The 51,806-nt window shown below is 67.8% G+C and carries 50 protein-coding genes and 15 pseudogenes; 29 read left to right on the top strand and 36 right to left on the bottom strand.

From position 1 onward, the window contains the following. Nucleotides 1-1,668 (top strand): NRAMP family divalent metal transporter (locus tag M878_RS51190; RefSeq protein WP_023544175.1); only part of this gene is annotated, 1,668 nt, incomplete at its 5' end. A gap of 18 nt (nt 1,669-1,686) precedes the next feature. Here M878_RS51190 and M878_RS46525 read toward each other — a convergent pair. The 3 genes and pseudogenes from M878_RS46525 to M878_RS46520 all read right to left on the bottom strand — a co-directional run. Further along, nucleotides 1,687-2,133 (bottom strand): hypothetical protein, encoded by a 447-nt coding sequence (locus M878_RS46525; protein ID WP_063750639.1) that lies wholly within the window; start codon nt 2,131-2,133, stop codon nt 1,687-1,689. Between the two features lie 107 nt (nt 2,134-2,240). Beyond that, complete coding sequence (locus tag M878_RS51185) at nt 2,241-2,972, bottom strand: MgtC/SapB family protein (RefSeq protein WP_023544173.1); 732 nt, start codon at nt 2,970-2,972, stop codon at nt 2,241-2,243. Between the two features lie 104 nt (nt 2,973-3,076). Continuing rightward, a pseudogene (locus M878_RS46520) lies at nt 3,077-3,439 on the bottom strand (VOC family protein); the annotation flags it as partial. 359 nt (nt 3,440-3,798) lie between these two features. On the opposite strand from M878_RS46520, the gene M878_RS97215 reads away from it, so the two are divergent. From M878_RS97215 to M878_RS97210, 3 genes are read left to right on the top strand one after another with little or no spacing between them, the layout of a single operon-like run. Continuing rightward, nucleotides 3,799-4,455, top strand: coding sequence for an MFS transporter (locus M878_RS97215; RefSeq protein ID WP_023544171.1), 657 nt, complete (start codon nt 3,799-3,801; stop codon nt 4,453-4,455). Beyond that, the gene (locus M878_RS91950; RefSeq protein ID WP_023544170.1) at nt 4,449-4,664 is read left to right on the top strand and encodes a hypothetical protein; all 216 of its coding nucleotides are present in this window, start codon (nt 4,449-4,451) and stop codon (nt 4,662-4,664) included. The genes M878_RS97215 and M878_RS91950 overlap by 7 nt, the downstream gene beginning before the upstream one ends. A 31-nt stretch (nt 4,665-4,695) precedes the next feature. Next, a complete protein-coding gene (locus tag M878_RS97210; RefSeq protein WP_023544169.1) occupies nt 4,696-4,860 on the top strand; it encodes a hypothetical protein in 165 nt (54 codons plus the stop codon). A gap of 720 nt (nt 4,861-5,580) precedes the next feature. Here the strand turns inward: M878_RS97210 and M878_RS51170 are convergent. Next, the gene (locus M878_RS51170) at nt 5,581-6,306 is read right to left on the bottom strand and encodes a dienelactone hydrolase family protein (protein WP_031223559.1); all 726 of its coding nucleotides are present in this window, start codon (nt 6,304-6,306) and stop codon (nt 5,581-5,583) included. 172 nt (nt 6,307-6,478) lie between these two features. Here M878_RS51170 and M878_RS51165 point away from each other — a divergent pair, with 172 nt between their 5' ends. Further along, nucleotides 6,479-7,288, top strand: a complete 810-nt coding sequence (locus M878_RS51165; RefSeq protein WP_023544167.1) for a class I SAM-dependent methyltransferase — start codon at nt 6,479-6,481, stop codon at nt 7,286-7,288. 70 nt (nt 7,289-7,358) lie between these two features. On the opposite strand, the pseudogene M878_RS98185 reads toward M878_RS51165, so the two are convergent. Next, nucleotides 7,359-7,535: pseudogene (locus M878_RS98185) on the bottom strand (IS5-like element IS4811 family transposase); the annotation flags it as partial. A gap of 312 nt (nt 7,536-7,847) precedes the next feature. On the opposite strand from M878_RS98185, the pseudogene M878_RS000000101655 reads away from it, so the two are divergent. After that, nucleotides 7,848-8,182 (top strand): annotated as a pseudogene (locus M878_RS000000101655) (SAM-dependent methyltransferase); the annotation flags it as partial. Between the two features lie 86 nt (nt 8,183-8,268). After that, nucleotides 8,269-8,931: a M15 family metallopeptidase gene (locus tag M878_RS51160; RefSeq protein ID WP_023544166.1), complete on the top strand. Its 663-nt coding sequence runs from the start codon at nt 8,269-8,271 to the stop codon at nt 8,929-8,931. Nucleotides 8,932-9,024: 93 nt separating this feature from the next. On the opposite strand, the gene M878_RS51155 is transcribed toward M878_RS51160, so the two are convergent. After that, nucleotides 9,025-9,714, bottom strand: a complete 690-nt coding sequence (locus M878_RS51155) for a class I SAM-dependent methyltransferase (RefSeq protein ID WP_023544165.1) — start codon at nt 9,712-9,714, stop codon at nt 9,025-9,027. Between the two features lie 627 nt (nt 9,715-10,341). On the opposite strand from M878_RS51155, the gene M878_RS98730 reads away from it, so the two are divergent. Continuing rightward, entirely contained in the window at nt 10,342-10,695 is a 354-nt protein-coding gene (locus M878_RS98730) for an orotidine 5'-phosphate decarboxylase / HUMPS family protein (RefSeq protein ID WP_023544164.1), read from the top strand. A 574-nt stretch (nt 10,696-11,269) separates the two neighbouring features. On the opposite strand, the gene M878_RS51145 is transcribed toward M878_RS98730, so the two are convergent. The 3 genes from M878_RS51145 to M878_RS000000100965 form a co-directional block, all read right to left on the bottom strand. After that, entirely contained in the window at nt 11,270-11,983 is a 714-nt protein-coding gene (locus tag M878_RS51145; protein WP_023544163.1) for a DUF998 domain-containing protein, read from the bottom strand. A gap of 1,286 nt (nt 11,984-13,269) precedes the next feature. Further along, nucleotides 13,270-14,607 carry a beta-ketoacyl-[acyl-carrier-protein] synthase family protein gene (locus tag M878_RS51140; RefSeq protein ID WP_425347884.1) on the bottom strand — a complete coding sequence of 446 codons (1,338 nt, stop codon included), beginning with the start codon at nt 14,605-14,607 and terminating at the stop codon, nt 13,270-13,272. 498 nt (nt 14,608-15,105) lie between these two features. Continuing rightward, the gene (locus M878_RS000000100965) at nt 15,106-15,234 is read right to left on the bottom strand and encodes a hypothetical protein (RefSeq protein ID WP_023544161.1); all 129 of its coding nucleotides are present in this window, start codon (nt 15,232-15,234) and stop codon (nt 15,106-15,108) included. Between the two features lie 174 nt (nt 15,235-15,408). Between M878_RS000000100965 and M878_RS51135 the strand changes: the two genes are divergently transcribed. Together M878_RS51135 and M878_RS51130 are read left to right on the top strand one after the other, a co-directional pair. Next, nucleotides 15,409-15,858: an NHL repeat-containing protein gene (locus M878_RS51135; protein ID WP_158692608.1), complete on the top strand. Its 450-nt coding sequence runs from the start codon at nt 15,409-15,411 to the stop codon at nt 15,856-15,858. Nucleotides 15,859-16,293: 435 nt separating this feature from the next. After that, nucleotides 16,294-16,605 carry a hypothetical protein gene (locus M878_RS51130; RefSeq protein ID WP_023544158.1) on the top strand — a complete coding sequence of 104 codons (312 nt, stop codon included), beginning with the start codon at nt 16,294-16,296 and terminating at the stop codon, nt 16,603-16,605. 203 nt (nt 16,606-16,808) lie between these two features. Here the strand turns inward: M878_RS51130 and M878_RS51125 are convergent, their stop codons facing one another. From M878_RS51125 to M878_RS51115, 4 genes and pseudogenes are all read right to left on the bottom strand, one after another. After that, nucleotides 16,809-17,291 (bottom strand): hypothetical protein, encoded by a 483-nt coding sequence (locus tag M878_RS51125; RefSeq protein WP_023544156.1) that lies wholly within the window; start codon nt 17,289-17,291, stop codon nt 16,809-16,811. Nucleotides 17,292-17,366: 75 nt separating this feature from the next. Further along, complete coding sequence (locus tag M878_RS99240) at nt 17,367-17,510, bottom strand: hypothetical protein (protein WP_245237985.1); 144 nt, start codon at nt 17,508-17,510, stop codon at nt 17,367-17,369. A 5-nt stretch (nt 17,511-17,515) separates the two neighbouring features. Beyond that, complete coding sequence (locus M878_RS99235; protein ID WP_245237983.1) at nt 17,516-17,656, bottom strand: hypothetical protein; 141 nt, start codon at nt 17,654-17,656, stop codon at nt 17,516-17,518. A 187-nt stretch (nt 17,657-17,843) separates the two neighbouring features. After that, nucleotides 17,844-18,529: pseudogene (locus M878_RS51115) on the bottom strand (transposase); the annotation flags it as partial. A 49-nt stretch (nt 18,530-18,578) separates the two neighbouring features. Here M878_RS51115 and M878_RS51105 point away from each other — a divergent pair. Continuing rightward, nucleotides 18,579-19,100: a P-loop nucleotide/nucleoside kinase family protein gene (locus M878_RS51105; RefSeq protein WP_031223531.1), complete on the top strand. Its 522-nt coding sequence runs from the start codon at nt 18,579-18,581 to the stop codon at nt 19,098-19,100. Nucleotides 19,101-19,165: 65 nt separating this feature from the next. Here the strand turns inward: M878_RS51105 and M878_RS95890 are convergent. Then, nucleotides 19,166-19,315, bottom strand: a pseudogene (locus M878_RS95890) (transposase); the annotation flags it as partial. Nucleotides 19,316-19,575: 260 nt separating this feature from the next. Between M878_RS95890 and M878_RS98725 the strand changes: the two are divergent. Both M878_RS98725 and M878_RS98720 read left to right on the top strand, forming a co-directional pair. Further along, nucleotides 19,576-20,217 (top strand): IS110 family transposase, encoded by a 642-nt coding sequence (locus M878_RS98725; protein ID WP_023544149.1) that lies wholly within the window; start codon nt 19,576-19,578, stop codon nt 20,215-20,217. Beyond that, the gene (locus M878_RS98720; protein ID WP_023544148.1) at nt 20,217-20,792 is read left to right on the top strand and encodes an IS110 family transposase; all 576 of its coding nucleotides are present in this window, start codon (nt 20,217-20,219) and stop codon (nt 20,790-20,792) included. Before M878_RS98725 ends, M878_RS98720 begins: the two co-directional genes overlap by 1 nt. A 36-nt stretch (nt 20,793-20,828) precedes the next feature. Here M878_RS98720 and M878_RS93260 read toward each other — a convergent pair. From M878_RS93260 to M878_RS97205, 5 genes and pseudogenes are all read right to left on the bottom strand, one after another. Then, nucleotides 20,829-21,150: pseudogene (locus tag M878_RS93260) on the bottom strand (transposase); the annotation flags it as partial. 88 nt (nt 21,151-21,238) lie between these two features. Continuing rightward, complete coding sequence (locus M878_RS46485) at nt 21,239-22,435, bottom strand: alkaline phosphatase family protein (protein WP_023544146.1); 1,197 nt, start codon at nt 22,433-22,435, stop codon at nt 21,239-21,241. Nucleotides 22,436-22,930: 495 nt separating this feature from the next. Further along, a complete protein-coding gene (locus tag M878_RS000000100960) occupies nt 22,931-23,542 on the bottom strand; it encodes an efflux MFS transporter permease (RefSeq protein WP_023544144.1) in 612 nt (203 codons plus the stop codon). A 106-nt stretch (nt 23,543-23,648) separates the two neighbouring features. Further along, a pseudogene (locus M878_RS000000100955) lies at nt 23,649-23,957 on the bottom strand (MFS transporter); the annotation flags it as partial. Nucleotides 23,958-24,345: 388 nt separating this feature from the next. Further along, entirely contained in the window at nt 24,346-25,734 is a 1,389-nt protein-coding gene (locus M878_RS97205) for a protein kinase domain-containing protein (RefSeq protein WP_280923679.1), read from the bottom strand. 631 nt (nt 25,735-26,365) lie between these two features. On the opposite strand from M878_RS97205, the gene M878_RS51080 reads away from it, so the two are divergent. Then, a complete protein-coding gene (locus M878_RS51080) occupies nt 26,366-27,187 on the top strand; it encodes a sulfotransferase domain-containing protein (protein WP_023544141.1) in 822 nt (273 codons plus the stop codon). Nucleotides 27,188-27,369: 182 nt separating this feature from the next. Here the strand turns inward: M878_RS51080 and M878_RS000000101650 are convergent. From M878_RS000000101650 to M878_RS51060, 7 genes and pseudogenes are all read right to left on the bottom strand, one after another. After that, a pseudogene (locus M878_RS000000101650) lies at nt 27,370-27,842 on the bottom strand (transposase). 149 nt (nt 27,843-27,991) lie between these two features. Next, the gene (locus M878_RS51075; protein ID WP_342452702.1) at nt 27,992-28,858 is read right to left on the bottom strand and encodes a transposase family protein; all 867 of its coding nucleotides are present in this window, start codon (nt 28,856-28,858) and stop codon (nt 27,992-27,994) included. A 283-nt stretch (nt 28,859-29,141) separates the two neighbouring features. Then, nucleotides 29,142-29,438, bottom strand: a complete 297-nt coding sequence (locus tag M878_RS000000101645; RefSeq protein ID WP_245237979.1) for a helix-turn-helix domain-containing protein — start codon at nt 29,436-29,438, stop codon at nt 29,142-29,144. Beyond that, nucleotides 29,420-29,938: pseudogene (locus M878_RS46475) on the bottom strand (GNAT family N-acetyltransferase); the annotation flags it as partial. The pseudogene M878_RS46475 and the gene M878_RS000000101645, both read right to left, overlap by 19 nt. A gap of 320 nt (nt 29,939-30,258) precedes the next feature. Next, entirely contained in the window at nt 30,259-30,522 is a 264-nt protein-coding gene (locus M878_RS51070; protein WP_209445479.1) for a hypothetical protein, read from the bottom strand. A gap of 17 nt (nt 30,523-30,539) precedes the next feature. Then, a complete protein-coding gene (locus M878_RS51065; RefSeq protein WP_023544137.1) occupies nt 30,540-30,725 on the bottom strand; it encodes a hypothetical protein in 186 nt (61 codons plus the stop codon). Between the two features lie 1,273 nt (nt 30,726-31,998). Beyond that, nucleotides 31,999-32,241: a DUF3761 domain-containing protein gene (locus M878_RS51060; protein ID WP_023544136.1), complete on the bottom strand. Its 243-nt coding sequence runs from the start codon at nt 32,239-32,241 to the stop codon at nt 31,999-32,001. Between the two features lie 989 nt (nt 32,242-33,230). Between M878_RS51060 and M878_RS98715 the strand changes: the two genes are divergently transcribed. The 6 genes and pseudogenes from M878_RS98715 to M878_RS51045 all read left to right on the top strand — a co-directional run bounded on the left by M878_RS98715 (nt 33,231) and on the right by M878_RS51045 (nt 37,780). After that, the gene (locus tag M878_RS98715) at nt 33,231-33,686 is read left to right on the top strand and encodes a DUF4158 domain-containing protein (RefSeq protein WP_209445478.1); all 456 of its coding nucleotides are present in this window, start codon (nt 33,231-33,233) and stop codon (nt 33,684-33,686) included. Next, nucleotides 33,632-34,429: a hypothetical protein gene (locus M878_RS98710; RefSeq protein ID WP_023544134.1), complete on the top strand. Its 798-nt coding sequence runs from the start codon at nt 33,632-33,634 to the stop codon at nt 34,427-34,429. The genes M878_RS98715 and M878_RS98710 overlap by 55 nt, the downstream gene beginning before the upstream one ends. Then, nucleotides 34,426-34,692 (top strand): hypothetical protein, encoded by a 267-nt coding sequence (locus tag M878_RS98705; RefSeq protein ID WP_209445477.1) that lies wholly within the window; start codon nt 34,426-34,428, stop codon nt 34,690-34,692. Before M878_RS98710 ends, M878_RS98705 begins: the two co-directional genes overlap by 4 nt. Before the next feature lie 51 nt (nt 34,693-34,743). Continuing rightward, nucleotides 34,744-35,886, top strand: a complete 1,143-nt coding sequence (locus M878_RS98700; RefSeq protein ID WP_023544132.1) for a Tn3 family transposase — start codon at nt 34,744-34,746, stop codon at nt 35,884-35,886. After that, nucleotides 35,877-36,197: pseudogene (locus M878_RS51050) on the top strand (transposase); the annotation flags it as partial. The gene M878_RS98700 and the pseudogene M878_RS51050, both read left to right, overlap by 10 nt. Before the next feature lie 143 nt (nt 36,198-36,340). Next, nucleotides 36,341-37,780 carry a hypothetical protein gene (locus M878_RS51045; protein ID WP_158692606.1) on the top strand — a complete coding sequence of 480 codons (1,440 nt, stop codon included), beginning with the start codon at nt 36,341-36,343 and terminating at the stop codon, nt 37,778-37,780. A gap of 253 nt (nt 37,781-38,033) precedes the next feature. Here M878_RS51045 and M878_RS51040 read toward each other — a convergent pair whose 3' ends face one another. Beyond that, a complete protein-coding gene (locus M878_RS51040) occupies nt 38,034-38,588 on the bottom strand; it encodes a nucleotidyltransferase domain-containing protein (RefSeq protein ID WP_245237978.1) in 555 nt (184 codons plus the stop codon). Nucleotides 38,589-39,072: 484 nt separating this feature from the next. Between M878_RS51040 and M878_RS99220 the strand changes: the two genes are divergently transcribed. Further along, nucleotides 39,073-39,225, top strand: a complete 153-nt coding sequence (locus M878_RS99220) for a hypothetical protein (RefSeq protein ID WP_023544128.1) — start codon at nt 39,073-39,075, stop codon at nt 39,223-39,225. Between the two features lie 21 nt (nt 39,226-39,246). Continuing rightward, complete coding sequence (locus M878_RS000000100950) at nt 39,247-39,810, top strand: hypothetical protein (protein WP_023544127.1); 564 nt, start codon at nt 39,247-39,249, stop codon at nt 39,808-39,810. On the opposite strand, the gene M878_RS98175 is transcribed toward M878_RS000000100950, so the two are convergent. The 5 genes and pseudogenes from M878_RS98175 to M878_RS51015 form a co-directional block, all read right to left on the bottom strand. Beyond that, a complete protein-coding gene (locus tag M878_RS98175) occupies nt 39,811-39,999 on the bottom strand; it encodes a hypothetical protein (RefSeq protein WP_023544126.1) in 189 nt (62 codons plus the stop codon). It abuts the gene before it with no gap. 22 nt (nt 40,000-40,021) lie between these two features. After that, nucleotides 40,022-40,583, bottom strand: a pseudogene (locus M878_RS93225) (transposase); the annotation flags it as partial. Between the two features lie 91 nt (nt 40,584-40,674). Then, nucleotides 40,675-41,518, bottom strand: a pseudogene (locus M878_RS51025) (IS5 family transposase). A gap of 167 nt (nt 41,519-41,685) precedes the next feature. Then, nucleotides 41,686-42,101, bottom strand: a pseudogene (locus tag M878_RS98170) (transposase); the annotation flags it as partial. A 276-nt stretch (nt 42,102-42,377) separates the two neighbouring features. Beyond that, complete coding sequence (locus M878_RS51015) at nt 42,378-43,352, bottom strand: ATP-grasp domain-containing protein (protein ID WP_023544122.1); 975 nt, start codon at nt 43,350-43,352, stop codon at nt 42,378-42,380. A gap of 350 nt (nt 43,353-43,702) precedes the next feature. Between M878_RS51015 and M878_RS000000101640 the strand changes: the two are divergent. Further along, nucleotides 43,703-43,906 (top strand): annotated as a pseudogene (locus tag M878_RS000000101640) (ribonuclease domain-containing protein); the annotation flags it as partial. Nucleotides 43,907-44,176: 270 nt separating this feature from the next. Here the strand turns inward: M878_RS000000101640 and M878_RS97200 are convergent. Beyond that, nucleotides 44,177-44,323 carry a hypothetical protein gene (locus M878_RS97200; RefSeq protein ID WP_023544121.1) on the bottom strand — a complete coding sequence of 49 codons (147 nt, stop codon included), beginning with the start codon at nt 44,321-44,323 and terminating at the stop codon, nt 44,177-44,179. Nucleotides 44,324-45,588: 1,265 nt separating this feature from the next. Here M878_RS97200 and M878_RS51010 point away from each other — a divergent pair. Then, nucleotides 45,589-46,057 (top strand): annotated as a pseudogene (locus M878_RS51010) (transposase); the annotation flags it as partial. A 69-nt stretch (nt 46,058-46,126) separates the two neighbouring features. Here the strand turns inward: M878_RS51010 and M878_RS46455 are convergent. The 3 genes from M878_RS46455 to M878_RS51005 form a co-directional block, all read right to left on the bottom strand. Continuing rightward, on the bottom strand, nt 46,127-46,555 hold the full coding sequence (locus M878_RS46455; protein ID WP_031223512.1) for a VOC family protein: 429 nt from the start codon (nt 46,553-46,555) through the stop codon (nt 46,127-46,129). Nucleotides 46,556-46,670: 115 nt separating this feature from the next. After that, nucleotides 46,671-46,748 (bottom strand): hypothetical protein, encoded by a 78-nt coding sequence (locus M878_RS99210; protein WP_245238350.1) that lies wholly within the window; start codon nt 46,746-46,748, stop codon nt 46,671-46,673. 286 nt (nt 46,749-47,034) lie between these two features. Beyond that, complete coding sequence (locus M878_RS51005) at nt 47,035-47,400, bottom strand: LppU/SCO3897 family protein (RefSeq protein WP_023544118.1); 366 nt, start codon at nt 47,398-47,400, stop codon at nt 47,035-47,037. 1,346 nt (nt 47,401-48,746) lie between these two features. On the opposite strand from M878_RS51005, the gene M878_RS97195 reads away from it, so the two are divergent. From M878_RS97195 to M878_RS97190, 5 genes are all read left to right on the top strand, one after another. Continuing rightward, nucleotides 48,747-49,409 (top strand): hypothetical protein, encoded by a 663-nt coding sequence (locus M878_RS97195; protein ID WP_158692605.1) that lies wholly within the window; start codon nt 48,747-48,749, stop codon nt 49,407-49,409. 175 nt (nt 49,410-49,584) lie between these two features. Further along, complete coding sequence (locus M878_RS51000) at nt 49,585-49,866, top strand: hypothetical protein (RefSeq protein WP_209445476.1); 282 nt, start codon at nt 49,585-49,587, stop codon at nt 49,864-49,866. 459 nt (nt 49,867-50,325) lie between these two features. Beyond that, entirely contained in the window at nt 50,326-50,715 is a 390-nt protein-coding gene (locus M878_RS50995; protein ID WP_031223510.1) for a VOC family protein, read from the top strand. A 116-nt stretch (nt 50,716-50,831) separates the two neighbouring features. Then, complete coding sequence (locus M878_RS50990; RefSeq protein ID WP_078630140.1) at nt 50,832-51,452, top strand: acyltransferase domain-containing protein; 621 nt, start codon at nt 50,832-50,834, stop codon at nt 51,450-51,452. Between the two features lie 5 nt (nt 51,453-51,457). Beyond that, nucleotides 51,458-51,634, top strand: a complete 177-nt coding sequence (locus M878_RS97190; RefSeq protein WP_023544113.1) for a hypothetical protein — start codon at nt 51,458-51,460, stop codon at nt 51,632-51,634. Nucleotides 51,635-51,806 lie beyond the last annotated feature (172 nt).

Here is a 51,806-nt window from a genome sequence, read left to right as displayed (position 1 = left end):
CCCGCCCGCGCCCCCGCGCGGAACGCCGCCGTCCGACCCGCCGCTCCACCGTCCCGCCCAGCCAGGCCAAGCGCCGTACTCGGCGAGGCCCATCTGGGCGAGATCCAGGGCGCCTTCGGCCGCGTCCCCCGCGAACGTGCCGAGGAGCGGCCCGGGTTCAAGGCCCGGCTGCTGACCCTGCTGGCCATCATCGGCCCCGGCATCATCGTGATGGTCGGCGACAACGACGCGGGCGGCGTCGCCACCTACGCACAGGCGGGCCAGAACTACGGCCACTCGCTGCTGTGGGTCCTGCTCCTGCTCATCCCGGTCCTGATCGTCAATCAGGAGATGGTGGTACGGCTGGGCGCGGTCACCGGTGTCGGCCACGCGCGCCTGATCACCGAGCGGTTCGGGCGCTTCTGGGGCTGGTTCAGCGTCGGCGACCTCTTCCTGCTGAACTTCCTCACCATCGTGACCGAGTTCATCGGCGTCTCCCTGGCCGCCGGATACCTCGGCGTCTCGCGGTACGTCGTCGTCCCGGCGGCCGCCGTCGTCCTGGTCGCCGTGACCGCGAGCGGCTCCTTCCGCCGCTGGGAACGAGCGATGTTCGCCTTCATCGGCGCCAGCCTGCTGCTGGTTCCGCTGACCCTCATGTCCCGGCCGCGGTGGGGCCACGCGGCGCACAGCTTCGTGGTGCCCGGCATCCAGGGCGGCGCCACCAGCGAGGCGATCCTGCTGATCATTGCCATCGTCGGCACCACGGTCGCCCCCTGGCAGCTGTTCTTCCAGCAGTCGAACGTCATCGACAAGCGCATCTCCCCGCGCTTCATCGGCTACGAGCGTGCCGACACGGTGATCGGCTCCCTGGTGGTCGTCGCGGGCGCCGCCGCGCTGGTCATGACCGCCGACTTCGCGGCCCGCGGCACCGCCGCCCACGGTCACTTCACCGACGCCGCCGGAGTCGCCGACGCCCTCGCCCGGCACGATCCCGCGCTGGGCGTACTGTTCGCCATCGTCCTGCTGGACGCGAGCATCATCGGGGCGGCCGCCGTCACCCTGGCCACCAGCTACGCCTTCGGAGACGTCTTCAACCTGCGTCATTCCCTGCACCGCACCTTCGGCGAGGCCAAGCAGTTCTACGCCTCCTACAGTCTGCTGGTTCTGGTCGCCGCCGCCGTCGTCCTCATTCCCGGTGCGCCGCTCGGCCTGATCACCGAGGCCGTCCAGGCGCTGGCCGGGCTGCTGCTGCCCTCCGCGAGCGTGTTTCTGCTCCTTCTGTGCAACGACACCGAAGTGCTCGGCCCCTGGGCCAACCCGCGCTGGCTGAACATGCTCGCCACCGTCACCATCGCCGTCCTGCTGCTGCTCTCCGGCAGCCTGATGGCCACCACGCTCTTCCCGTCCGTCGACGTCCCCCGGCTCACCATCTGGCTGGCGATCGCGCTGGTCACAGGCCTGAGCAGCGCCGCAGCAGCCCTCCGCGTCACCCGGCGCGGCGCGCCCGTACGGCAGATCCCTGTGATGTCTCAGGCCGAGAAACTCGCCTGGCGCATGCCGCCGCTGGCACTCCTGCGGCCGGTGCGCTGGTCCGCGGGGACTCGCCTGGGCATGATGGCGCTGCGCGGCTATCTGGTCCTCAGCGCCTTGCTCCTGCTCATCAAGGCGATCCGGCTCGGCAGCCCCTGACCCCGGGGGTCCGGTCGGTCAGTGTCGCTGCCTGGCGGCGTCGACCAGGAGACGGGTGATGTCGGCGGGAAGCCCCAGGCGGCGCTCGATCCACGGCGCGTCCTCGCCGTGAGTGGCGAGGATCCAGGCGGTGTACAGGCGGTTGAGGCTGGGCGCGTCCTTGCCGAGCAGGTACGGGCGTACGGCCTCCTTGGGGAAACCGTCCAGCGTGCGGGCCGTGAACCACGAGTCGTCGACCGTCTCGTGCGGGCGCCGCCGGGCCTGGCGGGCGGCGTTGCGGTGGCTGTGCCACACGGCCGCCACCAGCACGAACGCGGCGGGGCAGCGCCGATGAGAGCCTCGCTGACGAGCGGCCGGTCTCGGGGCTGGCGCGGTCGCCAGCGCGGCGATCTCCAGCGCGACCAGCGTGAGCACCCCCAGCATGGCCGCGCCCTCGCCCGTGCGCTGCTGAGACAGGGTCCTCATGCTCTCGAGTCTCCCTCCGGTTCCGTCCGGGCCGGTGACCGGGACGTTGTCCTGGGGTCGCACGGCCCCTTTCCGGAGTGCGTGGCAGGTGGCGCCGCCCTGGTGCATCAGGCCAGCGCACGGGGCCGTTCCCCCTCGGACTCCTCGTCGTCCGTGTGCCAGTGCAGGTCGCTCACGCCCGGTTCCAGGGACAGACGGGAGATGACCTGCTCCAGCGCGGAGGCGACATCGCCGCTGATCGTGGCGGTGGCGCGCAGGCTCGTGGACTCCCCCTCGCGGCGGGCGCGCAACCCGGTGGGAGCGAGACCGGAGGCGGCCAGGGTCTGCAACAGCAGGGCGCGCAGAGGGGTCTCGGCCTTGCGCTCGCACACCAGGTGCACGGTGGCGCGGACGGTGGCGTCGGGGTCGGTGCCGGCGGCCGGAGCCCGGTCCAGCAAACGGCCGGCCGGCCGCAGCACCACGTGCACGGCCAGCACCACGACCGTACCGAGCCCCGCCAGCGCCAGCCGACCGGAGGCGGCCAGCACCCCGACAGCGGCCGAGCACCACAGGGTGGCGGCGGTATTCAGTCCGCGCACCCCGGCCCCGTCGCGCAGGATCACGCCACCGCCCAGGAACCCGATCCCGGACACCACGTAGGACGCGACCCTGGTCGGGCTGCCCGCATCGCCGACGGCCTCGCTGTACAGGACGAACAGGGTGGCGCCGACGGCCACCAGGGCGTTCGTGCGCAGCCCGGCCATCCGGGCGCGCCACTGCCGCTCGACGCCGATCAGCGCCCCACAAGCCACTCCGGTGGCGAGCCGGGTCAGGAAGTCGACAGTGGTCAGGGAGTGCACGAGGCACCTCCTTCGGGACCGGCGCCGCGAGGCGGCGGGGGACAGGTGCGTGACAGTGAGGCCCCAGACGGTGGCCGTCCGGCGTCCGGCACCGGACGGCAAGCAGTCGGTTCGAGGAACTCCAGGCGGTTGCCGACCGGGTCGGTGCTGGAGAAGTGGCGGTGGCCGGGCAGGGTGTCGTCCCAGGTCCCCGGGGCGCCGTGAGCCGCCAGCCGCTCGGCGAAGGAGCTGATGTCCTTCACGCGCAGCCCCGGATGGGCCTTCTTCGCGGGCCGGAAGGGCTCCTCGATGCCCAGGTGGAGCTGGGCGGTGCCGTCGGCTGTCGCGAACCAGGCGCAGCCCCGGGCAGCCGGCACCGGCGGCTTGGGGATTTCGACCAGGCCCAGGGCGTCGACGTAGAGGGCCCTCAGGCGGTCCTCGCTGGCGGGCGGCGCGGCGAGCTGGACGTGATCGAGAGCGCCAAGCATGGCGGACCGGCCTTTCGATATCACGCACACCTTCATCCGACCGGCGTGAACGCGCCCGTGCTAGCGGAGTGTGGGGCGCCATCGTGGGCCTGTCCATGGCAACAGACCATTGGTCGGCGGGCTCCTCACGGACAGCGCAGGCTGACACGCGCTCTTCTGGCTGACCTGCCCATCGGCATGGTCGCTCTCACCCTGACCTGCATGTTCGTGCTGGAGTCCCGCGCTTCCATTGCCCGGTGCCCTGACCCGGTAGGCCAGATCCTGCTGATCGTCCTGCCGGGCATGTTCACCTACACGATCATCCAGCCCCCGCACACGGCTGGCTCTCCGCCACGACTCTTACCATTGCGAGCCGCAGCATGGCCTCGCGCGCCACCTTGGCCACCTACGAGCTGCGCCGGGAAGAGCCGCTGATCGAGCCGCGGCTCCTTCGGTCCGCTCCCTTCACCGGCGCCGCGGACAAGCTGGTGATCGGCTTCTGCATGTTGGGCGGGTTCCTGTTCCTGACCACCCTGTATCTGCAGAACTTTCACCGCCTCAGTGGCGTCATCTTCGCGGGCTTCGACGGACTGACTCACGCGTGGTCCACCATCCTGGGCTGCGCCGTGTTCGGCCTCGGCTTCGGTTTCGTCAACGCCCCCACCACCAACACGGCCGTCTCCAGCCTCCGGGTTTCCGAAACCGGGGTGGCCGCGTCCTTGGCCTCCACCTTCCGGCAAACCGGCACCGCCTTCCGGCAAACCGGCACCGCCCTCGGCGTCGCCCTCATCGGGGCCGTCCGGCGTCCGGCATCGCCCCGGCGCATACGCCGATTCCTTCACCCACGCGCCGCACGCCCCGCCTGGTGGGTCATCGCCATGTACGGCCTGACCGCCTCATCGTCGGCCAACTCGCTCAGCTCACACCCCGCCGCGCCCAGCGCACGGCCCGGCACCACACCGAACCCCCATCCGAGGCGCGCACTTTGGCCGTTGCGCAGCAGTCACGGGCTCTGTGCCGGTAGGAACCGATGTTGAACGCCTCTCAGCCCTCCGTCACCCCGGCCCAACGCCGGGACAAGCGGGACAAGACCGGCGCCGAGCACGCATCAGGCGTGCTGGGCTGGCTGATCGAGCTGCTGTCTGCCGCCTCCGGCCTGACGGTCGTCAACCTGTACTACGCCCAGCCACTGCTTGCCTCCCTACGTGTCATCTCCACCTCGACGGGGCCACCGCAGGCCTGTTGATCACGCTCACCCAGATCGGCTACTGACCGGCATGCTGTTCCTGGTGCCGCTCGGCGACTGGCCGGAGAAGCGCGCCCCGATCACCACTCTGGTTGCCGTCACCACGCTCTGCCTGGTCGCGGCCGGCCTGGCGACCGGGCTCCCCATGTTGCTGGCCGCCTCCTTCATCAGCGGCGCCGCTTCGGTCGTTGCCTAGATCCTGGTGCCGTTCGCCGCCGCCCTCACCCCCGACCATGCCCACGGACGGATAGTGGGCCGTGCTATGAGTGGCCTGCTCACCGGCATCCTGCTGTCCGGACGGCCAGTGGTCTCATCTCCGACACCGTCGGCTGGCGGGTCATCTCCCTCGGCTCCGCCATCCTGATGGCCCTGCTGGTGGTGCCCCTGAGGACAGCCCTGCCCTGGCAGGTGCCCACCACCAACCTGCCCTACACTCACCTGCTGCGTTCCCCCTGGCGCTGGTGCGCTTCCACCCGGCACTGCTGCGCCGCAGCCTGTACCAGACAGCGATGTTCGGCGCCTTCAGCGCCTTTTGGACCGCAATCGCCTCTGTGCCGACAGGCCCGCCGTTCCGCTACTCGCCGATCGGAGTCGGTCTGTTCGCCCTCGTCGGAGCGGCGGGCGCCGCCGCCCCCCGCTCGCCGGGCGCTGGGCCGGTCGCGGACTCACCCGGCTGGCAACAGGCACCGCCTTCGTCGTCGCCGCGCTTGCCAGGGGCAAGGACCACGGCTGGCCCCGCAGCGTGCCGTCACCTCCCCGCTCCCGCACCACCTTCAACAGCCCCGAAAAGTGCGTCACCCGCAGCCCGGTGAACGTCTCCCCCCACACCCGGTCAGCCCTCACGATCTGGCTTCGTTCGTGATCATCAGGACACCCCCTCACGCCCACAGGCGAGTTAAGGCGGATCTCGATCCGTTCAATCCGTAACGGGCAGGCACTCGGCGAGCAGGTCGACGATGTCGAGCCAGGCCCGCTGTGCGTGCCGTGGGTGGTAGCCGACGCCGGGGCGCACGGTGTGGTCAACCGATGGGTGGTGGAAGGCATGCAGGGCTCCTCCGTAGACCACGAGGCGCCAGTCGACGCCCGCGGCCTGCATCTCCGCGGTGAACGCGTCCCGTTGCGCACGCGGCATGATCGGGTCTTCCGACCCGACCCCGGCCCACACCGGGCAGCGAATGCGCGCCGCCTCGCCCGGTCGGCCCGTGGTCAGCCCGTTGACTGTCCCGATCGCGCGCAGGTCGACGCCGTGCCGCCCGAGTTCCAGCGCGATTGCGCCCCCGGTGCCGTAGCCGACAGCGGCGATCCGGTCGGGGTCGGCCCGCGGTTCGGCATGCAACACGTCGAGCGCCGCGTGGCCGATGCCCCGCATCCGGTCGGGATCGGCCAGCAGCGGCATGCAACGGGCCAGCATCTCCTCGGGGTCGCCCAAATAGCGCCCGCCGTGGAGGTCGAAGGCCAGCGCCACGTATCCCAGCTCAGCCAGGGCATCGGCTCGGCGGCGCTCGACGTCGCTTAGACCCATCCCCTCGGGCCCGATCAGGACTGCGGGCCGGCGGTCGACACCGGCGGGGAGCGCGAGGTGTCCGATCATCGTGAGGCCGTCGGCCGGGTATTCGACCGTACGCGTTGTGACCATCGTCATGAGGCTGGACTGTAGTAGCCGTCGAGCCTGGCCGGGCTGGTGTTCTGCCGCCGGCAGATCGTGGTCTGTCCCGGGCTGAGTGCGTGCCGGTCGCTGTTCATCAGCTATGGGTTAGCGTCAGGTCCGCTGGATTGTTGTCGCGGCGGTGGTTGTTCCGGGGAGGGGACCAGTAGTGCAGACGGCATTTGACGAGGCCGAGCGGCAGGCGTGGGCGGGGCAAGCCGACGCCTATGCTGCCAGTTTTGCCAAGCTTTGCGCGTACCCGGTTCCTGGGCTCCTCGACGCTGCCGGGGTCAGGGAGGGTGTACGAGTCCTCGATGTGGGGACGGGCACAGGCACCGCCGCCGCAGTCGCATGTGAGCGGGGAGCGAAGGTGACGGCGGTGGATGCCGAACCCGGCATGGTCGCCCGGGCCGCGCTGGCGGCTCCGGAAGCTGACGTGCGGCTTGCTGCTCTGCCCTGTTTGCCGTTCGCCGACGACGAGTTCGATGCCGTGGTCGGCAGCTTCGTCCTCAATCATGTCGGACGGCCTCGGGAAGCCCTGGGGGAGTTGCGACGGGTGACGCGTCCTGGCGGGCGGATAGCCGCCACCATTTGGGCGGTTCCCCCGGCCTCCGGGCAGGCCCTGCTGGGTAGGGCTGTCCAGGCGGCAGGTGTCACGCGTCCAGCTCACCTGCCGGCTCTTGCTCCTGAAGACGACTTCCTCCGTACTGAACAGGGCTTCGCCGCGTTGCTTGGTGAGGCGGGTCTGACAGACGTCGTCTGCGACACCTTGACCTGGGCCCACCAGACGACGGTTGAGGAGTGGTGGAGCGGACCGGCCGCCGGAGTGGCGACGATCGGCCAGGTTGTGACGAGTCAGGCCCCGGGGGTCATTGCCGAGATCAAAAACCACTTCGAGTCGTTGTGCGCGGAGTTTGCCGGTCCGGGCGGTGTACTGGTGTTGCCTCACGCAGCCCTGATGGCGCATGGCCAGGCTTGACGTTTCCCTGCCCGAGCGGATGGGCTGAGGCCTCTTTCGCCCAGCGCTCCGTCGCCGGTCAGCCGTCGGCAGCGGTCGGTTTCCGCGGCCAGCTGGGAGTCGCGCCTTTCCGGGCGAGGCGCCTGGTCATGAGGGTGATGGCCGTCTAGGTGATCAAGGTCTCGGAGTGTTGGACGAGCCGTTCGTAGTCCCTCGCGTGGCGGCGGGCGTGCATCATCCAGGCGGTTGGGTGGGCCGCGCGGCGAGGTTCTCGTCGAGGCGAGTCCTTTTCCGCGGCCCACCCAACCGCGTGGCCGCTTCACACGCGCCGGAACGCGCGGGACTACGAGACGCTGCCGCAGCATTCCGACGCGATGCTCACCCTCGCGGCCATCACCCTGATGTCCCGCCGGCTCACCCGGCAACCCATCCACCCCAATGCCGCGGCGCCGCGTTCAGTGACCGCACTTCGACCCGCTTGACCCCCGGCTGGCTCGCCCTGATGACAGGCGTTTTCCTGGTTGTGGTGACTACTCATCTGCGGGCGGGTGACGTTCCCGAGGCCCGCCGGGGCCAGGGCCGGTCCGGCGGCCGGCTGATCGAGTCGGTGGACCACCCTTTCGTGGCCTACACCAACCAGGATCCTCGGCCCGACTACTTCGCGGCCACCAGCTACACCGAGGAATGGACGTTCAGCGGGCAGTCCGTCCCTATGACTCTTTGGCGCAGGCCGCTGCACACGATGACCGATGCTTTCACCGCCGCCGGCTCGCCTTGCTGTCGTCAACGAGCCGCAGCCGGACCCGGCCTGCCCGTGAACTGTTCCCCGACGGCTTCCAAGACCTTTCGACCAGACCCAACTTCCTGTTCTTCGTCGTCGAGGTACCGCCGTCGGCTACCGGCTCGGACGACTAGTGGAGAGACCAGGACCGTCCACCAGGTGACTGGTCATCGTTGTGCCGCCTTGATGAGCCCGGAAGCGCTCGCGAGATCATCACAAGATGAGTGGGATCATCTTGATGTCGGATCCACGGGTCTCGGCCGTCCCTGTGCGCGAGTGCGGTGAGCCCCTGATCGATGTCCGAAGGGGGAGTCCGCTCCTTGTGGATGCGCGGAAGCAGTCCGACTCGGACGCCTTCTTCTACCTGCGCGAAGGACTGCTGGAGCGTCTGCTCCAGGCGCAGGCTCACCTGCCAGATGGCCTGAGGTTCCTGGTCGTCGAGGGCTACCGTCCTCCTGGGCTGCAACGCCGCTATTTCGAGAAGTACGTGGGAAGACTGCGAGCTGAGCAGCCGGGATGGTCCGGCGAGCAGATCCGGTCGGCTGCGAGCCGCTTCGTATCCCCACCGGAGATCGCTCCGCATAGCGCGGGAGCCGCGGTGGACCTGACACTCGCGGACGCGGACGGCTGTGAGCTGGATCTGGGCACGCCTATGAACGCAACTCCGGAGGAGAGCGCCGGCGCCTGCTACACCGACGCCGCTGGGATCAGCGAGCGGGCGCGCACACGCCGGGGGATTTTGGGGAGCGCGCTGACGGCCGCAGGCTTGGTGAACTACCCGACGGAGTGGTGGCACTGGTCGTTCGGCGACCGCTACTGGGCGCTGGTCACCGGAGCGGAAAGCGCCTGTTACGGGCCGAGCCGGCACGACGCAGGCGACTGAGTTCCGGCTGAGGGGGGTAGCGCGTCGGCTCGGCCACCACACCTCCAGCGTCGTCAGCGTCCTCCGACGCTGACGACAGGTCTTGCGGGAAGTTCAAAGACGGTTTCTGAGGAAGGTTTGCCAGGGCGCTCCCTGCTCGGCCGCCGCAGCTGAGACCAACTCCGCATACGACTGACCTGCCTCGTCGCGGAGTCCGGCCGGGAGGAGATGTTCCACGACAAGCTCGGTGCCGGGTGTGAAGCCGCTGATGACCGCCAAGGTCTGCCTGATCGCTTCCAAGGCGAGGTACATCGTGACCCCGAGCCAGCTGACCAGCGCGGGTCGGCCAGGGGCAAAGCCGGCCCGGACGAGGTGATCTGGAAGTGACCCGGCGGACTCCTTCTCGAAATCGACCGGGACGGAGAAGGCGGACGGTGGCACCCTCGTTCCCGTCTCAGCCAGCACAGCCTGCTTCCAGCGCTGGGTCACTGGCTTGTCCACCTCGAACACCCTTACACGGTCGGCCAGTTCCGACCGGTAAGCGAAGGAATCCAGCTCCGCGCCGAGGATCACGTACTGATCGACGCCCCGGTCAGCCAGCTCAGACAGCGGGTCCTCGGTGTAGCGGTTGCGGGTGACGGCCATCGTCCGCGCGTCGGACAGGACCGGGTAGCCGCCATAGGACCTGCGATAGCCGAGGAGTTCTTCGGCACGCTTCCCCAGGAAGGCCTGTGCCAGGGTGTCGGCGCAGATCGAGGGGGTGTCGTCGACGAGGAGATGTGCCGCGGACGCCGCGGCCGACATGAGAGCTGTCTGACTGGGGTGTCCATAACGGCGGAAGGGCCGACGTCGTTCTCATCGGACGTGCGGACTGGGAGAACTCGGGGCCCCAGACATCGGTCCGCACGTGGACCGCTCGCACCGATACTCCGGCACCCATCCCGGCAGCGTCGTGTCACCCGATAGGGGTGCCTTCCCATCTCGCGGGCCATGCGCTCTGCCCAGCGCGGCACAGACCGCTCGGTCCCCTCGACCGCCGTCGTGGGACTCGTCTCGCTGATTGCCATGGGATCACTGTTCTGGATCCGCCGCGCGCAGGGATCGGGCTGGCGCATGATCCGCTTCCCTCATGCGGCGGAGGCGCCGCCATGGAGATCCACTGCATGGCGGAGTGCCGTGGGAGCAGGCCGGCTCGTGCGTTCGAACTGTCAGCTACTGCTGCGACCGGAAACGATCACGTCCATGGACGCGCTGCCGACGTACACGGCTGTCTGGTGGAGGTCGCTGAGGGATGGGCGGTCGCTGTGGTGGACAATGACGCCCTGGAGCCGACGAGCCAGATCATCGTCGCCCTGGGATTGCGACAACCGGCCGACCGCTGACGAGTCTGTCGAGCGGCTGGGTGACGAGTGACGTTTCTACAAGATCGGGTTGGAGCTCCTCACAGCGGCTGGCCCCGACTTCGTCAAGCACCTTGTGGCGAAGGGCAAGAAGGTCTTCCTGGACTTCAAGCTCTTCGAGATCCCGAATTCGGTCGCTGGTGCGGTCCGTGCCGCAGGTGCCCTGGGCGTCTCCATGGTGACCGTGCGCAGTATGGGTGGGGCGGGCATCCTGACTGCCGCTGTGGATGTCGCCGGCGACTTCCCCGAACTGCGCATCCTCGCCTTGACGGTGGTCACCGGCATGACCGACGCGTATCTTGCCGACACCGGCGTGTGCGTTTCGACGGAGCAGCATGTGCTCCGGTTGGCCCGCCTGGCGGGAAAGCCGGTTGCCATGGCGTGATCGCCTCGCCAGGACGTCGCGGTGCGAGCGAACGAGGCCAGCCTGGGCACGGTCGCCAGGAGACGGGCCAGGTCGTCCGCGCCCTCTGCAGGGACCCGCGTGGTGTCGGTCATGCGTGCGTTCTCGTGGTCATCGCTGAACATCGGCGCGAGGGGTTCCCGAGAGTCGCCGGGTGACGTAGCCAGGCTGTCTGGCTTCTTGGCGTGCACCTGTCGTCATCCGAGCCGTGCGCGGTAGCCCTGCTCCAGGCACTCAGCCAGTATCCGCAGCAGTATGGCGACAGACGACACCTTGATCCGCTCGGAACACCTGAGAGCAGAGCAGCATCACCCTCTCGCGCCACATCTGGCGCCCATTGACAGGCCGACTTGCGGCTCACCCGCAGCTGCGGCGAGGCCCCCGGTAGCTGGACCTCCTGCGCGAACAGCTCCGCTGCCTGCATCCGCACGGTCTCCCGACGCCACGCGCTGCGGGCGTCAGCCCGCCGCGATCTGCCTGCCCCACTCACCACGGCCTACCGCCACCACCCGCCAGCATCGGCAGGTTCCGCGAACGTCACCCTGACGAGCCGAATTCAGTAAAGGCGGGTGCCTCGCTGCTCCCGCCATGCTTCGGCCGCCAGCAACCAGAACCACAAGCCCACCGTGAGCAGGTGAACCCGCTGGGCGATCCCGTGTCCGCCCGGACGGCCGATATAGGGGCCGGTGGAGGAGATCGCAGCGGCCATGGATACCGGCAGCAGCCAGCGGGCCCAGCGTCCCGCGCGGCAGCCGCCGCCAGGGCTCGAGCGGGCGGAGATGGCGAAGGCGGCCATCGAGGCGAACAGGGCGAAGTGCACAAGGCCGCTGGTCATCGTGTGCGCGATACTGTCCGCGGGACACCCCGCCTCCCGGGAGGGCGCACACCGCATCGGCAGCGCGACGTCCGCCACAGAGCAGGTCGCGAACGCCGCCAGCGCCCCCCACCCGGCAGTGGACCAACCCCACGGCACCGCCGTTACGACGAGGCTCGCCGCGGCCATCACGAGAGCCGCCGTGGCCAGTTCCACCACGCTGAACAGCTCACGGTGGGGCTGGTCGGCGGCGAAGGCCTCGCTGATGTAGGAGTTGCGCTGGTCCAGTCCCGTCCGCACCCAGAACTGCAGAAGCCAGTCGTTGTAGGCCACGGCTGCCACCAGCAGTATCCCCGCGGCCACCCTCCACCGGACACCTGGTACGTCACGGCACCGTACGCCGGATGCGCCCGCACCCGCCACGCCCTGCGCCTCCGAGGCGCCGTCCTTGCTCATATGTCGGCTCCCGTGCTGAGACAACACCGGTGATCGCGACATATACCGGCGGTCGGCCGTGAATACACCCGAATCGGCTGAGAGTCATCCGCGCAGAGATCGCAATCGCCGCCGCGTTGCCGGAACTGCGACCTGCGCCCTTCCGCGTCGTTCCCCTGCACCACTTGTCGGGACGCCATCGACACGACAGAACCCGCCCCCTCTCGCCTCGGGCGGGGGCGGGCTTCGACTTTCTCCGTTCGCACAATGTAGCGCGTGGGCCGCCGTCCGGCCCGTATTGCGGTGGCATATTCCGGTCGGGTCCCTTGGCACGCCATTCGCCATCGAGGACGACAGGGGCGAAAGCCTGGGCGGGGAGGATGCGGTCTACGGTGAAGGTGCGGGCGACGATGGCGTCGGCGACGCGGCTTTCCAGAATCTGCGAAGCGATGGTCACGCAGTTGTCAGGGCACTGGTAGTGGTCACCGTTGGCGGTGAGGTCGAGGTTGCAGGCACGGCACCGGGCGATGCCGGCCAGGAGTGCTCCCTCACATGTGGTCGCCGGTTGCTGTACTTGGGCAGTCGGCACTGGGGCAAGGTGTGGGGGGAGCAAGTCCACGGTGAGCAGGTCCGGGCGGTCGGCGGGGACCATGACGCTGCAGTCCCAGATGACGTAGGGCCCTGTGCTGTGCGCCTGATGAGGCCCTGTCCGTCTGGTTGGCCGGCATCGGGGCAGGCCGTCTCCCGCAGCCCCGAGGGGAGGGCCGCGCGCAGGGATTGCAGGTCTGGGTCCTCGGGATCGGCCGGTCATTGCGTCTCGCAAGGCAGCGGTGTGGGCGGCTGCGCCGTCCTCCCAGTTCGCCACGCGGTGCCGGGCCGCCTCCTGGTGCAAGATCCATCGCAGGAGGCTTGCCCCGGGAGCAGCGCATTCCGGCATCTGGTCGGCGAAGAACCGGTTGCAGTCCACCACGCGCACAGGTGTGGTCCACCACGAGCGCGGGATAAGGCTTCCCCGTGCAGGAGGGCACGCTCAATTGCGGGATGGCGGGGTTCTGGGGACAGCGCAACGAAGGCGCTGGTCCTTCGGGCCATTCACTGCGTCGAGAACGGCCGAGAGTGCGCGACTTCCTGGCCAACCACGGCCCGATTCCAGCATCTTTTAGTCCGCGCGGCGGACAGTTCCTCTTTCATGCAGTGAGAGAGGAGCACTTCACTAATGCTGGTGGAGACGTCTTTTCCTTCAGAGAGCGGCGGAGAGGCAGCCCGGCGGCCAGGCCGCGGGGCTCTTCGTGTGAAGGAGGCGAAGCTCAGCCGGCCTGGCTGTGCGCGTCGGTGTAGCGGCGGAAGACGAGGACGGCGTTGTGGCCGCCGAATCCGTAGGAGTTGCTGAGCACCAGATCCCCCTTCTCCGGCAGGGGGCGCGGCGCGCCGGAGACGATGTCGAGGTCAATGCCCTCGTCCGGGTTGTCGCAGCCGATCGTCGGCGGGATCAGCCGGTGGTGCAGAGTCAGGACCGTGGCGACCGCCTCCACTGCGCCGGCGGCGCCTTGGAGGTGTCCCAAGGCGCCCTTGGGCGCCGTGACCGGTATGTTCGCGTCGGCTCCGAACACCTCCCGCAGGGCGAGGGCCTCGGCGGCGTCACCGGCTGGGGTTGCGGTGGCATGCGCGTTGACGTGTGCTACGTCATGCGGGCGCGCCATGGCATCAGCCAGGGCCTTGTGCAGGGCATCGACGATGCCCGCTCCGTCGGGCCGTGGGGCGACCATGTGATGGGCGTCGGCTGACAGGCCCCAGCCGGCGGCCTCGCCATAGATCCGGGCACCGCGGGCGCGGGCGTGTTCCTCCGCCTCGAGTACCACAACTCCCGCGCCTTCGCCGAGGACGAATCCGTCGCGCGCCTTGTCGAAGGGCCTCGATGCCGCCTCAGGCCCCTCAGCGCCGGGGGACAGGGCCCGCATGGCGGTGAAGGACGCCATCACCGACGGCGTGATGACCGCTTCCGCGCCGCCCGCGAGGACGATGTCCACGTGGCCGTCCCTGATCCGGTCGATGGCCTGCCCGATCGCCTCCGTCCCCGAGGCGCAGGCGGACACCACGGTCCGCGCCTCCCCGCGTGCACCGAGGTCGACGGCTACCTGAGCGGCTGCGCTGTTCGGCACCACCATCGGGGCCGTGTGCGGGGAGACGAACCGCGCGCCGCGTGCCGAGAGGGTGTGGTCTGCCGCGACGAGCACCGGGGCACCACCGATGATCGTGCCCATGGACACCCCGACCCTCCCGGCCGCAAGCGCCTCGCTCCGGATGTCCTCTGCAGCGAATCCGGCATCGGCCCATGCCTCGCGGGCCGCGAGCACCGCGAACTGCGCGCAGCGGCTCATGGTCCGCATCTCACGGCGCGACAGCAGGTCCGCCGGCTCGACGGCAACGGGAGCGGCGATTTGCACAGGAAGCCCGGCGAACTCCTCGTCGTGAAGCTGCCGGACTCCGCACCGGCCTTCCAGCAGCCCCTGCCACGTGCCGGCCACATCACCGCCCAGCGGAGTGATGGCCCCGACACCGGTGACGACGACACGACGCCGGCTTCCCGAGGGAGGCTCTGCACTGGCAGGCGAAGGGGGGATTACGAGGTTTGTGATGTCCGCCACTGCGTCTCTCTCGGGTTCTGCATCAGATCGACTGCGACCATAGGCGAACAAGTACCTTGATCGTAAATTTGCCCGTATTTACGGAGAGAGCACCGAGCCCGGCGGTATCGAGCCGGCGGCGGACCGGAGCCGGCTCTCTCCCCCGATCCGCGTGATGCGCTGACCGCCCGGCCCGACTCCCTGTCCCTGGCCGTCCTGCGCGACTGACAGAGTGCCTGGGAAACCGCCTCACACCCGGCTCGCGAGACATACACCCGCGCGCTCGTACGCGGAAACGACTGGGAAAACACCGGGTGGAACCTCCGTCTGACTCGCTGAGGTTCACAGCGTCTGGCCCGGGCCGCTGCTCTTCCCCCCGGTGCGGCAGCAGCAGAGGCCGCCCCGAACGCTCCGGGCGGGGAGTGTGACGGCCCCTGCCTGGCGCCCGGATCAGTCCTCTGCTCCGTCATCGTCGAGGTCGACCGCGTCGGGGTCGCGCAGGGGCCGCCGCCGTTTCGCTCAGCGGTGCCAGGGGTCGTCAGGCGCGTCCTCTGGGTCGGCGTCGTCGACAGGAGCGTCGGGGTCGCCGACCTCGTTGGGGCCCGCGTCGTCGTCCGGATCCAGGTCCTCGGGGTGCCTGTCGCTCATGGTGCGTCCTCTCGTGATGGGGCGCTCGATGCGCCCGTCGACCCATCAACGAGCCGTGTGATCAGTCAGACACGCTCCGCGAAGGTGCACCCTGTCCATACGTCCGGGACTTGCCCAACACCCGCATCGCCGAGGTTGGCCAACTACAGGCGCTGCGGGTCGGCCGGGCCCGTCTTGGACCAGGCGGGGAACCTCTTCACCTCCGAGGACGAAGGTCACAGGGTCGGCAAGGTCGCGCACGGCGTCGCCGCCACCGTGGCGGGCACCGGAAAGACCTGGTTCGCAGCCGATGGCGGCAAGGCCGTCGAAGCGGAACTGAACGCACTGGGCAAGCTGGCCGGTGACGGCGCCGGAAAACTCTACATCGCCGACACCGCGAACCGACCTGTGCGCATGGTCACCCCAGACGGGACAATCAGCACGGTGGCGGGCAACGGCACCCCGGGCAGTGCGGGAGACGGCGGGCTCGCCACGTTTGCCCAGCTCCACCTCATCACCGGACTGTCCAGCGACCACGCCGGCAATCTACTCATCGCCGACCTGCAGGAACATCGCGTACTCCTGGTGGTCCGGGCCGCTGTGCCCCCGTCAAAGTCTCGTCCCGTCAAGACTCTCTCCGGCTAACGGCCATCTCAACAACGGACACGCCCGGCCGGGCCGGCCCTTCGGCCAGCGACTCCAGGTGGAGGCCCGTGACACCAATGGCAAGCTTGTCCCCGATGCCCGTATCCGGTTCGAGGGCGACGCCGGAACCGGGCCGATGTACACGGTGAACCCGAAGCCCGGCCGTGCCGCCGAGGCCCGCACGGACGACAAGGGGCCTCGCCACAGCCTCTGAACTCGTTGCGAGCCTCACCCGGGCAAAGCCACCGCCAGGGTCACAGCTCCTGACAGCAAGGGTCACGCGCCAGCGCACTACACCTCCCACGTCGACCCGGCGACCTGACGGATGCCACCTGGGATGGTCGACACGCCACGTATGGGCGCGCATGTGCCGAGTGGGGCGGCTGCCGGGATTTGGGTATCGGCAAGACACCGACCTCGAACCGAGGAGATCAAATGCCCCGTAAGGTTGTCCGCGTCCTGCCGACCAACGGTCGGAAAGGCCTCCCGGCGGACGTCGAGATCTCTCCTGACTTCCCGGTCAAGGAAGTCTGGTTCGGCGAGGTTGCCAGCAGGATCACCGACGCGAAAAGGTCACATTCAAGTACAGATGACTTCCTCGAGACCGTCGCCGAGCCGGTGCTTATCGCGATGTCAGGCGTCAACCCCTACATCGATACAAGGAAGGCGAGCACCGACAGTTGCATCTCACTCCCCATACCGACCGCCATCTCCCTGCCGACGACAGCCGGCACGTCAAACGGATAACATAGATCAAAGGCCACAACCCGCAGGGCTCGCGCCCGTTGACGGATGAGCGGCGCCAGTGCGAGTACGTCCCACATCGGGTTGGCCACCGTACTACCGGCGTTGGGCGGTGCGGGGCTGCCGCAGCCACAGCAGCCAACCGGCCAGGTGAGCGTCCGCGCCGAACAGCAGGATGTTGGCAGGGGAGCCGGGAACGGGCCGGGTCATTTTCCCGATGAACACTGCGAGGATGATGACCGCGATGGCGCGGGCCCAGCGCGTCTGTTCGGGGAGGAACGCCCAGGCCCCAAGGTACGGTTTCCAGAAGCGGGGGGGGGACTGGCGGCCGCCACAGCACCCCCGACCGCCGCGCTGATCAAGACCCTGGTGAGGCTGTTGCTGCCGAGTGTGTAGCCGGTCGCGACCGACGCGGCCAGCAGTGCGGCCGCGGTCCCCTCGATGGAGGCGATGGAGCGAACCGCGCACTTCGGGTTGAACGCCCACAGCACGGTGCGGGCCGTCAGGACCGGTTCGGAGCGGTAACTTGGCCGGCCGCGGTGGCTCACGGTGACGGTTTCGAGCGCGAAGAGGATCCGCTGCCGATGGGCGGCGTCGTCGCGCACGATGCGCACCAAGGCGCCCACCGCCTCGGCCTTTGTGAGCTCGGCGCTGCTGGACAGGGGGTTGACGGCGTGGTCCAGGGCCATTTGCACAGTGAAGCAGGTGGCACAGACAGTCCGCCGCCGTCTGCTGCGCTCGGAGGGGATGAGCGGGAGGCTGAGTCAGGAGACGGCCTCGAGCACTTGCCGGCGGAGAGCCTTCTCCTCGGCCTTGCGCTTCTCAGCGAGCTGGTCCTGGTACGCCAGGGCAGCCTGCCGGTGCCGCTCCACGAACCCGTCGGAGTTCAGCCGCTGTTCAGCAGGCATGGCCTTCACCGCGGCGATCGCGTCCTCGGGCGAGGCGCGTACGGCGCAAGCATCGGGTTGATCTGGTAGACACCGGCCCGCTGCTTCTTCACCAACTGCGCCAGGTCCAGGTGCCGTAGCGCCGTGTTCACCACGGCCCGGCTCATGCCAGACGCGTTGTGCCCCCTCTGGAGGGACACAACTTGGAGGGACACAACTTCCGCCTACCCGCCGCGTGTCCAGGACCGTCGCCCAGGCGCGGTCTGGGGCAGCCAGGTGTCGGTATCGCGCCGGGTGAGATGCCGACGCGGCCCGGCCCCGGGCCTGTACTGAGGTTTTCGGTTTGGGGTGACGTCATGGCGGCTTCGTGATCAGTTTTGTCTCGGCGATGAACCCGTCGAGCAGGTCGGGCCGGTACTGCATCCGTTTCAGGCGAGTGCGGACCAGGTCGGCCAGGTCATCGATGCTGCATGGGGCGAGGTTGCCCAGGCTCTTCTTCAGATGGGCCCACACGCCCTAGGCCTGGTTGAGATCGGGGCTGTAGGTGGGGAAGCGGAAGACCGTCAGCCATGGCCGTTTCCCGATCAGCTCGCGCATGGCCGCATCGACGTGGTGGCTGTAGTTGTCCCACACCAACACGATGTTGCCGCCGAGCTGCTGGTGCGCGGCATCCAGTAACGCGGCGAAGTCCCGCTCCCTGAAACCCTTCTTCTCACCTTTGCGACCGTGGTGGACCAGCATCCGAAAGACCAGCCGGGTGCGCTGATCGGCCTTGCGGCAGACCAGGCCTGCCAGAGAGATGCGGCCCGAGCCGGACGCCCGGACCCGGACCAGCGGCGGACGGCCACGGCGGGACCAGGTGCATGCCTTCGGCGGGCGCAGCAGCTGCCCTGCCTCGTCCGCGAAACACAGCCAGGCGTCCTGGTCCCTCACCGTCTTTCCACCCGTGGCCACGTCTCCTTGGTCCACGTGGCCACGGCCTCCTCGTCGCGTTCGGCAGCCCGCCGCACCGGCACCTGGACCGAAAAGCCCATCTGCCGCTCTGCTGTGCCCGTTCCTGCGGCCCGTATGGCGCTAGCATCGGGGCCCGTGATCGTATGGATCAATGGCACCCACGGCGCAGGCAAGACAACGACCAGTGCACTCGTGCAGCAACTGATCCCGGATTCACGGGTGTTCGACGCCGAGAAGGTCGGCGAGACGCTCATGGACATCACGCCGGGGCTGCCCGAGACGGACAACTTCCAGCACTGGCCGCCGTGGCGGCCGCTCGTCGTCGAGACCGCCCGCCGCGTACTCGACTACACCGGCGGTGCTCTGGTGATGCCCATGACTGTCCTGGTTGAGCAGTACTGGCGCGAGATCAGCATGGGTCTCGCCCAACATGGCATCGCGGTGAGGCACTTCGTCCTCCATGCTGACGAGGCCACTCTCCGCGGGCGCATCGAGGGGGACACTGTTCTTGGCCCCTCCCCATTCCGTCTCAAATACCTTGAGCCCTACGCCGAGGCGGCTCGCACGTGGCTGCACGACGAGGCCGAGGTCGTCGACACCACACACCTCACGCCCGCCCAGGCCGCCCTGCGGATCGCGGAGGCCGTCAAGAGTTGAGGTTCGCCCGCCACGTGAAAACAGCCGCGGGTGGCAACGGGGAACGGCTTTCCGCTAAGTGGGTCTGTCCAGCCAGCGGTGTAACTCTGGCCCGTGGGGTCCAGGCTCATGATGGCCATGTAGACGCATTTCAGGGCTGCGGCCTCGTTCGGGAAATGCGCACGGGTTCGGGCGGCTTTTCGTATGCGAGCGTTGACCGACTCGATCGCGTTGGTACCCGGTATGAACATCGGTGGAGGCCCGTTCTGGTACTGGTGTGACGGGAAGCTTTCGTCGCCGTACGGTGCGACCGTCCGGGCCAGGGGCACCCGGGGATTCAGCATGGGCAGGCCGGTGTTGAACGATGGGCTGTGCGCCCGAGTTAGTAGTTGGCCGCCCCTGCGACCTGCCAGGATGCGCTGCGAGCGCGGATCCGTAGGTGTCGTTTCGCCCAGCTGGTCGCCAGCCGTGTGAGAGGGAGCAGAGGGAGGCGGCCATGGGCCGCAAGATCGGAATGGATATTCATCGCGACTTCGCCCAGATAGCGATGGTCGAGGACAGCCTCCTCCGGGATGCCGGGCAGATCGGCTGCCGCCCGGAGGAACTGCGGGCCTGGGCCGCGACGCTGCGCGAGGACGACGAGGTGGCCCTGGAAGCCACCGGCAACTCAGAGGCGATTGCGCTGCTGCTGCGTCCCAAGGTGGCGAGGGTCGTGGTGTCGAACCCGCACAAGACCAGGGCGATCGCGGAAGCCAAGGTCAAGACCGACAAGGTCGATGCACGCATCCTCGCCCAGCTCCTGGCGGCGGACTTCCTGCCCCCGGTGTGGCTGCCCGACGAGCGCACGAGCCGCCGGCGACGGCTGATTGCGCGACGCTTGCACGTGGTCCGGCAGCGCACCCGGATCAAGAACCAGGTCCAGTCGATCCTGCACCGCAATCTGATGCCCCGGCCCCGGTCGGCGACGCCTTCGGCACTCGTGGCCGTGCCTGGCTGCAGCGCCTCGCGCTGCCGGACGACGAGCGCGAGGCGGTCGACGCGCTGCTGCGACAGCTGGACTTCCACGGGACAGAACTGGCCGAGCTGGACCGACGAGTCGCCGTCGAGGCCCTGGATGGTCCGGACATCCGTCGGCTGATGACGATCCCCGGTGTCGACGTCAACGTCGCTCAGTCGGTCACCGCGGCGGTCGGCGACTTCGCGCGCTTCCGCTCCGCCGACAAGCTGGTCGCCTACTTCGGACTCAATCCACGCGTGCGCCAGTCCGGCGGGCTGCCGGCCGCCACCGGCCGGATCACCAAGACCGGCCGGTCCCAAGTCAGGGGCATGCTGGTCGAGGCGGCGTGGGTGGCACCTCGCTCCCCGGGCCCTTTGCGCGCGTTCTACCAGCGCGTCAAGGCCCGGCGTGGGATCCAGGTCGCGATCGTCGCCACCGGCCACAAAATGACCACCCTATGCTGGCACTTGGTCACCAAGGGCCAGGACTATGCCTTCGCCCGGCCCAGGTTGGTGGCCTTCAAACGGCCCAAGCTTCAGCTGCAGGCCGGCGCCGAGCGTCGCGTCGCCCGCCGCGGTCTGGGTTACGAGTACAACGACAAGACCCTGCGCCGCCATGAGCGGGAGATCGCCGAGCAACAGGAGCGCGCCTACGCGGTGATGACGGCCCACCGGCAGCCATGCGGCCCCGCCACAGCTCAGAAGAACACCACGTAAACCTGCCGCGGCTTGCCGATTTCATCCGTGGCAGCCCGCGTAACGGAACGACGCTCGGATCAGGTGACGACACAAGTCTGGGTGAGCGTCCGGGGCCAGACTGCCGATATGGGATCGGGCAGGCCATTAAGCCCGTCGCAGACGAATATACACACGCCCTCGACACTCCGATTCTTGATCTCGGTCAGAACCTGGAGACCGGGTCCAGTGGCCGGTTCAGCCACTCGGCCATCCCGTCAATGACCTTGTCGGTGATGGTCGAGATGGTCTGCTTGGACACGCTCGCGCCGTAGACCTCGGCCAGGTGGGCGGAGATGTCACCGTGTGTCAGACCACGCGCGGACAGCGACAGGACCATGCTCAAGTGGAAGGTACCCGCGTTGTTGCCCGTGTCCCCAAGTCCGGGCGCCCCTGAGCGAGTTCGCGCTCGGAGGCGCCCGGCCGAGTCAGTGCTTGGTCGGGACGACCGGGTTGGACGGGGATGAGGCGGGGCCGGTGCCTACGCAGTTGGTGGCCGATACGGTGAAGGTGTAACTGGTTCCGGGAGTGAGGCCGGTGACGGTGGCACTGGTCTGGGTGCCGCTGACCGTCGCGCTACCTCCGGGGGAACCGGCGACCTGGTACTGCGTGATCGAGCAGCCTCCGTTGTCGGCCGGCGCTGTCCAGGTGACGGTCGCCTTCCGCGCACCGGCGGTGGCGGTCACGTTGGTCGGGGCACCGGGCAGGGTCTGGCCGACCTGCGGCGCGAAGAAGTCCGACATCGTGGTAGCGCCACCGTCGTTGCTGGTCAGCGGAGCGAGACCCCATGCAGACTCGATCGTGGCCAGCCAGGAGAAGTGGTTGTACGGGTTGGTCGAGTGGTAGCCGGCCGTGGTCGACTTGCTGATGACGATCGACGCCACCTGATTGTTCTGGGTGCCGTCGTCCTCGTCCCACACGATGTTGAGCACCGAGTTCTGGCTGGTGAAGGCGGGGGAGTTGAGGATGGTCGGCACGTTCTGCGACAGCCAGGTGTCGCCTTGGGTAATCGTGCCGTCGTGCATGTCGTCGATCAGGTTCGGAGTGATGAACGCGTAGTTCGGTGTGGTGGCCGTCGAGCCGAGGTCGGTGGCGAGCTGGGTGTACGGCACGTCGTTGTTGCACTGCGACGTGGTCTGAATGTCGGTGTAGTAGACGAATGGGTTGTGCCGTACCGCATACTCGCCCGAGTCGGACAGCGTGCAGGGTGCCGGCATCGATTCCTCGTATGCTTTCCAGGTCTTGCCGGCCGGGGTGATCCTGTCCGCCGCGATGTTCGGCTGGTTCACCGTGCACTGCGAGGGATTGCAGTCGGTGGTGATGCCGAAGTTCGAACCACCAGTCAGTTCCAGGTAGTTCGGAAGACTCGGATGGCCGACCGCGAAGTAGTTCGACGCGATGCCGTACTTGCTGACCAGCGAGTTGATGTACGGCGCCTGGCTGTTGCCGACGATCTCGTTGTACGAATGGTTCTCCATCAGGATGGTGAAGACGTGGTCGAACGCCGGAACGGCCCCAGCCGCCTGCGCGGACGCAGCGCCATCGGATATTGCCGGCGCCAGGGTGAGGAGCAGCGTGGCCACCAAGGTCAGCAGCCTTCTGGCCAGTCGTCGGTGCAGATGCATGTGCAACCTCCTCCAGTTCGGTGGGGGGCACCCAGCACGGTGATGGAACTGGCGGTTCGGTGCCTCCGCACGCACTCGACCGTTGGCTGAATTTCTCCCTGCGATCCGTCAACAACCCTTCAGTCACTACTGACTTGCTTGTTTACAAGGCGCAGGATCGCCCTGCTCACCGTCTGGCGGGCGGCTCGACCGCGGCGGCGCCGCGGACTTACTGATCGTTTCAGAATGCAGCGTCGGGCCAGACCGTTGTGCGCTGCGCAGGTGCGATCTCGACTGGGCGGGAAAGGACGGGGCGCCTGACGATTCAGTGGCGGCTCATGCGGCTCGCCTAGGCCGGCAATCTCATCCCACGCACCGCGACGAGGATCAGCCTATGCGCAGCAGCACCAGGATCCGCTTGATCAAGCCCGCCGACGCGGCCCCGATCGCCGCGCACCGGGTGCGGGACGTCGAGGCTTACCGGCCGTGGGAACCGGGTCCAGCCAGCCGACTTCTTCACGCCTGAGGGCCAAGCGGAGCGGATCGATAGCCTGCTGATGTGAGTGCTGAGGCGTTGCTTGCCCCGTCGGCCAGCAGGGTGTCCGTGTGCGAGGTGGCGAGGGTGCTGAAGAACGCGAGGCCGAAGCCGAAGCCGAGCGGCAGCAGCGCGGGCAGGACGTCCACGGCACAGCTGCCGCCCGCCGGTACGCGGCCGAGCGCCGCGAGACCTGCCGCGATCAGCGAGAGGACTGGAAGGAGTACGGCACGGGGACCGAAGCGCGCGATCAGCTCGGGCGAGAGGCCGAGGGACAGGGCGCCGATCGCGACCGAGACCGGGAAGATGCCGAGGCCGGTGTGTATCTCGTCGAGACCGAGCGCCTTCTGCAGGTAGACGACGCACAGGAACTGGAAGCCGAAGATCCCGGTCACGATGAGGGCCTGGATACCCATCGCCCCCGAGACGTTGCGTGAGCGGAACACACGGAGCGGCAGGAGTGGGTGGGTCGCCTTCGTCTGGCGGGCGACGAATGCCAGGATCAGGACGAGTGCCACGGCGCCGAAGCTCCGCGTGTGTGCCGAAGCCCAGCGATGGTCGGTGGTCTCGACGATCGTGTAGACGCCGAGCATCAGTGTGGAGGTGACCAGGCGTGCCCACGGCGTCGGTCCCCTCGCCGAGGCCGACACCCTGCTCGGGTGTGAGTACGCGCCAGGCCGACAGCATGGCCATGATGCCGATCGGGACGTTGACGAAAGAGATCCAGTGCCAGCTGATGGGCCGCGTCAGGGCGCCGCCGGCGAGAAGGCCGAGCGAGCCGTCGGCGGACTGGACGAAGCTGTAGACGCCGATGGCTTTGGCCCGCTCCTTCGGCTGCGGGAACAGGGTCACGACCGTGCCGAGAGTGACGGCGGAGGTCACCGCACCGCCGATGCCCCGGACGAACCGGGAGGCGAGCAGCATCGCCGGGTTCTGGGACACGCCGCACAGCAGGGAGGCGGCCGAGAAGAGGCCCAGGCAGGCGGTGAAGACGCGCTTGCGCCCGATGAGGTCGCCGAACCGTCCGGCAAGCAGCAGGCCGCCGGAACCAGGTTCCTCGTCTCCAGCCCGTCCCAGCCTGACGAGTCGGGTGCCTCAACAGCGCCGTGCCTTCCCGCAACTGTCGTACGCAACAAGGCGGCATCTTCTCGGCGTGGCAAACGCCTTTTCCAGATGCAGTTCACGTTCGCCGCACTATGAGCCTCTACCTAACATGGAATCCTCAGTGGTGGCCCTGCTTACGGGCCTTGCCGCTGCCCTCTTGGACTCCACGAAACTGGTGTCGGCTCTGTCGGCCGGTGTTTTGAGCGGGCAGGTGCGTGCGGCCCGAAGTGGTGTGCAGCGTTCGGGGTGGCCGCCAGGCACGCCGGCCGCTTGCCGTTGAGGGATTGGGGTACTACCGAGGGGCGCCGGGAGACAAGGTGACCCGAATGATGGTGTGCCGTGGTACCTGGCGCCCGGGTGCGGGTTCCTGATTGCACACTCGGCCTGCGGGTGTGCCGGGCTGAGGGCACGCCCGCTGCCGCACGCGCTGTATGCGAAACCCCGCAGCCTGGGCGTTCGACCGGGCTTCAGCCATCGTCTTGCCGATCAGTGAGGGCATCGCGGCTGGAGTCCGGGAAGCGGCATGCCATCCGGTGATCATGTAGGTGGCAAGTCCGGTCACCAGCAGTGCCGTGGTCGCTTGAAGGAGCAAGCGGATGCGCCGCCGGCGCATGGAGCGCGGCTTGCGTGAAGCTCCTCGAAGGGAAGCTCCTCGAAGCGGCAGCAGCCGAGCATGCTGGAGCGCCGGCGGTGGAGCCAGTGGCGAGGTGACTGCTGTGACAGGGCCTGTGAGTGTCTCCCTGATGGCGTCGTGCATCTCTTCGGCGGTCTGGTACCGGTCCGCGGGATCCTTGGACAGGGCACGCAGCACCAGGGTGTCGTAGACGGCGGGGAGCCCTGGAGCGTGGGTGGAGGGGGGCACCGGAGGATCCGAGAGGTGCTTCATGACCACGGCCAGCGGTGTGTCGCCGGTGAATGGAGGGCGGCCGGTGAGCAGCTCGTACAGCAGACAGCCGGCCGAGTACAGGTCCGTGCGGTGGTCCACCTGCTCGCCCCGGGCCTGTTCCGGCGAAAGGTACTCGGCTGTGCCCATAACCGCCGAGGTACGGGTCAGGGTCGTACCGGTCAGATTCACCGACCGGGCGATGCCGAAGTCCATCACCTTCACCGTGCCCTCGTGGGAGAGCATGGTGTTCGCCGGCTTGATGTCCCGGTGGACAATACCGTGGTCGTGGGCGTGCTCAAGCGCCTCCAGCACGCCGGCCGTCAGTTCCAGGGCGTGCTCGGACCCGGTGATCCGATCGTCGCGCACGAGTTGCAGCAACGTGGTGCCCGTGACGTACTCCATCACGAGATACGGCACCGATCCGTCGTCCCCCATGTCCTCGCCGGCGTCGTAGACGGCAACTATGGATGGGTGTCCCAGCAGGGCGGCCGAGACAGCCTCACGACGGAAGCGTGCCCAGTGCTCGGCACTGGCCGCCAGCTCGGGCCTTAGCGTCTTCACGGCGACCGGGCGGAACAGCAGCAGATCATGCGCCAGCCACACCTCGCCCATCCCCCCTTGACCCAGGACCCGTTCCAGGCGATAGCGCCCACCCAAACAACGCGCGTGATCCACTACGCTCCCCCCTTGCTGCCGGTTCCCACCGGGACGGTAGGGGCGGACTTTGTGAGATCTCTGTGATCTCACGCGGGTGGCCGCATACGGTTCCCGACTGTGCTCCCGGTGCACCTGCATCGCAGCCGTGAGAGCCCATCCGTTGGGAAACGGGGACTGGCCGCAGATGGCCCCCTGCATCTGCTGCCACCCAACTGATCGCACCAGCCAGTCAGCTGAGGGAATGCGTTGACGGCAGGTTCGTCCCCCAGGTCGCCGATGAGTAACTCGAGCCGTGAACAAGCGCGCCTCAAACACACACACACACACCACATTCGGGGCGCACAGTTTCAGGCACGGCGCGCTGGTGGCTATGCGGCATGCTCTTCAGCAGTTGGTCGTGCCAGGCATGTACTCGATGCCGCGGTCCGGGAGAGGCCCGGCCCGCTACACACGCCACCGAGCCGCGCGCTGCGACCCCAGCCTCTCAATGAAGTTGAGGTCCCCCCTCCTGACCGCGGTCCGGCAGTCAAGATGGCCCTGACGTTGCTCAATGGCTCCGGCATTGGCTTTCAGCGGCCCCAGTCGGCGAAGAGCCTGTGTCGTCTGGACGCCTTGAAAGGGCCCCGGGGATCGGCCTGCTCCGGGACCGGTTGAACCACACCACCACACCGGAGTGTGGAAGTCGGCGCCCACCTGACGGGACAGCCGGGCTGGCATCGACTGTCCAGAAGGTGGGTTTCGCGCACTCGTCCGGGCGGAAGGATTCCGTATGTCCACTACCAAATCGCCAACGGGTGACGACGCCGAAGGTGACGTGTATGTCATCTCCTTCCCCAAGTGCGGCCGGACGTGGTTGCGGGTCATGATGGCCAAGGCCATCTCGGTCGCCCACGGAATCCCCATGGGCGTCTGCCAGGACCTTAACTTGTCCGATTTCAGCAACATCACCCCGTCTATTCCTCGTATCGTCTTCCGTCACGACGACCGCGTCGAATGGCGCAAGCCGTCTGAACTGTCCCGAGACAAGAGCTACTACCGCAACCGCAAGGTGGTCTTCCTGCTTCGTGATATCCGGGACGTTGCAGTCTCTCACTACTTCCAGCGGACCCTGAGGGACGGAAATCCCTTCACCGGCGGGCTCGACGAATATCTGACAGAGGAAGAGGGCAGCGTCAAGACCTGCTTGGCCTTCTGGAACATTTGGCATGCCCACCAGGACGTACCCGGCTCATTCCTCCTCACGTCCTACGAACAGTTGACCGCCGACACTCATGGTGAACTGGGACGAGTGCTGAGCTTCTGCGGACTACCGACCGTTGACGAAGTGCTAGGCCAGGCTGTGGAGTTCGCCAGCTTCACCTCGATGCACTCCATGGAGGAATCCGACGCACTGGGCACCTGGCGGCTGAGGCCCTCGACGCCCGGTGATCCGGAGTCCTACAAGACCCGGCGCGGCGTCGTCGGCGGGTTTCGCGACTACCTCACCAGCGAACAGACCAGATACGTGCATAGCCTCGTGTGCCAGTACCTCGCACCGCAGTGGCGATCGGCAGCTCTCGCTGCCGATGGCCCGGTCTGCCCTCCGTCGTAATCCGGAGCAAAGGCCCACCCGGAATGCGTAGGTCAACGCGGCTCTCACGCAGATGAACCCACGGCGGCATCGCCGCCATGCGGTTTTCAAGACCCTGGTCTTAGCCTCGCGCTTTCACGGAGCTGACATTCCGGCAGGTAATCAGTGAAGCTAAAAGTGTGTCTGACCAGCGGGAAAAAGGATCATCGAGGTCCTTGTTCCCGTGCCTGTCGGAGGCACTTCCCAGGTGAGTCAGCGAACGAGTACGGCCAGCCCGGGATGATCTGCGCGGCAGCTTTGGAACGGCCGTGGACGTGGCCGAACAGCCGCTCCGGCGAGCAGGCCGCGTCCGAACGCAGCCACGGGGAGACGTCCACGGTGAGCACGATCGCCCGCCGAACCGTGGCAACGACAGCGATATCAGCAGGTCACGCAAGGCATCGGCGTGAAGACGACCGTGGTTCAAAGCCCCGTACAGACAACCGTAGCCGCGCTGGTGCTCGACGAGCAGCGACAACTCCACCGGCGTCCGGGTCGGCCCGTCCGCGCACAGCAGCGCGTCGGAAAGGTCGAAGAACGCATCCGCTCGCGGGGTCAGACACCGGTAGAAAGCCGTCCGAAAGCATGACAGTTCCGCGAACGCATCCCGTTCGCTGGCACGCACCAGCGCACTCATCCCACGGCCTTCCTTGTGAACTCCTCGATCTCATCGCAAAGTTCAGGATCACGAGGAAGGCCGCCTCCCGACGATAAGGAACACGCTTTAAAGGGTGTTGTACGAGGTTGCACTCGGGCAGGTCTGAGGCCGTGAGCGGGGTTGCCTGATCATGGAGGGAGGGCGAGGTTGTGCGTGTGGGCAAGGGCCTGGACCGTGTGATGGAGACCGTCGCCGAGCTGGCGGCAGTCCCGGAGGATCTTGTAGTTCTTCATCCGGGCGATGACGTGTTCCACGTGGGCGTGGACCTTGCGGTGCTCGGCGTTGTCCTCTTCCTCGCCCTTCGGCAGGGGCTGCCCAGGCCGTTTGTGGTGTGGCACCGGTGTTCCGTAGTTGAGGTAGGCACCGTCCGCGGGCACCGTCACTCCTTGGCGGTGCTCGCTGAGTCCAGAGGCATGCCAGGCGTGTGCGTCCGTCGTGGTGCCCGGTACCGGTCGGGTCGCGGCGATCACCAGTCGTGTCTCTGCGTCCATGATGGCCTGTACATGTGCCGAGAACCGGTAGTTGCGGGAGGAGGCGCCCATACCGCGGTCGTGGACCGGGATGAGTGTGCCGTCCACGGTCCACACCCGTTCCGGGGTATCAGCCGGGCGGGAGACCGGTTCCCGTGCCGGCAGCTGTCCCAGCCGCTGGATCACCCGGCACACCGTGGAGGAGGAGAAGCTGAACAGCGGGCCCGGTTGCCGCATGGTCAGGTTCGTGCGGTAGTACAGGGCGACCATCAGGACCCGCTTGGCCAGGGGCAAGGACCACGGCTGGCCCCGCAGCGTGCCGTCACCTGTCGGTGCGCCGAGCTGCTGGTGTGCGGCATCCAGCAGGCGGGCGTAGTCGGTCTCGGTGAAGCCCTTGCGCCGGCCTTTGGCGGGGTCCCGGTCGAGGTGGACGCGGTAGATCAGCTGTGGGCGGTGGCCAGCTTTGGTGCAGATCAGCGCCGCCGTCGAGACACGTTTGGCGCCTGCGGCGGTGACCCGCACCACCGGGGTATGGCCCAGGCGGCCCCAGGTGCGGCCCCAGGTGCGGCCCTTGGGCGGCCTCAGGCCCTGGCTGTGCTTCGCCCTCGAAGCACAGCCAGGCGCCCAAGTCCGCCGCCCTCTTTTTATGACGGGCCACTGCGCGCCCTTCCGAGCGGCGATCTTCGCCTCGTCCCGCTGAGTGGCCTGGCGGGAGGGCACCCGCACGCTCCAGCGATGCGGTGCAGCAGCAGCCCGGCCAGGGTGTACTCGGCACCGAACCGGCGGCGCGTGATCTCGGCGATCCGGGTCAGCGTCCAGCACTGGTCATTTCATCCGGAGGCGCCCGCCGCCAGCGGTTCGCCGACATCCGGGTCACCCTGAACCGTCGGGCCACCTCCCGGTCATTGGCCCCGGCTTCGATCAGGTCAGCGGCTGCGAGCCGGACTTGCGCACGCCGAGCCCGTCCCTCGGCCGTGATTCCACCGCCATCGGGATACCTCGCTCTCCCGGCACAGCGCGGCCCACGACAGGCATCACGGGTCGCGCCCCAGCCGCGTGGTGCAGGCCGTGAGCATCTCTGCCGGGGATCCGGTACAGCACACACTGGCGAAGCGGGCCCTCGGGCACGCTCGGATCCTCGAAGTCGTCGGCCGGATCCCGGGTCATGCCGATCCGGAGCATCACTGCCTGGGAACGAAGGTTGTGGACGGTCGTCGAGGCCACCACTTCCGGCAGCCCGAGGGCCTCGAAGCCGAAACCCAGGCAGGCCAGGGCGGCCTCGGTGGCGTAACCGTGCCCCCACGCCGAACGCATCAACCGCCAGCCGATATCCACCCCCGCGAACGGCATGTCCTCGCCCACCTCGTCCAAGCCGGCCCGGCCGATGAACTCACCAGTCTCCCGCGCTTCGAGCGCCCACCACCCAAAACCTCGCTCGTCAAACTCGGCCTGCATGAGTGCCACCGCGGCATCGCTTTGCTCCCGCGTCAGCAGTTCCCCCAGGTGTTCTCGGACTTCAGGATCGGCGTTCATAGCCGCCCACGGTTCGAGGTCGGACTCCCGCCACCGGCGGAGCAGAAGACGATCGGTACGCAGCTCTGGCATGCAACCCAGCCAACCCGATCAAGATCAGGGTGTCGATCGGTTATGCCGAACCCTACGGTGCTCGTCCATGCCAACCCGCTGTGCAGATCATCACGGCCTACATGACCCGGCTGGGACAGCATCCCGTCACGACCCGACGTAACCCGCATTCGTTAAAGATCTCTAGCGGCCGCCCTGCCATACTCAGGGCAAGGCGAAGCAGGAGGTGGGCGGTGCCAGTCGCTGGAAACAACTGACACCGCCCACCTGTATAAGGGAGGAGGAGAGTGGCACATGGAGACTTAGGCTAAGAGCCGGAAACGGCCTCGTCTCTTGCTTGCTCAAACCGCAAAGGGGTCGCCCATCACACCACACAGCCGCACTAGCCCCGGCTGCCCCTCGTCGCTGACTTTCACATAGATGGTGTAGGACCATCCGTGCGCATCCGCTTCACGTCGCGCCCAGACCAGCACTTCGTCAATGTCGGCTTCTGACACCTGGTATTCGTGCGAGTGGTTACTGGTTGTGTCCCAGAAGTACACGCGATACACGGCACGGTCCTGCTCCCAAGTGATATCCCTGGGGTCTACCGGACAAATATGCATGGATTTATTATAGAGATCTACTTCACGTAGATCGTCTGGCTGAGGCCGGTGTCGATGTTGCCAGGCTTCGGAGCTGTGATCTGGCCATTGATGACGCCAGTGTAGGTGCCCGCCTTGCGCACCTGCTTTCCACCTTCGAGCGGCGTGTAAAACGTCGCGGTCTTCCCGCTCTTGATCACCTGAGTCTGGCTGGAGGTCGTCATGACCTGCCTCGGCCCCACGCGGGGCCCCAATTCCAGCCTGCCATTGATGTGTACGGTAACCGACGGGTAGGTACTCTGACAGGTAACGCGGGTCTTGAAAAGAATGCGCCCATCGGGCTGCCCCGAGGACCGGTGAGGGTTCTGCGGCGTTGCGATACAGCTCGCGCCACCAGTAGCGGCAAGCTTGAAACTCCCCGGCTGAGGTGATTCCTCGGCCACTGCAGGGGTCGACATCAGAACGGTCGCAGTCAATCCAACCGATCCCAGAGCGGTTATCGTTCGGCGCTTCATGAGCACAGGTCTTTCTGATGGGGGGGGTTAGTTAGAGCCAGGAGCTTCGGAGTTGAGAAATCGACTAGCCCTGCCCCTGGGTGACCCGACGTTACAGCCTCCCATCATCTGACTGTTAATCAGTTCTTACCATCGGACCGGTCGCGTTAAGGAGTGCGGCTGGGGAGCACTTGGTTCGCGGGATGGATGAACTGGCCACTTCCTACTGGCGCGTTGGGCGATCTGCCCTCGGGGATCTGGGAGTGTCTCCCGCTGGCGGGTAACCGACAGGTGAAGCGTCCCCGTGATCTTTGACACGCTTCCTGTCACGGGGCGAGGGACCCAGCAAGTCTGGTGCCTTGACAGGGGGAGACGCCTTTCCAAGCCAGGGAGACCAGCTCCGACGGATCCGAAGCAGGCAGGTGGAATCGATGCCCTCGACACTGCGGGACATCGTTCAAGGGCTCGAGGCGGGGAGCACGTCGAGCCGAGCTGCCGCTACCGCGCGCACGCCCAACTCGCCGAACTCGTCGTCGCCGTCAGCCTCGAAGCCATCCACGGCACTACGCCGAGAACGACCGGAACTATGGGGCGCACCTCCACGCCGGCGTGGCCTGGTCAGGCGACGCGCCTTCTCATGGAACACATCGTTGGCGCACGTACACCTTCCGCCACGTGTGGCTGGAGAGCCGTGCCACGGTTCAGGTCCGTACTGGGATGGGCCGGGACAACCGCACCGACCTGTACCAGGATCGGCGGCGCAAGGTGTGGGAGAACGACGGCGTCACCGCGACTCCGCGCAACGGCTGTGGCCGTTTCGTCGACGCCGTCTCCTGGGGTCGTGACCACGACCGCCACGGCGATCACCGTGGCGGCGACCGTGACCATCGTGGCGGACACCGTCACCGACTTGACGACTTGTGGCGCCGGCTCATAGCCGGGTCGACAGCGCGCAGGTCGCCTTCTCAGGGTGCGGAGGAGGCGACCTGCGGTGTGTGGCGGGCTACTTGAACCAGTAGCGGACGCCGTGGTGGTGGGAGCAGGTGCCCTGCGAGTGCCGCGAGTAGGACAGCGAGGCATCCATACACTTCGCGGTCTCGTACTTGTCCTTGGGCTTTTGATGGTGTGTCCAGCCGCACACGCCGGTGGTGTGCTGGATGCAGCGGTGAGCGGTGTTGGTCGACGGCAGCGTCGCCGCGGACGCGGCCGGTGCGCTGAAGTAGACGCCGGCCAGGGCGACAGCCACGGCTGAGACGGTAAGTCGAGCGCGCAAAGGACCCCCCTTTGAGTTTGAGCAAATGCAAGGGGACTCTATACGGGCTTCAACCGCTTACGTGACGTTTTGCTTTTCTGGACGCGGCGGCGGGCCGCGGAAGCCGTGCGGAACGGCCGGAGCTGTCGTGACTCGTCTCCTCGGAGAGCAGGGCCGCCCGATAGCCAGGCGTCGCGTGAGGGGACATGGGCTGCGAGTTCGGCGGCGAAGTGGCGGGCCTGGGCACCCCAGTCGTAGTCCACCGTGCCGAAGTGCCATAGGGCGTCCGTCAGCTGATGTGCCTTCGGTAAGAGTGAACAGCGGCAGACGCGAATCGCGCAACTCCGGCACAGCGAATCCGGGATCGAGAAGTTCGTCCATGCAGGCCAACGGGCACCGGCCGCGCCGGTTGCGCTCACAGGCCAGCCCCTGAACAGGGATTTACCCCTTTGGCCGTAGCGGACTGGACGTCACACGTAGCCGGCAGGGACGTCGACCTCCGGGCTGGCTCGGTGCCGTCGGGTTGCCCTGGCACAACTGCGGTGTGTGTCTGTCGTCGAGCTCAGCGGGGCGTGTCGGCCGTGCCTTGACGGAGCCGCCGTGTGCGCGGCCCTCTGTCGCGCGTGGCAGGGGTCAGGGCCTGGTCATCGTGCGGTTGTGTGGTGCCGCTGGCCCACAGGGCGCCGCCCTTGCCGGGCCGCCGGTGGGTTTATAGACGACGAGGTTTCCGTCCGTCTGCATCTCGGCGTAGGCGCCCGGGTCGCCGTATGTACGGCTCGACCAGATGGCGGCGCGGTCCCGCCGACGGTACATCACAGGGTTGCCGTCGGTCTGCATGACCAGGCCCCGGACTCCCAGCTCTGTCCCCAGGGGCAAAGTAACCGGCGGGTAGCTTTCGGATAGTCAGATGGCCCGTTTCCTCGCTCTCGGGCGTCTCGTTGGGCCGTCCGAGTGAAGCCCGGGGCAGGCGAGGGAAGGGGCGGGTGTGCGGCAAGAGTAGTCGCCGGAAGAGCTGTCGGCGAGCTGGACGCTGGTGGACGGCGACTGGGAGCTGGTGGCGAACAAGAGCGGGGCGACGCGGCTTCAGTCTGCTGCTGAAGTTCTTCGAGCTGGAGGGCCGGTTCCCGGGCCTTCTGGAGGAGGTTCCGCAGCCCGCGGGGAAGTACGTCGCCGGGCTGGTAGAGGTGCCGGTGGCGGCCGACGGCAACGAGAACGGCGCCGCGCTGCTGGCGCTGTTCAAGAGCGACCCGGGCGCGGTCGGCCTGGACTCCCTGCTGACGGAGATCACCAAGGTGAACGATGTGCGCAGACTCGGGCTGCCCGAGGGACTGTTCACGGACTGCTCGGAGAAGCTCTGGCCGCATGGCGGGCGCGGGCGATCAAGATGTACCCCGCGGACTTCCGCGACACCGCCGAGGACGTGTGGATCACTCTGCTAGCGGCTCTGTGCTCATCCCGGCAGGCGGAGATCACCGATGCCCTGGGGGACCTGCTGATCGCCTTGGTGCAGAAGATCAACGCTCGCGCCGAGCGGCGGGTGGAGAGGCAGCTCACGGCGGAGTTGAAGAAGGTCCGCGGCAAGGAGGGCATCCTCTTCAGGCTGGCGGACGCGGCGATCCGCAAGCCGGACGAGATCGTGCGCACGGCTCTGTATCCGGTCGTCGGGGAGAAGACGCTGCGCGATCTGGTCGCCGAGGCGAAGGCGAACCAGAAGGTCTTCAAGGCCAAGGTCCGCACCACGCTGCGCTCGTCGTACAGCAACTACTTCCGACAGATGCTGCCGCCGCTGCGGACGTTGGGCTTCAGGTGCAACAACACCGCCTACCGGCCGGTGATGGACGCGCTCGCGCTGCTGGAGAAGTACGCCGACGTCGACGGCAAGATGCGCTTCTACGACGCTGGCGACGTGGTGCCGATGGACGGCGTCGTACGCAAAGACTGGCGCGAGGCCGTCGTCGACGACAAGGGCAAGGTCAAGCAGATCCCGTACGAGTGTGCGTCCTGGTCGCACTGCGGGACGCGATCCGCCGCCGCGAGATCTACATCGAGGGCAGCCTGCGCTGGCGCAACCCGGAGGACGACCTGCCCGGCAACTTCGAGGCCACCCGCACCGTGCACTACGCGGCGATCCGCCAGCCCACGGACCCCGAGGCGTTCATCACCGACCTCAAGCGGCGGATGACCGATGCCCTCGACCGGCTGTCCGGGGCGCTCACGGACGGCTCGGCGGGCGGGGTGAAGGTCACCACGCGGCACGGAGAACCGTGGATCAAGGTTCCGAGGCTGGAGAAGCTGGACGAGCCCACCGTCCTCCAGGCGCTCAAGGACGAGGTCGTACGTCGCTGGGGCGTGCTCGATCTGCTGGACGTGCTGAAGAACGCCGACTTCCTCACCGGCTTCACCGACGAGTTCGCCTCGGTCGCCGCCTACGAGCGCATCGACTGAGCCGTCCTCCAGCGCCGCCTGCTGCTCGCTCTGTTCGCGCTGGGCACGAACATGGGGATCAGCGCGATCGTGGCGACCGGCGAGCACGGCGAGAGCGAGGCGGCGCTGCGGCACCTGCGCCGGCACTTCATCACCGTCGACAACCTGCGGGCCGCCGTGCGCAAGCTGGTCAACTCCACCTTCGCCGCCCGGGATACCGCCTGGTGGGGGCAGGGCACCGCCTGCGCCTCTGACTCGAAGAAGTTCGGGTCCTGGTCGTCGAACTTCATGACCGAGTACCACGCCCGCTACGGCGGCAACGGCGTGATGGTGTACTGGCACATCGAGAAGAAGAACGTCTGCATCTACTCCCAGCTCAAGAACTGTTCGTCGTCCGAGGTCGCGGCGATGATCGAGGGCCTGCTGCGGCGCTGCACGGACGCCGAGATCGAGTCCAACTACGTCGACACGCACGGCGCCTCCGTGGTCGGGTTCGCCTTCACCGAGCTGCTGAACTTCCGTCTGCTGCCCCGGCTGAAGAACATCGGCAGCATCCGCCTGTACCGGCCCGACGACTCCCCGCCCGGCTGGCCGGCGCTCGGCGGCTCGCTGACGACCCGGGCCATCAAGTGGGACCTGATCGCCCAGCAGTACGACCAGATGGTCAAGTACGCCACCGCGCCGCGGCTGGGGACAGCGGAGGCCGAGCAGGTGCTGCGGCGCTTCACCCGCGGCGGACCGAAGCACCCCACCTACGCCGCGCTCGAAGAACTCGGCCGTGCGGTCCGTACGATCTTCGCCTGCGACTATCTGGCCAGCCCCGACCTGCGCCGGGAGATCCACGGCGGGCTCCAGGTCGTGGAGAACTGGAACTCGGCGAACACCGTGCTCCACTACGGCAAGGACGGCGCCCTGACCGGGCCGGACAAGGAGCACGCCGAGACGTCGATGCTCGCGCTGCACCTGCTCCAGTCCGCGCTCGTGCACGTCAACACCTTGCTGCTTCAGCAGGTCCTCGCCGAACCGGCCTGGGCGAAGAAGCTCATTGACGAGGACCGGCGCGGGCTGACCGCCTTGTTCTGGTCGAACATCAACCCGTACGGCACCTTCCGCCTCGACATGGACTCCCGGCTCGAACTCCCGCTGTTCGCCACCCTGCCCCGCCCGCGCCGCGCGGCCGACGACGTTGGGCAGCCCATGACGGCAAAGCGGTAGCGGGGCAGTTGCTGTTCCGTCTGGCCCTGCTGCACCCGGAGATCGCCATCGTCTGGGCCGACACCGCCTACGCCAAGAACGGTCTGGTGCCCTGGGCGAAGAAGTACCTCGACATCACCACCAAGACGGTGCGGCGCCCGCCGGAGGCCAAGGGCTTCGTCGTGCTCCCGCGCAGGTGGGTGGTGGAACGGTCCTGGTCGTGGATCATGAGAGCCCGCCGCCACTGCCGCGACTACGAACGCCTGCCCGAGATGAGCGAGTCGCTGATCACCTGGGCGGCGATCACGTTGATGACACGACGGCTCAGCCGCCGCAAGAACCGTCCCGCCGAACGCCGCGACGTCCCCCACGGCTACGTGATGCCAGAAGCTGCCTGAAGTCGACCCAGCGGGCTCGACGGTGCCTCGTGTCGGCGTGCTTGCCGTCGTGCGGTGGGGCAGGCCAGCATGCTCGGGTGGCAGTCGATTGGTTGGAGCAGAGCCTGCTCGACGCGGTCCGCGACGGCGAGATGCTGGACCTTGCCGGTGACGGGCCGGTCGACGAGGCCGCGATGCGGTCCTGGGACGGCGCCCACACCGTCTCGGCGGCGTTGATCCGTGACTTGGTCCGCGGCCGTCGGGACATCGAGGCGGACCCGCACGGGCTGCGGCTGCGCGGGGCGCGCATCACCGGCCGCGTCGACCTGGCGAACATCACCAGCGATCTGCGGGTTGAGCTGGTCGACTGCTTCGTCCCCGACGGTCTGAACCTGTGTGACAGCCAGCTGCCCGGCCTCGTGCTGGACGGTTCCTGTTTCGGGCACCCCGCGGGTTCGCACGACCCACCGGTTGACGCCGCACGCTTCACCGCGCCGGTGATGACGATGCGCGGAGCGGTTGCCAACGCCGACACACCTTCCGGCGCGGTCCGGTTCCTCGGCGCCCACCTCGGTCTGCTGGATTGCGACGGTGCGCGGCTGTCGAACACGTCCGGTCCCGCCCTGCACGCCGAGTTTCTGCGGGTCGATCACAGCGTGTTCCTCCGCGACGGGTTCCGGGCCACCGGCGTCGGCGAACAGGGCACGGTCCGGTTCGCCTACGCCCATCTGGGTCGGCTGGCATGCGACGGTGCGCGGCTGTCGAACACGTCCGGGCCCGCCCTGCATGCCGATGGTCTGCGGGTCGACCGAGCCGTGTTCCTCCGGGCCGGGTTTCGGGCAACCGGCGCCGGACACTCCGTGCTCGCCTTGAACGGCGTGTCGGTCGGTTCGCTGTGGTTGGACACCAGCGGGGTGACCCGGTCGGGTCAGGCCACGGGGGCCCTGGTCGGCATCGACGGGCTGACCTACGGGGACCTGCCGGCGCCGGTCGGGTTGTCCCGGTGGCTGGAGCTGTTGCGTGACCACACGCCCGGCTACTCCGCTCAGCCGTACCAGCAGTTGGCCGCCGTCCACCGGGCGGCCGGTCACGACAGCGAGGTGCGGGACATTCTCATGGCGCAGCGGCGGGACCAGATCGACCGCGGCGGGCTTCGGCGGCGTGACCGGGCCTGGGCCCGATTCACCGGGCTGGCCCTCGGCTTCGGTTATCAACCCTGGCGAGCGCTGCTGCTGTTGTTCGCCGTCCTCGCCAGCTCGGTCGCGCTGGCGGTCGTCCTCGGCGGGCCGGGCGGCGGCCTGGAGCACACCGCCCGCGCGAGCAAGCCCACGACGCCCTGCAGCATCGTGGAGCGGGTCGGCGTGGGTATGGATCTGGGTCTGCCGGCGGTCAAGACGGGGGCGCAGGACCTGTGCGCCCCCACCGGCACCCATGCAGGGCAGACCCTCACCGTCGCGGGCTGGGTGCTGCAGCTGGCCGCGTGGGCGTTGGCCACCCTGTTCATCGCCGGCTTCACCGGCGCCGTGCGCAAGACCTGACGATTCGCCGAGATGAAGATATGCCCGAAATCAAGATCGGTCCGGCGATCGTGAGACGGGGTTCGAACCCGCGACCTCCGCCACGCAGGTAGCGCCGCTCTACCCGCTGAGCTACTCGGCCCGGGGCGGCGTTCCGGGAGGGCAGCCGGAATACGCTGGAAACGTGCCGTAGGCTGGCGGAGCCCCCAGATTGAGACTGAGCCTCCCCGCGTCGGGCACGAGCAGACCCCGATCGAGAAGGAGCCCCTTGCGTCTACGCCGGGCCGCTTGGGGAGTGCTCCTCAAGCGGCCCGAAGCCCTCAGGCACGGTGATCCCGAACCGCTGGCACAGCAAGGGCACGTCGTGGCGATCGACATCGCGAGCCGGATAGCCGGTATGCCAGCGCACCGCCCACTCGGCCGACTCGCACCGAACCGCAGTCCCGGCAATCGAACCACGTCCGGCGAGTGCTTCAGCCGGAAAAGGACCGCCCTCCACCACGGATCCGTAGTGCAGCGATCCGTCCGCGAGCGGCTCGTAGAGGTGCAAGTCGACCCGCAACCGAACGCCGTCGTGCAAGACGAAGTTCCACGGCCTGTCACCAGGCCAGGGGAAGATCCGGTCGACACCAGCCTCAGCAAACGCGACGAACAACTGCTCAAGATGTGCGGCCGGCGCCCATACGTCAAGGTCGGAATGTTCTCGCGTCTGCTCCCCGAGCAGCGCATCCACGCCCCACCCGCCACCAATACACGCATCTGCGCCGTGGGCGTCGAGCCGCTCCACAAGCGCGACTACATCCTTGGCTGACATCGAATAGTCGCTCACCGCATCAGGGTAGAGGCCAGCCCGATCCCACATCTGGCGATTACTACGGCCTTCACTGGACCCGGGATAACCGGTCCCCCTTGCCCAGGTCCAGACCACCCACGGCCTGGACATCGGCACCCCTGTCTGCCAAGCCTGTCTTCATTCGTTTGACGACAGGTAGCGGGCGCGTCCAATGAACCCGTGCAATCCGGGGGTCCGCGGCAGCCCGAATCCAATCAGATCCGATGGCAATTGCTGACAGGGTTTGATGACAGGTAGGGTCCGAGCCTCCGTCTGGAAGGGGCCCTTCGGTGGCGAACCTGGTCTACAGGCGGGTCTCGACCGACCAGCAGTCGACCGCCCGGCAGAATCTCGTCCTGGCGGAGGCTGAGATCGAGGACCCGGTCGTCTTCGAGGAGGACGGCGGTCCCTCCAGCCGCCTCCACCCCTTCAGCGCCCGAAGTTCCGCGCGCTCCTCGACTACGCGCGGCCGGGCGACACCGTGCACATCTCCGAGATGTTCCGCCTCGTACGCGGCACCGGAAACATCCTTGACGTGCTCGACGTCCTCCACCGCGACCAGGCGGCACTGCGCATCCACGACGGCGCGTTCTCCGCGATGGACCTCACCGCCCGCCACCCGCGCACCGGCTAACTGCTGTCCACCGTGAAGTTCATGGTGCAGACTCTCGCCGCCGCCGGCGAACTCCAGCGCGACCTCCAACGAGAGCTGACCTACGACGGACTGCGCGCCGCCGAGGCCAAAGGCAGCAAGGGCGGCCGCCGCTCTGCCGTCCCGCCCGACAAGACCGACACCGTCCGCACCGCCTACCTTCAGGGCCGCTCGATCGCCGCCCTCGCCCGCGACCACGGCGTCAGCCGCACCGCCGTCGCTGACCTCATGCCCGACCACACCACCGCCGGCCGCGAAGACGCCCCGGCCCCGGAACTGCCAGTCACCCTCGACATGCCCGGCAAGGTCGCCGACTTCCTCCGCACCACCGAACTGGAGCCCACCGAGCGCGCCGCGCTCGACCACGGGGTGACCGTGCGGCGCGGCCAGGGCTACACCCTCCGCGTCACCGCCGCCCCCGCCGTGCACCGCCAGTTCCTCGCCCGCTGCCAACCGCTCGACGGCGCCCAGGGCGTCCCGGCGGTCCCAGCCCAGCGCAAAGCCCGCCGCGAGTACGAGAACCGGGTCGGCACCCTCGTCGATCCACGGCCTGAGCATCACTCGTAGCTACTTTGCCCCTGGGGACAGAGCTGGGAGTCCGGGGCCGACCAGGCGGGTGTAGGTGCCCTGCGTCCACCAGCCGGGCTTGAGGGTGTTGCCGGAGTGGGTGGTCTGCGGGCGGGCGTTGGTGCCGCTCGCCCACAGCGGTGTGGTGCTCGCCTGCTCGTAGACGACGATGTTGCCGTCGTCCTGCACCGTTGCGTACGCGCCCGGCGCGGCCGTCCGTTGGGCCGGACCACCATTTCTGCAGGTCCGGGCGGTCGTATGCCTTATCCGCGTGGAGGCGCTGGGGCTTGAAGTGCCGGCCGTGGTGAGGGTCGTGTCTCGTTTGGTGACCCTCGACCATGGGCAGTCCGTTCGCGTCCGACAGTACGTGCATCTTGGAACCCGGCTTACCCCGGTCCACGGAGCTCGGACCTGTGTGTTCGCCTTCCTTTTCGCCCTGACGTGGGCGGTGTCGAGGACGACGCGGGTGACGTCGATGAGGCCGGCGTCGTCGAGCCGGTGCAGACCGCCTCGTGCAGACGGCCCCAAACGCCGGCTCTGGACCAGATCAGGAACCGGCGGTGGGCTGTGGACTTCGACATGCCGAAGCAGGGAGGCGGTGCCCGCCAGGCACAGCCGCTGACCAGCACGCAGATGATCGCCGCGAACAGAGTCTCATCAGGCGTGTCCTGCGTCCCGCCGTCCTGCGGCCGAACCCTCGCCGGAGGGATCAACGGCTTCGCGATCTCCCACAACCCGTCCGGAACAATCCAACTCCACGTACCCCGCCCCATGCACAGCCCAACGACCGCCTCACCACGTAGGACGCGGTCTTAGAGGTCGTTTTCTCCCGTTGTTTCATCCCGGAATGCGGATTTGATTGGGTTATTTCGGGTCGTGCCAGGATATGGTGGTCTCGCCGGTGAGGGGGCGAGCCATGAGGTCGGTCATGGCCAGGTGGATCACGGCTTGGGAGCGGTGCGGGTGGGTTTCGTAGTCGCGGACCAGGCGGCGGTGGAGCATGAGCCAGCCGTAGGTCCGCCCCACGGCCCAGCGTTTCGGGATCGGGGTGAATCCCCTGGTCCCGGGGGCGCGCTGGACGATTTCCAGGTCGATGCCGAGGGCGGCGGCGTGCTCGACGAAGTGCTTGCGGTAGCCGCCGTCGACCCAGACCTTGCGCAGGGTGGGGTGGTCGGTGGCGGCCTGCTCGAGCAGGGCGCGACCAGCGGTGGAGTCCTGGACGCCGGCGGCAGTGACCAGCACCGCGAGCAGCAGGCCGAGGGTGTCGGTGATGATGCTGCGCTTGCGGCCTACGATCTTCTTGCCCGCGTCGATGCCTTGCGACTTGGCGGGGACAGGGGTGGAGGTCTTGACGCTCTGGGCGTCGATCACGCAGGCCGAAGGGTGGCGGTGCTTGTCCTCCTGCTGGCGCACCAACTCCCGTAATAGGCCGTTGAGCTGGGCGAAGATGCCGTCGGTCTGCCATTTGGCGAAGTAGCCGTAGACCGTCTGGTGGGGCGGGAAGTCGTGCGGGAGGTAGGCCCACTGGCAGCCGGTGCGGTCCACGTACAGGATCGGGTTCATGATCTCGCGCAGGTCGTGCCGAGGCGGCCGGCCGAAGTCCAGGGTCCCGGCCCCGGCGTTCGAAGCGCCGAGCGGACAGCACCGGCTCGATCAACTCCCAACGGGCATCGGACAGATCACTCGGATACGCGCGACGTGCCGTCATGACCTGGACGTACTGCCGGTTGGGGGCGTGCGCTCAGGCGTGCATCTTGCCCCGCGGAAGCACGGCACAGACAGGGGCGTCCAGGGATGAGACAGGCGCAAGCCACTACCAACCCCACCCGTCACACCATCTGCGCCGACAAACGCGACCGGTTCAGTACCCTCACAGGGCCTGCGCCGTCTGCGTCCGCGGCGGGAGCGGATCGGTGGTATGCCCTTCACCAGGGGGATCAGGGCCTGGCTGTCGTGCAGGTTCGCCCCAGCGATACTGATGGACAGGGGTAGACCGGTCCGCTCGGTGATTAAGTGCATCTTCGATGCCGTACTCGCCCCGGTCTACAGGATTCGGGCCCGTCAGGTCCCCCTTTTTTCAAGGCCCGCATGTTCACCGAGTCGACCGCGCATCGGGACCAGTCCAACTCTCCGCGAGAACCGAGCTTGTCAAGGACCAGGCGGTGGGGTTTGACGCACACCCTGGCCTTCGTCCACTCGGAGAAACACCGGTGGGCCGTCGCCGCCGACGGCCCAAACGACGCTGACGGCAACTGCTGCCACGTGCAGCCTGACGTGGCCACGAACATCCAGTGGGCGTTCATCACCCTCATGTCCCGCCGCCCACCTCATAACGCCGTGACCTGCAGAAAGGAGATGTGACACAACTTTTCAGAACCTTGTGACGGTCGGAGCCTGCCGGAATCCGGCGGCGATCTCATGGTGGCGTGCGAGCAGCGTGTTCGGGCCGACGCGGACGCAGAACTCCGCGCGCTGTCCGTCGCGGTAGGCATACATCTGGCCCCGCCGGAGACTTCGACAGCGAGGACCTTCCTGCCGTCGTGGTCGATCACACGCAGCTGCCGCGCTCAGGGTCCGTCGGCCCCGGGCAAGGAGCTGTGAGCGGACCATGTCCGCAGGGCGCGGTCGACGGTCCTGAGGACGGCAGGCACGACCTCCGTCATCCCCGGGCGCCAGCCGGGCACGGAGTTGACCTCGCAGACGACGAAGGCGTCCTCGTCGTCCGAGTCCTCGGAGTCGAAGAGGAGGTCCACGCCCGCGATGACGAGCCCGGCCGTACGGGCCGCGGCAACGGCCAGGGCCTCCGCCCGCGGATGGCGGCCCAGGCACAGGGTGGGACGGCCGCCCCGGGCGAGGTTCGAGACGAGCGTACCGCTGGGGGAGGTACGCACCTCGGCTCCCACGGGCTTCCCGTCCACCACGACCACCCTCAGGTCACGGCCGTGCGAAGCGGTCACGTACTCCTGGAGGAGGAGCGGTGCCTTCTGGTCCAGTGAGCCCGCCAGGTCGCGCAGCAGGGGCATGTCGGAGGCGAGGAACACCCGCTTCCCCTGGTAGCCGTTGACGGCCTTGACCACGTACGGAGCATCCAGACCCCGGATGCGCAGCACGCCGTCCAGGGGCGCGGTGGCGTACGAGAGGGTGTCGGGCACGGGCAGCCCAGCCAGGGCCAGTTCCTGGAGCTGCCACACCTTGTTCCGTGAGGCGATGTGCCCTTCCAGTGGGTTGAGGAGCACGGCTTCCATGCGCTCCAAATGCCGCAGCAGCGTCACCTCACGGTCGTGGCGCATGGAGCCGGGCACCTGCCGCACGCACACCACCTTCGGCGCGGGCACGTCCAGACCGCCGAGGGTGCGCAGGAACAGCTTCCCGCCCTGGACGCCGAAGACCAGCTCGTCGGTGCGCCAGGAGACGAAGCGGTCGCCGTACGCCACGCCGAGAGCGTCAACCAGCTCCTGGGTCGAGCGCAATAAAGGGAACGGGTTCTCCCGGGCCAGCAGCCAGACGTCGGCAGCCGTCGGCGCCGTCGTCGTATCCACCATGCGTCTCTTCTCCCTTCTCCCCCTCGGCACAGGACCGGCGCCAAGCGGGTCAGTCGACCAGTCTTGCGTATGCGGCGGCGTCGAGCAGACCATCGCCGAGTAGCCGGAGGGGGATTTCACCCTTCGGCCCTCACGGGAGCCTCTCCAGCTACGCAGCTCCACGAAAACACCAGTGCAGAGACGCACCGCACCACAGTCACAAATCCTGAAACGATCACTTGCTCCCCAGGTCAACGCTTCACCCATCCAGTGATCGTTCGCGGATTTGTCAGTGACCGCCGGCAGCAGCCTGGCTCTGGCCGAACAGGCCGACGTCGCCACCAGCATCGTCATCAACTCCGCCTGCCTCCGCCCTTGCTGGGGCTACGTGGGACGATCGCGAAGGAACGTCCCCCAGAACCGATGGCAATGGCAACCCGATTCACTATCAGGCGTGGGACGTCAACCGGAAGAATCCAGGCCAGCGCCGGGATGCGGAGCGGATTGTCACGGGCAGTGATGGTGCGGCCCGGTACAGCAGTGACAGGTACCAAACATTCACCCGAATGTGCTGAGCCCCACCACCAGCGGACGGCCGCTGAGGTTTGCAGAGCTGGTCAGCCGGGTGGCTATCGCAACGGCAGCTGTCCCCGCTGTACCCATCGCCCACACGCCTCGCGCTCGCCGAGCGGAAGTGACGGAATCCTGGAGCCATGCCACGGGGCATGGGAAGAGTGCAACGGGCGGTACTCGCCCACCTGCGCAGTGAACCCGCCGGGCGCAGCGCCGTCGACGGCGCCCCGCTGCTGACCTCGATTACTCAACTCGTCCGCGTGGTCTATGAGTTAGCCGAGCCGAGCGACGCCCAGCGCGCTGCCGTACGGTGGGCCGTGCGTCGCCTCCAGGAGCAGGAGCAGGAGCTGATCGAGGTCCGCAGCCTTGGGCGCGAAGTAGCGCGCCTGCTGCCGGTAGTTGCCGCCGCGTGAGTCCATGACGTTGCTCCCCGCTTCCCGTCCGTCCGGCGTGCGACCGCGTGGCCGGATCTCCCGGGAAACTGCCCGAAGTAGGTGGACAAAAGGCGGCGCTGACGTCGAGAAGTGCCTTTCGCCGCAGGCAGATTTGGTCAACGTGGTCGTATGCGCCTACTCCGCTCCGTACAGATGAGCGAGCCGAGCCTGCTGTGCCCTGTGACGGGTGCGTGCCCCGTGTGGGGAGGCGGCAGGCCGGGCAGGGGGGTCGGGCGCGGGTGGTGCCACTCTGCGGGCGTGAATGACTAACTTGCAGACAAGTCCTTCCCGTGTGACGCCCGGGTCAGCGGCCCGGACGATCCGGAGCGGTGTGCCGAGGCGGCGGTCTTCGAGATCGACCGGCTGTGTGACACGTCCCTTGCGTGGTGTCCTGCGCACCTGGATCCGCTGCTCATGGGTGCACGCAACGTGGTGTGGCCGTCGCGGGTGCAGCTCCTGGAGCCTGTTGAGCACCCGGTGATTAGTCGCTATCCGCTCAGCTCGAGCGGCTCGTGTTGTCGGCGGCGTATGAACCAGGGTTCGGCCGCCGAGATGTCAACGAGACGGGCAGGCCGTGAGCCGGACGAAGTCGAGATCACTCTTTCGACTGGAGCGGGTGCGGTGGCGACGGATGGCGTCGTGCGGGACTGGCATCGGCTGGTGCTGCAGCTTGTCTCACGCTGCATCTGTCTCATTCGGTCTGGGGAGGACTCTTCATGCGTTTGCGCGTTGTGCGGACTTGCGTGGGTGTGGGTTTGACCACGGCCGCTGTCGTAGGCGTTCGGCGGTTGCGACGGCTGCCGCGCCCGGAACGGCGGGTCCTGGTACCCGTGCGGCGGCCTCACAGGTGGTCAAGAAGACGTTCACTGTTCGAAACCAGGCCGATAATGGAGGTTGGGGCAGCGTGGTGTACGGCGGTGGCACAGTCCGGTGTCGGGCGGGAACCGTCCTCCCGGGAGGTGGAGCCAAGATCGAAAACCCCCGCGTGCCCCTGGACGCCAGTGCTCCGACGGGTGACGGCCGCGGCTGGAGTGCCCACTATGACAGTGGCCATGAAGCCTGGCCCGATAACACGATCCTCACCGCGACGGTGTATGCCGTGTGCCAGTCCTCGTACCGGCGGAGCCGGGCCGCGGCGGCAGATGGCGGGCGCCCGGCCCGGCCGAAGCTCGGCCGGTTCAGCCCAGGGGGACGACGCCTTTGCCAGCGGTGGCCCATTGGAGGCGCAGGCTGGTGCCTTCGGTGACCACGATTTGCACCTGATTGTCGACGGCACCCCTGGTCCCCACGCGGGATCATACGGTTGCCGAGCAGCCGAAGAACTACCGGTACTCGACCAACCACCAGGTTGTCATCGACGCCGACACTCGACTCGCCGCCGCCGTCGGCAGGCCGGTCACGGGCAACCGCAACGATTGCAAGGCGTGGGAACTTTCCGGTGCGAAGGTCGCCGTCGGCCGGGTCACGGTCATCGCGGACGGCGGCTATCGGGGCACCGGCCTGCTCATCCCGCACCGCCGTGAACGCGGCCGGACCGAACTGCCAGCTTGGAAGGACGAGGACAACACCTCCCACCGCAAGGTCTGGGCCCGCGTCGAGCACGTCTTCGCGCGGATGAAGGCCTGGAAGATCCTTCGCGACTGCCGTCTGAAGGGCGACGGCGTTCACACCGCCATGCTCGGCATCGCCCGGCTGCACAACCCCGCCCTCACGGCATAACTCCTGCCCCATACGGGACCAGAGAGGTCCGAAGGAGGCGGCTCCCCGCCTCTTCGGCTCGGAGAATGCTCAGTCGATACAGAACTCGTTGCCCTCGATGTCCAGCATCGGGATGCACGAATCATTGCCGTCATACAGCGTTCGCACGTGTACCGCGCCGAGCGGGACCAACCGTGCGCATTCGGCCTCAAGTGCGGCGAGGCGCTCTTTGCCCACGAGCCCGGTGCCGACCCGCACATCAAGATGCAGCCGGTTCTTGGCGGCCTTCCCTTCGGGGACGCGCTGGAAGTACAGTCGCGGGCCCACACCTGAGGGATCACTGCAGGCGAACCATGAATCCCGCTGCTCAGGTGGCTGCGAGCGCTTGAAATCCTCCCAAGTGGCAAACCCCTCCGGTGGCGGCGGCACGACGTACCCCAACACCTCGCACCAGAAACGAGCGAGGCGCTCAGGTTCTGCGCAGTCAAAGGTGACTTGGAACTTCTTGATCTCTGACACCGGCGCACCATAGCAGTGGGAGTCTGCCGCACCTGGCGGCGGAGCCCACCGGTGGTCCCCAGGATCCAGTCCTGACCAACCACCCTCATGCCAAAGATCAGTTACGGGACAGCCCTCAGCCGGGGAGGCCCAGCTCGGTGTCCGGGCGGCAGCAGTGCGTACACCCTGGCACCTGCTGCCGGAGCGTCTTCACCGCCTGCTCGCGGGTCACCGGCCGGCATCTGACCGCTCTTTGCCGCCGCCCAGCAGTCACCGATGTGCACAGCGTCCGTGTTGGCCAGGTTGAGGTCGTACTGGATCGGCCATTGCGCCGCCGTGGCCTGGCGAGCCTCAGCGGCTTGTCGCCCCGCGTCCCGTTGTTCCTCGTCTGCGATCCGCCGGGCGATCAGGGCCAGTTGTGTTATGGCCTGCTGCGCCATGACACGGCGGGCGAAACGCAGTATGTCGAGACGGGACAGCGGATGTCGTTCGTTCACATGTCAGTGGGTGTTCTCCTTGAAGCATACGACGTAACTCGTCGAGCCGACCTGTGTGAGGGAGCCCGTCGCTCCCTTCACATCCCAGCAGGAGATGTCGGTGACGGCGTTCTTGAACCGCTTCAGCACTTTGTAGGCGGCGTGGGCGTCACCACAGTCGTGCTTCTTGATGTGGGGATCCTTCTCGGTGCCGGTGTTCTCGAAGCAGTCGCCCGCCTGCACGCTGTCGGCGTCACCTGGGCCTCTGCTGAAACCGTTGACCGCGATGGAGGCGCCGATGGACACGACGAAGAGTCCAAGGATGATCCTATTTCGGATGACTTTGCGGCGGTCCGGCTGGGACACGTCGAGCGGCGGCAGGGTGGCCAAGGAATTCCCCCGAAATCATGGAAATGATCTGTGCTGAGCGCCGAAGACTAACCGAAGTCGAGCGGCGGCACCCAACTCGCCTGCCGAACCAGGGCATTCCCGGCGGCCCGTAGGTGAACGTGCTGACGGCCCCGCTCAGGCTCTGGGCACGCCGGACGATTTCCGCTCATCAAGAGCCTGCGTGCGACGGTCGAAGCCCCTCCAGACGATGTGCCCCTGCGTGAGTCACCCATCGTTGTCCATGCCCGTGCTCAGCCGTTGCTCGAGGTCGCTGACCCAATCCTGAGCCCACTGCCGAAGTTTCTGAGATCTGGTCCGCAGTGGGCATCGCGCAGTTTCAGTGGCCGCGGCTTCGGACTGATCGATCCCGGTCACCTTGCCCGCGAGCGAGACCCGTCCGTTCTGTTTGCCGTGGCCGCCGTTGAGAAGTGGCTGCCGGGGGAGCACGGCGCCGCCCTTACCGGCCTGACCTCGCTCGACACAGCCTCAGGAAGGCCCCTGGGTGTGTCTCCCTGTGGCCCACTGCCGGCTTTCTGGACATTGATGAGGAGTACCGCGCGATGGTTGTGTACGCGAGCCCCGTACTCGGCGTTGGCCTGGGCCGCTATGCCCGACCGATCAGGTGGCGTTCTTGGACCTGGCCAACGCCGACCGGCTGTCCGGCCAGCGCGCCACCACGCCCCCCGCCATGCCCGCCGATGCCCTGGAAGGCCGCTCGGGGGTGGATGCCGGATGGTGGGCCGAACTCGGCCGCCCTCCACGTCCGTGGCCACGACGCCGCCGGAGCCGTTCCCGGTGTCATCTCTCCTACGCGCTGAGCCCCCGGGGGCGCCCTCGGTGTGATCCTGCGTCTGCGCTGCCGGGAGGACGAGATCGTGGCCCGTGCCCTGCTCGGCCACGCCGACACGGAGATGGCCCCCGGCCCCTGGACGCCTTCCAGTTCGCCACAGTTCTCACCCTCGGTCTGGAAGCTCTCCTCGTACGCCACCGCCCCGCCACCCACGCCGCTCTCAGGGCTGTCGGGTGCGCCGGAACCGACCTGTGGCGCTACATGCACCGCCGCACTCTCCCTGCCCCTGAGCTGCCCCACCTCGACCGCTGCGACACCGGGCCCGCCACCCCCGGCGCTCGCCGCCTCCTCATCACCGAACACACAGGGAGACCCTCGCCGACGCCACCATTGGAACCCCCGTACAGGGCACCGGAGTTCTGTGGTGGATCGGTCTCAAGCCCGCCGCACGAGGACGATGGACTCGGCCGCGCCCTCCTCGGTGCCGCACTGGACGCTCTCCATCGCACGGGCGCCATCGACCTGATCCTGTTCGTGGACGATGACGCACCGCCCGGTGACGACCGAGACACCGAACCGCCGCCAAAGCCCTCTACGCGGCGTTCCGTCGGCCCTCGACCAGTGGATCGCGATCAGCTATCGATGCCGTGCATTGGCCAAGGAGAAGACCGCCAGCTATATCGAACACCACCTCACCATCGCCGGGCGGCAGGACACCCTGTTCTCTGACGACGCCGTCCACCTGATTCATCTCACCAGCCGCGGCCTGCCTCGCTCGGTCGCAACATCGCCTGGCAGTCCCTCGTCGCCGCCTTCACCGAGGAGAAGGGCATCGTCGACGAGTCCTCCACCCGCGTCGCCACCACCGAGACGCACGCGACAGAGTGACGACGAAACCGACACCACGTTCACGACGATCCCGGCGGCCGCCGGTGTCATTTCACCTCGCCCCGTCGACAACCAGAATGTCGCCTTCATGAACATCTCATCTTCAGCATCGCTCAACAGAGCCGCAGATCGCAGTCATGGCGACGGCCTGTTCCAGGGTGGGTCGTTGCGGACTGTGAGGTCGTCGCGGACCTGGCTCGCTCGCTGGGCGGCGAGCAGAGCCGCCATCACGGCAGGATTGAGCTATGCCCGGTGCTTGAACGAGGTCGTGACACGGTTCTGGCCCCGCGCGCTCGCCGGCGACGAGCTGCTGTTCGTGGTGTGGGTGTAGTCCGGCGAGCAAGGCCGATCAGCCTGCTATTCGCGGTGTTGGCGCGAGTGGCTGACGACGCTCGCCAGTGCCTCGCGGAGGTGCGCTGCGGACTTGCGCGCTGAGCGGCGCGAGCAGCGCTTGGTCTGCCTCCTGATACGCGGCAATGGCCGCCTGCAGGGTGCGGCGGCCGCCCGTGTTCTCCGAGCGCACGGACTGGCGCGCTGACGCCTACTGCCTCAGCCCCGGTTCCAAGAGCCTCCTGACGCTTCTGGGAGCCACACACTCCCTCGGCGGCGTCGCCACGTACGACGGCAAGGAGACGACCGACGAGTACCCCGAACGCGTCGCTGCGCTACGCGCCCTCATCTGGGCCTACCTGCTCTCCGCGCTCTACCCCGGCGACATCGCCTGGCCCGGCGCGGTCGCCGCCCTCCAGGCCATGTCGATCCCCACGGGCACGGCCGAATCGAAGTAGCCGACAAGCCCCCGGGGTGATCAATCCAGCCGCGAGCGAGTGTGCAGGTCCGCATCGAAAGCCGGCGCTGAAGGACAGTGATGAAGTATGGCGCGCTCGGCCGCACGGGCATCCAAGTCAGCCCCTATTGCCTGGGTGGCTTCGTCGGGGTGGGGCGAGAACGGTTGATACCGAGTTCGGGCGACAGATGTTGATCAGGCGGGTCCAGAATGTTTCGAGTTCCGAGAACCCCTCATCGGCGTGTCCGGGTGTGTGGCGACGTGTCCGGGTGTGTGACGACGACCGGCGCCGGGGATGAACGGAGCCGTCGTTGGCGCCGAGATCGATCTTGATGCCGGTCCGGCTGCTCGCCTTCTCCGGGCTGCCAGTACTCCAGTGCAACCTCGTGGTCTATAGGTCGTTCTCCCTGGCCGGAGCCCGCTGCTGAGCGGCCTTGTGCAACCTTGAGAGGATCAGGGCATGGCGGACTCATCTATGCGGATCAATGCCCTCATCGTCGATGCCGGCGACCCGGAGCGGCTTGCCACGTTCTGGTCTGAACTGCTCGGGAGGCCGATCGTAGGCCGTATGGGCCCCTACGTATGGCTGCGCCGAGAGAACGACCTGGGTCTGGGCTTCCAGCAGGCCGCCGGACCCAAGTCGGGCAAGAACCGAATGCACTTCGACGTCAGCTCACCCGACCCCGCCGCCGAGCAGCAGCGGGTTGAGACGCTCGGCGGACGCAGGCTGGAGCAGTACGCCGACGGCGGGTTCCTGGTGATGGCGGACCCTGAGGGCAATGAGTTCTGCATCATCCCTGAGGGCCCGTTCGAACTCGACGACGAGGGGTGCGCGGACTACCTCAGCTGACCGGCATTCCGCATGAGGCCAAGGCGGCGTGGTGGCAGCACGAGTGGCCTCAGCTGACGGTGCTGGAGCGGTCGACCACGCGGACATCAAGGCCACTTGAGACCTAGACCGCGCTTGTGACCGGTTCTCGGGCGACTGGCCCAACGACTGTCGCTGATCGCTCGTCGTGGAGCTTGCGGTCGGCCCGGCGCGCGAGCTCGCCGAGGGCAAAGAGGGGCCGGGTGTCCCTCGCCGTCGTCAACTCGCCCTCCTCCAGCGTCCTGGCCGGCGACCTCAATACCCTGCGCGCCATCGAGGCCGAGCTCACCGAGCGCGGAGTCTTCTGCCGCCCCGTGAGCGTCGACGTCGCCTCCCACTCCCGGGACGTGGACCTGCTGCGCCCCGAACTGACGGCGGCACTCGGCGAGATCCGTCCGGGCCCGCCCGCGGTCGGCATGTTATGCACCGTGTGCTGCGCCCCGCTCACGGGCCCGGAACTGGACGCCTGCTGCTGGATGGACAATCTGCGCCGCCCGGTGCGGTTCGCCGAGTCCGCCGCTGCCATGGCCGCGGTCGGCGACCACGTCTCCTTGGAGATCAGCCCGCACCCCGTGCTGACCGCCGCCATCGAGGAGACGCTGACCGTGGCCGGAGCCACGGCCCGTACCGCCGCCTCGCTGCGCCGCCACCAGTCCGAGGCGGCCCGCATGGCCCGCGCTGCCAGTCGGCTGTTCACGCACGGAGCGCGCCTCGACTGACGCCGTTGGTACCAGGGCGCCGTCTGCCGCTGCCGCTCTACGCCTGGGACACCGAGCACTACCGTGAGGAGGCCGCGGCCGTCGCACCCGCGGCGACCCGCGAGACCACTCGGGAGCGTCCGGTCGGCGACTGGGGTGACGTCTCGTTCCGCGGCGTCACCCCCCTGCCGGCCGCCGCCTAGCTGCTCGCGTGACCGACCTTCCCACGGCCGCCGCGGACGACGCGTACCTGTTGGAGGACGTACGGCTGGGCGACGAGCTGATCGAGGCTACGGACCGTGCCCGGCTGCGCACCACCTGGGGTGCGCCGGGGCCGGATGGGGTGCGGGACGCCGCCGTCGACGCGATTGCTCC

The organism is Streptomyces roseochromogenus subsp. oscitans DS 12.976 (genome assembly GCF_000497445.1).
Taxonomy (GTDB): Bacteria; Actinomycetota; Actinomycetes; order Streptomycetales; family Streptomycetaceae; genus Streptomyces; species Streptomyces oscitans.
This window is presented reverse-complemented; position numbering and strand designations above follow the sequence as displayed.

What these genes read in the sequence shown, in the direction of transcription:
- M878_RS51155 (WP_023544165.1), bottom strand. Translation starts at nt 9,714, where the DNA reads ATGTCGGCCGCGGCGTCCGCGGCACATCTCCTCGTCGACGACACCCCC.
- M878_RS51130 (WP_023544158.1), top strand. Translation starts at nt 16,294, where the DNA reads ATGCCCCGTAAGGTTGTCCGCGTCCTGCCGACCAACGGTCGGAAAGGC.
- M878_RS51125 (WP_023544156.1), bottom strand. Translation starts at nt 17,291, where the DNA reads ATGGCCCTGGACCACGCCGTCAACCCCCTGTCCAGCAGCGCCGAGCTC.
- M878_RS51070 (WP_209445479.1), bottom strand. Translation starts at nt 30,522, where the DNA reads ATGCATATTTGTCCGGTAGACCCCAGGGATATCACTTGGGAGCAGGAC.
- M878_RS51170 (WP_031223559.1), bottom strand. Translation starts at nt 6,306, where the DNA reads ATGACGATGGTCACAACGCGTACGGTCGAATACCCGGCCGACGGCCTC.
- M878_RS46525 (WP_063750639.1), bottom strand. Translation starts at nt 2,133, where the DNA reads ATGAGGACCCTGTCTCAGCAGCGCACGGGCGAGGGCGCGGCCATGCTG.
- M878_RS97200 (WP_023544121.1), bottom strand. Translation starts at nt 44,323, where the DNA reads ATGGACTCACGCGGCGGCAACTACCGGCAGCAGGCGCGCTACTTCGCG.
- M878_RS98720 (WP_023544148.1), top strand. Translation starts at nt 20,217, where the DNA reads ATGACGATCCCCGGTGTCGACGTCAACGTCGCTCAGTCGGTCACCGCG.
- M878_RS51160 (WP_023544166.1), top strand. Translation starts at nt 8,269, where the DNA reads ATGAGTGGGATCATCTTGATGTCGGATCCACGGGTCTCGGCCGTCCCT.
- M878_RS98705 (WP_209445477.1), top strand. Translation starts at nt 34,426, where the DNA reads ATGACCGATGCCCTCGACCGGCTGTCCGGGGCGCTCACGGACGGCTCG.
- M878_RS99235 (WP_245237983.1), bottom strand. Translation starts at nt 17,656, where the DNA reads ATGAGCCGGGCCGTGGTGAACACGGCGCTACGGCACCTGGACCTGGCG.
- M878_RS98710 (WP_023544134.1), top strand. Translation starts at nt 33,632, where the DNA reads ATGTACCCCGCGGACTTCCGCGACACCGCCGAGGACGTGTGGATCACT.
- M878_RS99240 (WP_245237985.1), bottom strand. Translation starts at nt 17,510, where the DNA reads ATGCCTGCTGAACAGCGGCTGAACTCCGACGGGTTCGTGGAGCGGCAC.
- M878_RS50995 (WP_031223510.1), top strand. Translation starts at nt 50,326, where the DNA reads ATGGCGGACTCATCTATGCGGATCAATGCCCTCATCGTCGATGCCGGC.
- M878_RS51015 (WP_023544122.1), bottom strand. Translation starts at nt 43,352, where the DNA reads ATGGTGGATACGACGACGGCGCCGACGGCTGCCGACGTCTGGCTGCTG.
- M878_RS51065 (WP_023544137.1), bottom strand. Translation starts at nt 30,725, where the DNA reads ATGACGACCTCCAGCCAGACTCAGGTGATCAAGAGCGGGAAGACCGCG.
- M878_RS97215 (WP_023544171.1), top strand. Translation starts at nt 3,799, where the DNA reads ATGGCCTCGCGCGCCACCTTGGCCACCTACGAGCTGCGCCGGGAAGAG.
- M878_RS97205 (WP_280923679.1), bottom strand. Translation starts at nt 25,734, where the DNA reads ATGCAGGTGCACCGGGAGCACAGTCGGGAACCGTATGCGGCCACCCGC.
- M878_RS98725 (WP_023544149.1), top strand. Translation starts at nt 19,576, where the DNA reads ATGGGCCGCAAGATCGGAATGGATATTCATCGCGACTTCGCCCAGATA.
- M878_RS51080 (WP_023544141.1), top strand. Translation starts at nt 26,366, where the DNA reads ATGTCCACTACCAAATCGCCAACGGGTGACGACGCCGAAGGTGACGTG.
- M878_RS91950 (WP_023544170.1), top strand. Translation starts at nt 4,449, where the DNA reads ATGTTGAACGCCTCTCAGCCCTCCGTCACCCCGGCCCAACGCCGGGAC.
- M878_RS51145 (WP_023544163.1), bottom strand. Translation starts at nt 11,983, where the DNA reads ATGAGCAAGGACGGCGCCTCGGAGGCGCAGGGCGTGGCGGGTGCGGGC.
- M878_RS46485 (WP_023544146.1), bottom strand. Translation starts at nt 22,435, where the DNA reads ATGCATCTGCACCGACGACTGGCCAGAAGGCTGCTGACCTTGGTGGCC.
- M878_RS97210 (WP_023544169.1), top strand. Translation starts at nt 4,696, where the DNA reads ATGCTGTTCCTGGTGCCGCTCGGCGACTGGCCGGAGAAGCGCGCCCCG.
- M878_RS000000100950 (WP_023544127.1), top strand. Translation starts at nt 39,247, where the DNA reads ATGGTGCAGACTCTCGCCGCCGCCGGCGAACTCCAGCGCGACCTCCAA.
- M878_RS98700 (WP_023544132.1), top strand. Translation starts at nt 34,744, where the DNA reads ATGGGGATCAGCGCGATCGTGGCGACCGGCGAGCACGGCGAGAGCGAG.
- M878_RS000000100965 (WP_023544161.1), bottom strand. Translation starts at nt 15,234, where the DNA reads ATGAGCGACAGGCACCCCGAGGACCTGGATCCGGACGACGACGCGGGC.
- M878_RS000000100960 (WP_023544144.1), bottom strand. Translation starts at nt 23,542, where the DNA reads ATGCTCGGCGTCTACACGATCGTCGAGACCACCGACCATCGCTGGGCT.